Origin of the sequence: Ruminococcus sp. N15.MGS-57 (assembly GCF_000980385.1) — a bacterium.
GTDB classification, from domain to species: Bacteria; Bacillota; Clostridia; order Oscillospirales; family Ruminococcaceae; genus Hominimerdicola; species Hominimerdicola aceti.
Window position 1 is genome coordinate 1 of the sequence record NZ_LARF01000001.1, and the last position, 57,671, is coordinate 57,671.

Genomic DNA, 57,671 nt, shown 5'->3' on the forward strand with positions numbered 1-57,671 from the left:
TTTAGAGTTACACCATTTTATTATTTCATGTGTCTACTCTAAGGGGATTATATCATTAAACATATCGTCCATTTTTTTATGTTATATTCTATTTTTAACACTCCATATCATGGATAAGTCCGCAGTTTCGCATGGAGATAGTTCCGTTATTGCCTGTTATATAATGGTCAAGAACTGTCACGCCTAAACATCTCATATATCTCATGACCTCACGGGTGAGAGTAACGTCCTCCTGAGAGGGGGTGTTGGGTGAGTCAGGGTGATTGTGGGCAAGGATAACAATATCAGTGCCGCTGTTGAGAACGGCTTTTGTAAGCTCACGAAAATCAACAGGGGTAAATCTCGCACCGCCAGCGGATATGTCTGTTACGCTCTTTATGTGAAAGCCAGAGTCGATACAAATTACCTTGAATTTCTCCTGCTTTTCGTTTCTGAAACAGTTGTTTACAAAACCCAGCGCCGCAGATATGTTTCTAATGTCTATCCTGCTGTCTGTGACAGTGGAGCAGTAGTTTATAAGCTCTCTGAAAAATAAAAGTGAGTTTGCAGAGCTTTCACCCATGTCCTTTACCGAAGAAAGCTCCTCCACAGAAGCGTTAAGAACGCTGTTTAAGCTTCCGAACTTTTTTATAAGCTCGTGTGCAATATCATTGGTGTTCTTTCTCGGCACAATGTAAAATAAAAGCATTTCAAGTATCTCATGCTCGGAAAAGCCCTTGAAATTTCCCGATTCTTTGAAACGCTTCCTCATTCTCTCTCTGTGACCACCGTGGTCTGCTTGACTGCTCATTTTATCACCTCTTATACAAGTATAAAATATCCGCACTTTTTTGTCAATAAAAAAACATTGTGACTTTATTCTTTACAGATAATTTCAGCAAGAGGGTAAGCTAATAATATTTAGAAAATTTTATTAATCAATCGCAAATAGCGTAAAATGCTAAAAAAACCTTCAGAAATATCAAAAGTGTCTGTGCGAAATGACGTTGAAAAAGGTTGTTTTTTTATGATATAATGAAATGGTAACTATTATATTATGGAGATGTTTTTATGACAGACCTGACGGTGGGAAAACCGTGGACAGTGCTGTGGAAATTTTCCCTGCCTATGTTCGTGAGCGTGATATTTCAGCAGATGTATTCCATTTTCGACAGTATCATAGCAGGAAAATTCGCAGGCGAGGACGCTCTTGCAGCAGTTGGTGCGTCTTATCCTATAACAATGATATTTATGGCGTTTGCAGTGGGAAGCAATGTTGGCTGTTGTGTGGTGATATCTCAATTCTTTGGCGGAAAAGAGTTCTCAAAGGTAAAAACTGCGTCAACTACTACTATAATTTCATGTACGATACTTGCGACAGTGCTGACAGTTTTTGGACTTGCGTTCTCTACTCCTCTTATGAGAATGATAAACACGCCCGATAACATCTTCCGTGACGGCGAGCTTTATCTGAAGATCTATATCGCAGGTCTTATCTTCCTGTTTCTTTATAACGTGGGTACAGGTATTTATAACGCAATGGGCGACTCGAAAACACCATTGTATCTCCTTATCGGTTCATCAGTTGGAAACGTTGTTCTCGACTATGTGTTCGTGAAGTTCTTTAAATGGGGTGTGGCAGGCGTTGCATGGGCTACTTTTATCGCTCAGGGAGTGGCTTGCGTGTTCTCACTGCTTATTTTGGTTAGGAAAACCGCAGAAATTAAAACAGAGGATAAACCACCGCTGTTTTCAGGAAAAATACTTAAAAAGATAACCCTTTATTCTATACCTAGTATTTTACAGCAAAGCTTTATCTCAGTGGGGAATATCTTTGTGCAGTATCTTGTAAACAGCTTCGGCTCGTCTTGTATCGCAGGATATTCTTCTGCAATAAAGCTAAATACCTTTGCTATAACAAGCTTTACAACGCTTTCAAACGGGCTTTCAAGCTTTGTTGCACAGAATTACGGTGCAGGCAGGAACGATAGGATAAAAAGCGGATATAAAGCAGGACTTGTTATCTCGGCTATCGTGGCAGTGCCTTTTATACTCTGCTTTTTCTGTATGCCAAAAACTATGATAAATCTGTTTCTTGACGACGGCGGAACAAAAGCCGTTGAGATAGGCACAACATTTTTGAGAATAATATCGCCTTTCTATGTGTTTGTGGGCATAAAAATAATGTCAGACGGAGCATTGAGAGGTAAGGGTGCAATGCAGTATTTTATGATATCAACTTTTACGGACTTGATACTCAGAGTAGTGCTTGCGTTCGTGTTGGCAAGACCATATGGGTCAACGGGAATATGGCTGTCATGGCCGATAGGTTGGCTTGTATCAACAGTGTTGTCAGTGGTGTTTGCGAGAGTGAAAGTGATGAAAAAGGAATTGAATGAGGAATGAGGAGTGAGGAGTGAGGAATGGCAAAGCCAACCGAACAAATCACAAGTAATAAGTAAAATAAAGAGCCGATCACAGCGATTTTGCGGCATAACAAACCATGGCGTAAACCTTGGCTAAAACAACGTAACTCCGATTAGCAAAGACTAAATTAAAAAAAAGTTCTCAATAATGATGTTGACAAGTTTAATTAAATGTTGTATGATTATAAGAATAATAAATTAAGAATTCAAAATGTTTGCGGGAGGTTAATTTATGCTGGATACTAATGTAAACAATAAGTTTGGTAAAGAGGGTCTTACCTTTGATGACGTTCTCCTTATCCCGGGCGAGTCGGATTGTACACCTGATATGGTGGATATCCATACACACCTTACTAAGGATATAGTCCTCAATACACCTATAATGACATCTGCTATGGATACAGTCACAGAGTCAAAAATGGCTATCGCTATCGCAAGAGAGGGCGGTATCGGTATTATCCATAAGAATATGACTATCGCTCAGCAGGCGGAAGAGGTGGATAAGGTAAAGCGTTCCGAAAACGGCGTTATCGTTAATCCTTTCTCTCTCACAGCCGATAAAACTGTTGCTGAAGCTGATAAGCTCATGGGCAAGTATAAGATCTCCGGCGTGCCTATAGTCGATGAGGATGGCAAGCTCGAGGGTATCCTCACTAACAGAGATCTTAGATTTATCACTGATTTTGAAAATATCAAGATCGGTGACGTTATGACTAAGGAAAACCTCGTTACTGCTCCTGTTGATACGGATCTTGAAGGCGCTCAGAAGATACTTATGAAGCATAAGATCGAGAAGCTTCCTCTTGTTGATGCAAACGGCGTTCTTAAGGGTCTTATCACTATCAAGGATATTGAAAAGGCTGTTCAGTATCCAAATTCCGCAAGAGATAAAAAGGGCAGACTTCTTTGCGGTGCTACTATCGGCATGACTAACGATATTCTTGAAAGAGTTGCCGCTCTCGTTGAAGCTCAGGTAGACGTCCTCGTTCTTGACTCTGCTCACGGCCATTCTATGAACGTTATAAATTGTCTTAAAAAAGTTAAGGCCGCTTTCCCTGATACACCGGTTATTGCAGGTAATATCGCTACTGCCGAAGCCGCCAGAGCGCTCTGCGAAGCAGGTGCTGACGCTATAAAGGTCGGTATCGGCCCTGGTTCTATCTGTACTACCCGTGTAGTTGCTGGTATAGGTGTTCCTCAGGTCACTGCAGTTTATGACGCTGCTTGCGCTGCTGCTGAGTATGGCATTCCTGTTATTGCTGACGGCGGTATCAAGTATTCAGGCGATATCGTTAAGGCTCTTGCCGCTGGTGCAAATGTTGTAATGCTTGGTTCACTCCTCGCAGGCTGTGACGAAGCTCCAGGCGAAACTGAGATCTATCAGGGCAGACAGTTCAAGGTATACAGAGGCATGGGTTCTCTTGCCGCTATGAACAAAGGCTCAAAGGACAGATATTTCCAGACAAACTCAAAGAAGCTCGTTCCAGAGGGCGTTGAGGGTCGTGTGGCTTATAAGGGTCCAGTTTCAGATACTATCTTCCAGCTTGTTGGCGGTATCCGTTCAGGTATGGGCTATTGCGGTTGTCATACTATTGCAGAGCTTGGCGAAAAGGCTAAGTTCATCAGGATAACAGGCGCAGGTCTTAAGGAGTCACACCCACACGATATTTATATCACAAAGGAAGCTCCAAACTATTCCGCAGGTATCTAATAGAATATATATACAAAAAAAGAGCAGAGATCTCGTTTCTCTGCTCTTTTTTGCATTATTTTGTAGGGGAAAACAGCGTTCGCCCACAGTTTCAAAGTTTTTTTCTGAAAAAACTACTCCATAAATTCTCCCAAAAGACCACTTGCAATTGCTACAGTTTCAGGACATGGACGCTTCTGATAGTATTCTTTTGTGCGCTTTGCAGGGTCAGGATTACTAGGTCCGCTCAGACCGAGAAGCTCACGGCAGATGATAGTGTCAGAGCCAAGCTCTTCCTTGAAACGCTTTGCAAAAAGCTGAACACGCTCATAATCCTTGCCCTTTGCCGCCCTGTCACTGCCTATGGTGTTGCCAAATTTCAATCCAAGCACCATGACTGCACCTGTAAATGCTCCGCAGACCTCTCTCATTCTGCCTATTCCGCCGCCAAAGCCCGAAGCTATCTTGTATGCAGTTTCGCTGTCAAGGCCGATATCCTCAGCCCATGCGCCTACTACCGCCTGTGAACAGTTGTAGCCCTCCATGAAAAGAGCCTTTGCTGCCGCTGCTTTTTCTTTATTCATTTAAAAAGAACTCCTTTTTTGTCATATATTGATCTTCATTATAGCACAGCTTTAAGTTTTTTTCAAGACGTATTATTGGTTAGTATAGTCTACGTCAAATTGCATAAAATATTGCCATAAAATTTTGCAATATTTTTATATTGTTAGACGAAACTAACCTATTGACAAATGTACACTAATGTGGTATACTTTAATTAAAGCAAGGGAAAAGCTGCAAAGAATAACGCAGATAAAGCGAAAACGCTGGTCTGTGGAAAAGTAAAAAAATGATATTTAAATAAGGAGGACAAAGATTATGTCAAAGTTTGTATGTTCAGTATGCGGTTACGTTTATGAGGGCGAGGCTGCTCCAAAGGAGTGTCCTATCTGCCACGCACCAGCAGAAAAGTTCAATAAAGTAGAAGAAACAGCTATCACATGGGCTGACGAGCATAAGGTAGGCGTTGCAGAGGGTCTTGATGAGGAAGTTGTTGCAGGTCTTAGAGAGAACTTCAACGGTGAGTGCTCTGAGGTAGGTATGTATCTTGCAATGGCAAGAGTTGCTTACAGAGAAGGCTATCCTGAGGTAGGTATGTACTATGAGAAGGCTGCTTATGAAGAGGCAGAGCATGCTGCTAAGTTCGCAGAGCTTCTGGGCGAGGTAGTAACACCTTCTACAAAGAAAAATCTCGAGATGAGATATATGGCTGAGAATGGTGCTTGTGAGGGCAAGATGAAGCTTGCTAAGAGAGCAAAGGAGCTTGGCTATGACGCTATCCATGACACTGTTCATGAAATGGCTAAGGACGAAGCAAGACATGGATGCGGCTTCAAGGGTCTGCTTGACAGATATTTCGCTAACAAGTAATTTATCTTAAAATAGTATAAATTAAAGATTACGACGAATTTTTCCCGAAAAAGGCGGAGGTATTTGAAAAAATACTTCTGTCTTTTTGTTTTATAAAGCCGTTATAAAGGCTCAAATCTATTGCAAATGACGTAAAACTGTGGTATAATATTTTAGTATGATAAAATAATGCTTTAGGAGATGATAGTGTGATAGAAACACTGGCGGCGGAAACTGCGACCTTGCAGAACGTTTATGCCCCCTTGCCTTTCAAGGTGCATATGATATTCTGCGTTATTGCTACGCTTTTATATATAACTCAGTTCATAAGGAAAGGCTCTTATCATTATCTTACATTAATGATAGCTATCGACCTTACTATAGTTACTCAGTTTACCACAAAAAGCTTTGTTATCGGTATGCTTTTCGGTGCAGAGGTAGCGCTTCTTGCGGCAACAGCTTTTATTTCCCATAGGTTTGCTAAAAAGCAGAAAGCTTTGGAGAATGCCGAGGAAAAGTCGGAAACTGCTCAAAAGGAAGATGAAGAATGAAAATAGTTATACTTGACTCAGAAACAGTTTCAAGAAACGATGTGTCGCTGGAGGGTATAACAGTCCTTGGTGAAAGCATTGTTTATGGTTTTACACCAAATGAACAGGTCGCAGAAAAGATAGGCGACGCTGACGCTGTTATATGTAACAAGTGCCTTATAACAGAGGAGGTATTCTCAAAGTGCAAAAACCTGAAATACGTCGGTCTTTTTGCAACGGGATATAATAATGTTGACCTCTCCGCCGCAGACAGGCACGGTGCAGTGGTCTGCAATGTGCCTGCATATTCTACAAATGCAGTTGCTCAGCATACTTTTGCACTTATCCTCAACTATTTCAGCAAGATAAGAGAATATGCCGAGAAAGTTGACGAGGGCGGCTGGGTGAATTATAAGCTGTTTTCATATTTTGGTATTCCTACCTATGAGCTTGCAGGAAAAACCATTGGTATAGTAGGCTATGGCGACATAGGAAAGAAAGTTGCCGAGATAGCAAGAGCGTTCGGCATGAAGGTCATCACCTTTACACGCTCACCCCAGAAAATAACTGACGGCACGCCTGCGGTAAGCCTTGAAGAACTTCTAAAGACCTCTGATATAGTGACGCTCCATTGTCCTCTCACAAAGGATAATGAGAAAATGATAAATGCCGAAAGCCTTGGCATGATGAAAAAGTCAGCATTTTTCGTCAACACTGCAAGGGGCGGTCTTGTGGACGAAAAGGCTCTTGCTGAGGCTCTTGAAAATGGCGATATCGCAGGGGCAGGAATTGATGTTCTCACGAATGAACCGATGCGTGAGGATTGCCCGCTCAGAAACGCAAAGAACTGCACTGTTACCCCACATATAGCGTGGGCACCAAAGCAGACGAGAGAAAGGCTTCTTGAAACTGTTGCGCAGAACTTGAAAATGTGGATAGAGGGTACGCCGCAGAATGTTGTCAACGGAAAATAACAATAAGGACATGATAAAAATGATAGATATGACAAAAAAGAAAAGAGTTGTGGTAAAGGTAGGAACTTCTACTCTTACTCACAGCACGGGGCTTCTTAATATACGTCGTGTGGAACAGCTCGTTAAAACTCTTGCCGATCTGCAAAATGCAGGACATGAGATAATCCTTGTATCAAGCGGTGCGGTGGGTCTTGGCAGAGCAAAGCTTGGCATAAAGGAAAGACCAAAGGACACTCCCACAAGACAGGCTTGTGCGGCGGTGGGTCAGTGTGAGCTTATGTATCTTTACGATAATCTTTTCTCTGAATACAGCCTTAATGTGGCTCAGCTTCTGCTTACAAAGTATATTCTTCTTGAGGACAGACGCATAAATGTGCAGAACGCCCTTAACCGCATTATAGAGCTTGGTTCTATCCCTATTGTGAACGAGAACGATACGGTGTCTATTGATGAGCTGGAGCTTGAAATGGGCGAGAACGATTCTCTTGCGGCAAATGTTGCGGTGCTTGCTAATGCAGATCTGCTTATAATAATGTCTGATATCGAGGGACTTTTTGACAAAGACCCTCATAAGTATGATGACGCTGAGCTTATCCCAGTTGTGCCTGAGATAACGGAGGAGATAAAGGCTATTGCAGGGGGTGCAGGTTCTTCACTTGGCACAGGCGGAATGGCGACAAAGATAAAAGCCGCTGAGATATGCAAAAATGGCGGAATAGATCTTATCATAATGAATGGCAGAGATCCAAGACATTTGTATAAGGTATTTGAAAATAAACCTATAGGAACACTTTTTACAGCTAACGGGGAGGTATAGTAAAAATGAGTTACATCGATATTTTGGGACAGAAAGCAAAAGCTTGCAAAAAGGATATCGCCTTCGCTTCAACAACACAGAAAAATGACGCACTTCTTGAGATCGCACATATCCTGAGAGTTTGCAAGGACGATATTATCGAAGCAAACAAGGTTGACCTTGAAAACGGCAGAATGAGGAAAATGTCTGAGGCAATGCTTGACAGACTTGCACTCAATGACAGCCGTATAGAGGGCATGGCAAAGGCTTGCGAGGAGCTTGCACAGCTTGACGACCCTGTGGGCGAGGTAGTTTCAGGCTCAACAAGACCTAACGGCATGAAGATTGAGAAAGTAAGAGTGCCAATGGGCGTTATAGGCATTATTTTTGAAGCCAGACCTAACGTTACTGTAGACGGCGCTATACTTTGCCTTAAAAGTGGAAACGCTGTTATACTCAGGGGCGGAAAGGAAGCAATAAATTCAAACAAAATGCTTGCTGACCTAATGAGAAAGGCTGTCGAAAGGGCAGGCTTCAGTCCTGATATCATTCAGCTTGTGGAGGATACTGACAGAGGCATCGCTCTTGATATGATGAAAGCTAATGATTATATTGATGTCCTTATCCCAAGGGGAGGCGCACAGCTTATAAAGGCTGTTGTACAGTCTGCCACTGTGCCTGTTATCGAGACCGGCACAGGAAACTGTCACGTTTATGTTGACGCAAGTGCGGATATAAAAATGGCTGTGAACATTGTTGATAACGGCAAGACCTCACGTCCGTCTGTATGCAACGCAGTTGAAAGCTGTCTTGTTCACAGAGATATCGCAGAGGATTTTCTCCCGAAGCTTAAAGAAAGACTTGACAAGCACCACGTTGAGATAAGAGGCTGTGAGCTTACAAGGCAGATACTTGGTCCTGAAAACGTTACTCCTGCTGATGATGACGATTATGCAACAGAGTTTCTTGACTATATAATCTCTATCAAGGTCGTTGACGACATGGCGGAAGCCCTTGAACATATCGACAGATTTTCTACAGGACATTCTGAGTGTATCGTAACAGAAAGCCTTTTTGCCGCACAGGAATTTCAAAAGCGTGTTGACTCAGCGGCAGTATATGTAAACTGCTCAACAAGATTTACAGACGGCGGAATGTTCGGTCTTGGTGCTGAGATAGGCATTTCCACTCAGAAGCTTCATGCAAGAGGTCCTATGGGTCTTAGAGAAATGACCACCACAAAGTATCTTATCTCTGGAAACGGACAGATAAGAGAATAGATATTAGTGAGGAGTTAGGAGTGAGGAATGAGGAATTAAGGTATCGCCTGCGGCGATGATTTCTCTGTAGGGGCGACCTTTGGTCGCCTGTCTGCTCTGATACTTTGATATATTACAAAAAAGAGGTAATTATAATGATAAAAGCTATGAATATTTCTTATGAGATAGGCGATAAGCTTTATCTCAACATCACAAACAAGTGTCCATGCAACTGCACATTCTGTATTCGTCACAACGGTGACGGTGCTTATGGCTCTGACCCACTGTGGCTGGAACATCAGCCTACTGCCGAAGAGGTAATAGACAACATCAAAAAGCGTGACCTTGACAGCTACAAGGAAATTATTTTCTGCGGCTATGGCGAGCCTACCTGTGAGCTTGAAATACTCAAAGAAACTGCAAAGTATATAAAATCTGTTACAAAGACACCTATAAGGATCAACACAAATGGTCTTAGCGACCTTATCAACAAGCGTGAAACTCCTGCCGAGTTCAAGGGACTTGTTGATATAATCTCAATAAGTCTTAACGCTTCTGACGCAAAGGCTTATGACGAGATAACAAGACCCTCATTCAAGGGCGTGAACTGCTTTGAAGAAATGCTCTCTTTTGCAAAAAGAGTGAAAGAGTTCGTGCCGGAGGTAATGCTCACTGTGGTCGATATAATCGGCGAAGAGGAGATAAAAAAATCTCAGGCGGTTGCTGACAGCGTGGGTATACATCTCAGAGTCAGAGAATATGTTGATTAATATTTTGTAAACAATATATTAAGTTTTATATTTGCTCAATATTCCGTTTTCAGCAAACATCTAAGTGATGTCGGAACAATAACCGAGTGCTGAAAACGGATATTTTTTGTTCGATAATAAAAAGAAAGCTAGGTAGAAAAAATGGAAAAGGAAAAGATAAGACGTCTTGTTTTGCAGGCAGGACAGGGTGACAGAGCAGCTTTCGGCGAGCTTTACGAAGAAACGGGCAGGTCGGTATATTTTAACTGCCTGAAGCTTCTTGGAAATGCCCAGCAGGCAGAGGATATAACTCAGGACACTTTCATGAAAGCTCTTGAAAAGCTTGACAGCCTTAAAGAGCCTGAGAATTTCTCAGCGTGGGTAAACCGCATTGCCATAAACAACTGCAAAATGTATTTCAGGAAAAATCCCCGCACTGCGGAGGAGGAGTCGGAAAAGATAATCGACGATACACCCGACAGCGAGCTTATCCCTGACGATTATGCCGACAGCGAAGAAAAACGCAGGATAATAATGAACATTATCGACACCGCTCTCACTGACGAACAGCGTCAGACAATAATACTTTTCTATTTTGATATGATGAGCGTGGCTGAGATAGCAGAGATAATGGAATGTTCTGTTGGCACTGTCACTTCCCGTCTTAGCGCTGCAAGAAAGAAGATAAGGGAGGCGGTGCTTATTTACGAAAAGAAAAACAATGACAGGCTTCATGCTGTTATGCCTATACCTGTTCTGTCAAAGATATTTATGCAGGAATGTCAGCATTTGAAGCTGCCTGAATTATCCGTTTTCAGCAAGGCGTCAGCCACGGAAGTTGTTCCCGATAAAAATACTACAATAAGTAAATCGGGAGGAAAAGGTATGTTTTCAACAGTAAAAGCAAAAGTAATAGCAGGTGTGGTCGCATTGGCAGTAGTAGGCGGAGGTATCACAGCAGCGGTGCTTGCAAACAGAGATAAGACAGCAGATGCTGATAAGCCAAACACAGCCGTTCAGACAAACGCACAGGGGGAAGTGAACGAGCAGGAGATAGAGGACAAGCTAAACGAACTTGATGAAAATGCTGATAATGAAGATGATGCAAGCGGTACAAATTCAAACAGTGAGCTTGAAATGGCGGTTTACACTGTTTCTGACGAGATAAAAAATGCTGATCTTTCGTCAGGTCTTGTTCAGCTCAATGGTGACATCATGCAGGTGGGCGGATATATAAAGACGTCTGATTTCTATGCAAAATATGCTGACGAGTATAGCTTTGTATACTGCGATGGAGGTCACTATGAGGATAAAAAGGGCGAAATGCTCAATTATCGTGTAGGTGCTGACAACTATTTCGGCGGTGAATGGTGGGATAGCTATTACATGACCCTTATCCCAAAGGTCGAGCCGCAGGGAGATGAGATAACGGTCTATGTTGCAAATCTAACAAACCCTGACGGACAGGTATCTCTTGCAGACAGCTATGTGGTATGGGCAGAGGAAACGCCTATGTCAAACGATATTTACACCCCTGCTTGGATACCGACCGGTATGCCAACAAGGCTTTGCTATGATGTCACAAGCACAAAGAAACTTGATGAGATATATGACAACATAGATGATTATTCAGCACAATCAGTGCAGGATATGCTTGCTTCTCAGGGCATCTCAAAGGGCGAGAACAGCATTTCAGGAAACTATCTTTCCTATGTTTACTCACAGGGCGATATGTCAATGAGCGGAACATACTGTGTGAACAGTGACACTGACCCTGATGTTTTCGTTGCATATGTTGCAGGTGAGAAAAATGCCGCAGGGCTTACACCTCTCTACAGATATCATTTTGCCTTCGATACAAATTCAAAAAAGCTTTATGAAAGCAGAATGTATCTTGCAGGTATGTTCTGAAAAACCTATCCCTCACATTTGTGGGGGATATTTTTTGCTCGTTGACAGGTATTTTGTTATGTGATATAATTATTTCGGCAATATTATAATAATAAATATTAACTATAAGTAAATTATATATGAAAATTTTGAATTTGCTCAACAAATCGTCTGCGTTTTGCATCTAACTAATGTCGGGACTGATAAAACAGCGGACGAGAAAACGGCAATTCGGAAAGAAAGAGCAGGTCAAAAACATGGAAAAAGATGATATCAAAAAGCTTGTATTGCAGGCGGCACAGGGAAACAAGGCGGCGTTCGGTGCGCTTTATGAAGAAACGGGCAGAACGGTGTATTTTAGCTGTCTGAAGCTTCTTGGCGACCCACAGCTTGCAGAGGATATCACTCAGGAAACTTATCTTACAGCCCTTCAAAAGCTTGGCACTCTTGCACAGCCTGAGAATTTTCCAGCATGGGTAAACAGGATAGGGATAAATCTCTGCAAAATGCACTTTAGAAACAATTCCGCCCCTGAGGACAACTCAGAGGAGATAATAGAGGAGATCCCTGACGAGGGGCTTATCCCGGAGGAATATGTGAGCAATGACGCTAAAAGAAAGATAATAATGGATATTATCGACACTGTTCTCACAGAAGAGCAAAGGCGTTCGGTGATACTGTATTATTTTGATATGCTCACAGTGCCTGAGATAGCAGAGGTAATGAACTGCACCACAGGTACAGTAACTTCCCGCCTTAGTGCCGCAAGAAAAAAGATAAAGGAGGCGGTGCTTATATACGAGGAAAACAACAACGACAGACTTCATGCTGCCGTGCCTGTATTTATTCTTTCAAAGCTTCTTAATAAAGAGGCTTCAAACACCGTTCTTCCGAAACTTACCGTTTTCACAGGCTCAGCCTCAGCCGCTAATGCAGTTCCCGATAGCGTAACATCAACAAAAACTATATCGGGAGGAAAAGGAATGTTTTCAACAGTAAAAGCAAAGGTTATAGCAGGCGTTTGTGCCGTGGCAGTTGTGGGTGGAGGTATCACAGCGGCGGTAATGCTCAGTTCAAATAATAGTGATGACGATGATAATAATGATATTGTTGTTGCTTCTTCACAAAATGACAGCACAGCTTCAAAGGGCGATGAAGACGTGTCTGATACCGCTAACGATAACAAAGACAGCGACTTATATTGGATAGACAGCTTTCAGGGCGGAACGCCATCAGCTTCTCTTGACCCTAACATATTCGGCAGCAAAATATCAGTGCCTGTTGACCTTAGTGCCATAGACGGCGGCAATGCCAATATGAAAATGTACGGCGATGATATTGGCAGATCTAGTGATATTATGAGCGTTGATAAAATGATAGGTGAAAACAGTGACGTTGAGATAACCTTCGTTTCATCAGATGAGAGCCAAACAAACTACGACCTTACCGGTGCAAACCCATTTGACCGTGACGCAAGTGTGGCTGACATTCTCAAGGAAAACAGCTGGAGCATTACCATACCTTTAGAAGAGTCTGTGGATACCTCCGGCTGGGAGTATGAAAGCTACGGCAACTACAGCAATAAAGAAGATCTTGATAAAATAATCGACAAAATGGGCTGTCCTACAAGTATTTATTATAACAGTGATTATGAAAGCTTGGACGGCTACAAAGGTTACACAATGTATTGGGAGAACGTTGACTATACAATTTCACTCGGCGTGGTGGAAACATATAGTAATTACGAAGAGTATGACGTAGTGCTTGATTACTTCTCGGTTTCCGATTTCACATACTACAGCAAAAACTATCCGCAGGAAGAAATACACGAAAAAGACGGAGAGGCTGTTTTCACATCTGAGTATACAGGCATAACAACACCGGGTGAGAGCACTGTAAACACTGATGAGAACAGAGTAAAGGTATATGATGACCTCAAGGCACTTGACCTTAGTTCAGACGCTACTCTGCCTAAGGATATAAGCGTTAGCTATAAGGGCATAGACCACGTTTTCACAGGCAATGAGCTTATTGATGATGTAAGAGCAGAAATGGCGGATACACCTGACGATGAATACGATTCTGCTCTTTGCTACGGAAAAACAAGCTCGACTGTGGATAATATCATCATCTTCGACTTCTGGCTCAACAGCGATCATACCCTCCATAAGATAAGAATGAGTTTCGCCACCGAAAGCGACTGCTCAATATTCGGTATAACAAAAAATTCAACTCCTGAGGAGATGGCTGCGATTCTCGGCACACCTGAGGTCAGCGACAGAAACGGCAAAGATCAGTTTCTTGATTGGGAAAGCGATTCCATGAGCGTGAACGCATATTACTATGACGGCGTTTTGCAGTCTATACAGGCTAACTTTGAAAACTAGGCGGCTTTTATTTGACAACATAAGCGGTATGTGCTATAATATTTTATATTAATACTTTACTATGATAAAATATAGAGAGGATAATGTAAAATGAGCGAAAAGCTTTGGAGAAAAAACCTTATAAATATAGAGCCATACGTTGCAGGGGAACAGCCTAAAAACGATAAGATAATAAAGCTCAATGCAAATGAAAACCCTTATCCGCCGTCATCAAAGGTAAAGGCGATATTGGAGGGCAAAACCATAGCGGAGCTTAGAAAATACCCTAGTGCTGACGCGTCTGTTCTTAGGGCAGCACTTGCGGAGCGTGTTGTGCTTAAAAGCGAGAATGTTTTCTGCGGAAACGGCTCAGACGATGTGCTTGCCACAGCTTTCAGAGCGTTTTTCAACTCTGATAAGCCTATACTTTATCCTGATATAACTTACTCTTTCTATCCTGTTTGGTGTGAGCTTCTGAAAATACCATACAAGACTAAGAGCGTTGACGATGATTTTGTAATAAATATCGAGGACTTCAAAGAGCCTAACGGCGGCGTTGTTATCCCTAACCCTAATGCTCCGACAAGCCTTGGTGTGGGTGAGAAATTTATAAGAGAACTTCTTGAAAACAATCAGGACAGCATTGTTATAATCGACGAGGCATATGTGGATTTCGGCAGATATTCCTGCGTGGAGCTTGTGAAAGAGTACGATAATCTCGTTGTAACACAGACTTTCTCAAAGTCACGTTCTCTTGCAGGCATGAGAGTGGGCATGGCTTTTGCCAGTGCCGAGCTCATCAGCTATATGCAGGCTGTTAAGGACTCATACAATTCCTATCCTCTCGACCAGATAGCCATAGAAACTGCCGTTGCAAGCCTTTCTGACGAGGATTATTTCAAGGCGACAGTTGAAAAGGTCAAGGCAACAAGGGATAGAACAGCGGAAAAAATGCGTGAAATGGGCTTCAACGTCCCTGACAGCGAAACGAATTTTCTCTTTGCACAGCATGAAAAGCTCTCTGCAAAGGAGATCTTCACATACCTCCGTGAAAATGGTATCTTCGTGAGATACTTCAACAAGCCGAGAATAGATAACTTCCTGAGAATCACTATCGGCACAGACGAGGAAATGGATCTTATGCTTGAAAAGCTTTCGGAGATATGCAAATAATATAGTTATCACAAAAGCTTATGGATATATCTATTCAGTGTAGGGGCAAACAGTGTTCGCACCTTAGTTTCTGATTTTTTTGAAAGACTTTTGTTCGGGCGGCTCTGACCGCCCTTTTTTGTGCCTTATCCCTTAAAATCAGAGCATAAAGGTATTGAAAATCAGAAAATGTTGTGATATAATTATCATAAGTAATTATTGCCTGAAGAAAGGATATGTATATATGTTGATAAATTCACTGGCGGCGCTTGCCCTTGGCTTTGCGCTGGATATGCTCCTTGGCGACCCTGAAGTAGTGGTCTATCCTCAGTATTTTATAAAAAAGCTTGTGGCAAAGCTTGATAAGTCTTTCAGAAACAGCTATAAAAACAACCCCGAAGCACAGCGTATGGCAGGTCTTATGATGACTGTGATAGTGCTTCTTATAGTTGCCGCTGTGGCATTGCTTCTTCTATTCGTGGGTTATAAGCTAAATGCCGCACTTGGCATCTTCCTCGAGGGCATAATGTGCTGGTCAGCACTTTCTGTAAAGTCCCTTAAAACTGCGGCAGGGGGAGTGATGCGTGCTGCAAGGGCAGGCAATCTTTCTTCTGCACAGCGCAAGGTAAAAAAAGTGACCTTTCGTGACACTGACGATATGAACATTGACGCTGTTATAAAAAGCACGGTGGAGTCGGTTGCAGAGAACACCACAGATTGGGCGGTCGCACCTATTTTCTGGTCTGCGATATTCGGCGGTCTGGGCGGAATACTCTACAGAACAGTGAATATTATCGACAACACAGTGGGCTATAAAACAGACACATACATAAACTTTGGCAAATTCCCTGCAAAGCTGGACGACGTTCTCAGTTTTATACCTGCAAGAATAGCCGCCCTGCTTATAAAAATGAACGTTTCTTATCTTCACCTTGACAGCAAGAACGCTTCTCAGGTATACAAAAAAGACAGAAGAAAATCCCCTAGTCCTAATTCAGCGCAAACTCAGTCGGTGTGTGCAGGTGCATTGGGTATACAGCTTGGCAGTGATGAGTATTACGGCGGACAGCTTGTAAGAAAGCCTGTTATAGGCAGAAATCTAAAGCCATGTGAGCCTAACGATATATTCTGGGCAAATCAGCTTTTGCTTGGCACATCGTTCTATGCTATGCTTTTTACAGCAGTTATAAGAACAGCACTGTTCTTTGTGATATGATATAAAATAACAATAGCCGAGAGGTAAATGCCCCTCGGCTATGTTTTTATAGTGTAGAGGCGACCTTGGGTCGCCCGCTTATCATTAATTTCTGTGCAAAAAAAAGACCTCCCACCAAGAGAGGTCTTTTGTGTTATCAGTGGTTTCTGTACCAATCACGAATGAACTTGCCGCTTGCTGTTAGCTGTGAAGTGCCGCTCTTTATTGCTTTGAGGTTCGTGCCGCTCTTGAATGCGGAAGCCGTTTCGCTCTTTCCGCAGGCTGACCAGTTTATGTAGCCTACTTTTAGTGAGTCGAGAAGCTTGAGCCATTTCGTGCTTTCTGTTGAGTTATATCCGCCGTTTCCGCTTGCGTCGCAAGTTCCGAACTCAGATACAAGAACAGGAAGTCCCTTTTTGTAGCAGTTCTGAAGTCTGTTTCTCAGCCAATCAGTGTGAGTGTTTGCATAGAAGTGAAGAGCATAAACGCAGTTTTTGTCTGAAAGCTTGTTGCCAAGCACCTGATCTATGTCCTGACTCCATGTGCCGGTACCGCAAATTATGATAGCGTCACTGTCGTATTTTCTGATAGTGCTTACAACGCTCTGGCAGTAACTTTTTATGCCGCCTGTCCATGTTACACCGCCGTTAGGTTCGTTGCAGATCTCGTAAATAACGTTATTGTAGTCCTTGTAGGTCTTAGCCATTTCTGTGAAGAACTTGACAGCTTCATTTTTGTGGTTGTTAGGGTTTTGGTCATTGAGAACGTGCCAGTCGATTATAGCATACATTCCAAGAGACTTTGCGTTCTCAACGCCTGTCTTGACTTTCTGCTTTGCCTGTGCCTGATACTTGCCGTTCTCGGTGCAGTAGCCACCCCATTCTTCTGTGTACATTGCAATTCTTATAGTGTTGACCTTCCAGTCATCTCTCAGCACTTTAAGAGAGTTCTTTGTAAGAATATCGGAGAAATCTTCCCACATGATGCCGTGAGTTGACATACCCTTTATCTTGAATACCTTGCCGTTCTTGTCAACAATATTCGCACCCTTTACAGAAAGCTGACCATGCTGTGAAACCGGGGTCACAACAGCAGGAGCTTTAGATGTGGTAGCCGATACCTCTGCAGAATATTTTCCATAGTGGTTGGCTTTCTTGTCGTCTGTCTTGCAGGCTCTTATCTTGAACTTGTAGGTGGTCTTCTGGCTGAGATTTTTTACAGTGTAGCTTGTGCCTGTGGTCTTTGCGATCTCTTTCCACTGACCATTTTTAAGCTGAAATACTCTGTAATTTGTGCATCCTATCTTTGTCCATGAAAGCTTTACGCTGTCATAAGAAACGCTTGATACTTTAAGACCCTTTGCAGGTTGTGGGTTCGTGGCGGTGTTCCAGTTGTTTGAATATGCGCCGTAGACCTTTTTTCCTTTCACGGTCTTGTAGGCTCTTACCTTGAAGTTTTCACGGGTAGCATTCGGCAGATTTTTCACAGTGTATGTGAGGGTCGAGCCACTTTTTACGTCTGCGATCTGCGGATATTTACCGTTTTTTCTCATACAAACTGAGTATCCCGAAGCTCCGCTGACCTTTTTCCAGCTAAGCTTTATCTGGCTGTTGCTAAGTGTTTTTGAAGTAAGCCCTGTGACTTTTCCGACGCTTGCCGCCTCAACAGTTATCGCCGTCTGTGAAAGAAGCGGCGTTTCGTCCACAGCAGGCAGTGCCGCCGCAGCCGACATGAGCGTTACCGAAGTCAGCAGCACAGCGGCGGCTTTCTTCAGACTGGTTAAGTTTCCCATAATTTTTCCTCCTATAATGAACATTGTAACGATTCATTCATACTTATTATAAGTTTAACATATTTTCGTTCTTTTGTAAACCATAAAAGCCAATTTTAAAGCTCAAATACTTCACAAATTTTAAATTCGTTCATTGGTGAAAATGTAATAAATCCTCCCTATTTACTATAGAAGTACGAAAAATGAATAAATTACAAATGATTAAAAAACGGTAACAAGAGCTTTTTTGGACAGTTGAAAACTACAGTTGAAAACTTTTGAAAATGTTGAAAACTATGTTGAAAATGTTTAAAACTCATGCTATAACAGCAATTTGGTGTTGAAAATTATAAAGTTTTCAACAATCGTCCGTTTTTTTACCCTTGTCTGTAACCAAAATGTAATCAAATCATTACATTGTGATATCCAAAAAAACGTACTTGAAAGAGTTGAAAATGTACAGAATATTATTTGATTTGTAATCATTGTGTAACGTGGTTTACTTTATCTCACAAAGTAAGTGAATTTTATATTCTAACGCATAAATAATAAAAATCATGCCTGTTTTGGTGAAAACCGCTATTGACATCGTGCCATAGACAGTGTATACTGTTAGTAAATCATATTTACATAACAGCACATGACAAATGTCAATTGACAGTTGGAACGTGGTGTGCTATACTTGATTTATTCACAAAAAATACAATGATACAGACAAAGAAAGGAATGGGAAAACGATGGAAACCGTTTTACAGGTCAAAGGGCTTTCAAAGCAGTACAAAAAAGGCATTTACGCCTCCCATAACGTCACTTTTGACGTTGGAAAGGGCGAGATATTTGCGCTGATAGGTCCAAACGGTGCAGGAAAGACCACGACCATAAGAATGATATCAACACTTTTGCAGGCAACAGAGGGCGACGCTATCGTGGCAGGTCATAGTATTCTCACTGAACCTGATATGGTAAGAAAAAGCATTACATACCTCCCTGACGAGGCTGGTGCGTATAAGACCATGACAGGCAGAGAATATCTGGAGTTCATGGCTTCTATCTATGCCGACAACGGAGAACAGGCTTACGAGTTTGTTAAGCGTGGCTGTGAGATATGCGAGCTTGGTGACAGGCTTAACGATAAAATATCAAATTATTCCCGTGGTATGGCAAGAAAGCTTCTCCTTGCAAGGGCGATAATGCCGCTCCCTGCACTGGCTATCCTTGACGAGCCGACTTCGGGACTTGATATCATAAACGCCCTTGAAATAAGAAGAATGATAAGAAAGCTTGCTTCTGAGGGCATGAGCTTTCTGCTTTCTTCCCACAATATGCTTGAAATAGAGTATGTTTCAGACAGAGTGGGTATTATTGCAAAGGGTGAGTTGCTGGAAGTCGGCAAGCCTGCGGAGCTTATTGAAAAATATGGCGCTCAGAACCTTGAAGAAGTCTTTGAAAGGGTGGTGCTTGACCGTGAAGTTTTATAGTCTTTTCCGCAAGGAATTAAAGGAAATGCTCAGCCTGCAAACTATCGTCACAATGATAGTCACAGTAGTGGTGCTTGTTATGGCAGGTCAGGCAATGTCAGGGGCAATAAGCGACAGTGCCGAAAAGGCTTCCGACCTTACTATCTGCGACCTTGACAAAACAGAGTTCACAGAAAACGTTTTAAACTCTCTGAAAGCTACCGCAAAGGCTGGTGACGGTAAGATAACAGTTGTAGATATAAAGTCTGACGACTATGCCGCAGAGCTTAAAAGGCTCGATCAGGACAGCGTTGTGATAATACCAAAAGGCTTTACAGAGCAGGTAAAACAGCATAAAAAGGCAGACGTTGGATATGTTCAGAGAATGACTTCTCTTGCAACCATGTCAAATATAAACACAGGCTCAGACACTGCCCTTGCAGTTATACAGCAGGCAGTAAAATCAACTATCTATCAGGATAAGCTTTCAAGCGGCGCAATGACAGAGGACGAAATGAATCAGCTTGAAGACCCTGTGCTGCTTTCTGAAACAACGGTTGTTGGCGACAAGGCAGATAAAGTGAGCAGTTCTGTAGTGATGTCCCTTTGCTCGGCACAGAGCATGGTAGTGCCTATAATAATGTTCGTTCTTATAATGTTCTCGGCTCAGATGATACTTAGCGCGATCTCTACCGAGAAAATAGATAAGACCCTTGAAACGCTTCTCTCCGCACCTGTTTCAAGACTTTCAGTCCTTGCGTCAAAAATGCTTGCCGCAGGTGTTGTTGCGGCTTTGCAGGCTGTGGTCTATATGTTCGGCATGAGCAAAATGACAGGCGGTCTCACTGAGGGCATAGGAGATACCTCGGCATATGAATCTGCAATGGAAAACCTTGGTCTTACTATGAGCATCGGACAGTATGCTCTTGTGGGAATACAGATGTTTGTGTCTATCCTTATCTCATTGTCACTCTCAATGGTATTAGGAGCACTTGCAAAAGACGCAAAATCTGCCCAGACAATGCTTTTTCCTATAACCTTCTCCGCAATGATACCATATATTCTTGCAATGGTAGTTGATATCAGAACGCTTTCACCTGTTATAAAGTATATCGTCTATGCTATACCGTTCACTCATACCTTTATGGCAAGCGAGAACGTAATGTTTGGCAACTACAGCCTTTATGCAGGGGGACTTATCTATCAGATAGTGCTTCTTGTAGTGTGCATGACTGTCGCATTGAAAATCTTCATGAGCGACAAGATATTCACAATGTCAATAGGCGGAAAGCAGAAAACAAGAAAGTCATTTGCTTTTAAGAAGAGATAATATCACATAAAAGCGTATAATTACGCCACTTATATGTAGGTGAGCGACTCAATTTCTGTTTTACAGAAATACGACGTCCCACCATATAGGTTTTATCGCAAAACAAAAAAACCGCTGCGGATTTTCTCCGTGGCGGTTTTGCTTTGTGCTATTTAATTTTCTGAAGTTTTAAGCCCTGTGTCCTCGTCAACAATGCCGTTATCCTGCGTGATATTGAAAATGCACCATTTTCCGCTGCATTTTCCAACATAGATGTAAAGCTTTGCGTCCTCACTGCCCTTTGAGCCTTTGAAAGTCACGTTCGTTACTATCTCATAAGCCTCTGAAACATTCGGTGCAGAGCCGTAAAAGCTTTTGTATTCGCTCAGGTCATATTCAGATTCTTTAAGCTTTGTTTCTCTGCCGAAAGATACGTCGATAGTGTAATCAGAACCATAGCTTTCAATGAAATCACCGTAAAGGACTTCTTTCATAACCTGCTCTTTGCCATATCCGCCTTCGGTTCGCTGCTGTTCGTATTCGTTCTTCATCTCTTTCGGAAAGCACTCCACGAATGAGTCGAAATCGCTTGTCTGTATGGACTTGAAGTATTTTTTTATTACCTCTGTCTTTGTGGAGTTGAAAATAACTCCGCTTTTGTATAGAACAGCCACGATAACGCCTATAACAACTACCGCCACAATGGCAAGGGTCTTTTTGCCTGCGTTGGGATCATAGTGACGCTTTATCTCAGTGTCCTCTTTTTTCTCCTTTTCCCACTCGGCGTAAAGCTCTTTTTCCTCCTCCGTCCTGAAACGTTCAGGCTTTGTGGGCTTTTTGTATTTGTCGGCGGCGTGGGTCTTTAAGTTTGGGTCGCCATAGCCGCACTTGTCGCAGTGATCTCCCTCATAATAGTTTCCACATGATTTGCAAAGTTTTGACATTTTTGTACCTCGTGTCTGTGTTTGTAGATGTATGGTATGAGCATAAAAGCATATTGGGCGAACACCGTCCGCTCTACAGTTTTACTTCTGCTTGTAGTCTTTGAGGAAATCTCTCATTTCATTCATGGAGTATTCAAGATCCTCAAGCTTAGGAAGATAAACTATCCTGAAATGGTCAGGCTGTTCCCAGTGGAAGCCGCCGCCATGAACAAGAAGTATCTTCTTCTCACGGAGAAAATCAAGTACGAACTGCTCGTCATTTGTGATGTTGAAACGCTTTGCGTCTATCTTAGGGAAGATATAGAATGCCGCCTTAGGCTTTACAGCCGACAGACCGTCAATGCTGTTAAGTGCGTTGTAGATATACTCTCTCTGATCGTAGATACGTCCCCCCGGCAGGAGCAGATCGTCAGTTTTTGTGTAATCACCAAGAGCATATTTGATTATATACTGGCTCGGTACATTTGAACAAAGCCTCATGCTTGAAAGCATATTAAGACCCTCTATGTATCCTTTTACTCTGCTCTTATCACCGCTAAGGGTCATCCAGCCTACACGGAAGCCTGCGATACGATGTGACTTTGAAAGTCCGTTAAGAGTGATGCAGAAAACGTCAGGGCAAAGTGAAGCGATAGAAGTATGCTCAACGCCGTCCATAAGAAGTCTGTCATATATCTCGTCTGAGAATATGATAAGCTCATGACGTCTTGCCATGTCTGCTATCTTTTCAAGTATTTCTTTTGGATATACCGCACCTGTCGGGTTGTTAGGGTTGATGATAACGATAGCCTTTGTCTTGTCTGTTATCTTCTTTTCCATGTCCTCAAGGTCAGGATACCATTCGGAGCTTTCATCACAAATATAGTGAACGGCAGTACCGCCTGCAAGAGTAACGGAAGCTGTCCACAGCGGATAGTCAGGGGCAGGAACAAGAACCTCGTCGCCGTTGTTGAGAAGACCCTGCATTACCATTGTGATAAGCTCGGAAACACCGTTTCCGGTGTAGATGTCGTTAAGACTTTCAACAGGTATGCCCTTAAAGTGTGCATAATCATAAATAGCCTGTCTTGCTTCTGTTATGCCCTTTGAGTCGGAATAGCCCTGAGCGTTTCTCAGATTGTCTGTCATTGCCTGTATTATCTCGTCAGGGGCATTGAATGCAAACGGAGCAGGGTTTCCGATATTGAGCTTGAATATCTTTTCTCCCTTTGCTATCATTTCATTTGCTTCGTCCATAACAGGACCTCTTATATCATAACACACGTTATCAAGCTTGCTTGATTTTGAAAAAGTTCTCATTTTATAAAGCTTCCTTTCGCTTTTTGGTTTTCTTTTTATCTTTACTCTTTGTAAGCTCAAAGCTTCTGAGGGTAAGATCTTCTATCTCCTCTGTTGGCACGTCGCTGTCGAGATACAATGTTATCCAGTGGACCTTGTTCATGTGATAAGCTTCCGTCACGCCCTTGTAGATATCCCTGTAAAACAGCACTTCTTCGGGTTTTAGCTTTAAGTTTACTATCCACCTGTCATTGTGGAGCATCAAAAGCCCGAACCACTTTTTCGTGTCCCAGTGGCGCAGTGCAGTGGACTGAAAGTCCTCGTTGAAAGGCTGGTCATATGTCGCACCTGCAATAGAACCGCAAAAGTCAAGATATTCTTCTTTTGTCATAAAATCACCGACCTTTGCAAAATAAAGAAGTGTACTCGTTTAAGGCAATACCGTCAGGTGGGCTTTGTGCGGTGTTGCCTTAATAGTATACCTTATTATAATAACACTGCTTTGACCCTCTGTCAAGAAGAAAGTCAAGAAAAAAGCTGTCCCGATCTCTCGGAACAGCTCTTTCCCTGAAGTAAAAGAATATGAAAAATATGAAGAAAGCTTTGTTATTTAGAAACCGTAGCCGTAATTATAGCCGCCAAGACCATTGCCATAGTTTCCATAGTAATCGTTGTAGTCGTCGTTGTTATTGTTATTATTATTGTTATTGTTGTTCTGGTCGTTGTCATTTGACTCAGAAGTGTCCTCTGTGGACTCGCCGAGAACAACGTCAACATTTATCATTTTCTTGTTTCTGTATATAGTAAGCTGAACAGTGTCACCGACTTTGCACTTGTTCTTTATCTCATTCAGCTCGCTGATGTTTGATATAACAGTTCCGTTTATGCCTATAACGATATCATTTTCCTGAATACCAGCCTTTTCAGAGCCGCTTCCCTTAGTAACGCTCTTTACAAGGAAGCCCTGTGGGATACCGTAGTATGATGAATATGCGCTTGTGATGTCTGTACCTGAAATTCCAAGGCTAGGTCTGCCTGTAACGTAACCGTTCTTCATAAGGTCCTCAACAATAGGGAGCGCCTCGTCGATAGGGATAGCAAACCCAAGTCCCTCGCCCACAGATGATGATACCTTTGCAGAGGTGATGCCTATTACCTGACCATATGCGTTGATGAGTGGTCCACCTGAGTTACCGCTGTTGATAGAAGCGTCTGTCTGGATAAGATTCATTGTCCTGTCCTCAACAGTGAGCGTTCTGTCTGTTGCGGAGATTATACCTGCTGTTACAGAGTTTGCAAGTGAGAAGCCAAGAGGGTTGCCTATTACGATAGAAGCTTCACCTACCTGAAGATCTGCAGATGTGCCGAACTCAGCGGCTGTAAGTCCCTTTGCGTCTATCTTCAAAACTGCGATATCAGTCTGAGTGTCTTTGCCTACAAGGGTAGCTGTGTATGTGAGGTTGTCCTCATCGTCCTCAGAGCTGCTGTCAGAGCTTGATTTGCTGTCATCTGATTTGCTTGAAGTATCGTTGTAGCTGTCAGGAAGCACAACTGAAATAGACTGTGCACCATCAACAACGTGTGCGTTAGTTACGATGTAGCCGTCCTCGCTCATTACGATACCTGAACCTGTTGCAGTGCCGTTTGAAAGGATACAGGAGATGCCTACAACAGAAGGTGAGACCTTCTTTACTATCTCAGGGATAGTCAGTGCGTCGGACGGAGTTGAGAGCTGCTGGATAGTTGGCAGATTTGAACGGTCAACAGTGCTTTTTGCACTGTTTGATGAGCTGTCGTCCTTTGAAACAACGGTGCCGTTGTTTGAAGAGCCTACAGCGTTCTTTCCTGTAACAAGATTGTAGCCTACAATGGAAGTAGTTCCGATAGCTGCAACGCAAAGCACTGCAATAATGCCCGAAAGCACCTTCTTGCCCTTTGACTTTTTCTTATTAGGATTGTATGTGAACTCATTCACGCTGCCTGCCTGAGCCTGATATTGATTATATCCGTTTTGCTGTGTATAGCTATTCTCAAAATTGTTATTATTGTTATCATTGAAGTTGTTGTTTTTGTATTCATTCATGATGAAAACCTCCTGGTATGTCAGCGGCGTGAGCCGTGGTAATCAATTTTATCCGCCCCTTGTGGGGCTTTCTTGTTTCGTTATCTAATATTATACTTGTTTATGTGAAAACTGTATGATAAATAGAACAATGTTTAATGTTTTTTACGGGAATATTACGTCATATTGCAGGCTTATTTCTTTCATATTTGGCTTTTTTTATAGGTTCAAATTGCACAAATGCCTTTTTGTATAGTTTTTTTTGCCTCCTTTTACATAATGTTAAGAACAGTTTTGCTTTTGCATATTTTAAATAAATATATCAAATGTTTTTTGTGCATATCAGTAGAAATTTTTCGGATTTTATTCTTCAAAATGTAAAATTATTATTAATTGAAAGCTAAAATCTTGACGGCTACAGAGTTTTCAACCTTTTTTGACAAGATTTATTGCGAAATGCACAAAAAATGATTTTATAGTTTGTTTAAGGTGACTAAATCCTCCGCAAGCCTCGTTTTTATGTTATCTTAAACGTTTAACATCCTTGACAAAATACAGAGAAATTGATATAATTAAGATTAGCTGAATGAACCCATTTTGGCATTTTACATAAAATTATGGGCTGATTTGCATAATTTATTGCCCGAAATTTGAACATATTGTACAAGAAATACAATATGTTGTGGTCGTTGTGTGCTTCTGACACGATATGTGAATAATGCACAAATATTTTAACCTTTGTTTGAGTATATTACATAGGTCAAAATGACCAATACAGTGGATGAGATGAGGGCGAAGATCCTGTTTGATGTGATAAAGGAGCCATGCGGCATGGACACTATACTTTCAACTGAAAATCTGTGCCGTGATTTTAAGATCGGCGACGGAAGCGTTGTGAATGCGCTGAAAAATATCAACATCGAAATAGAAAAGGGCAAGCTGACGATCCTTAGAGGACGTTCAGGAAGCGGTAAGACTACTCTTATCAATATTCTTGGAGCGCTTGACAAGCCAACAAAGGGCAAGGTCATGTTTGGCGGACGGGATATTACAAGGCTTTCTGAAAGAGCCAGAGATGATATACGACGGTATAAAATGGCGTTCGTGTTCCAGTCTGTGGCACTTATGTCGGGAATGACCGCTTATGAAAACGTTGACTTTGGTCTAAGACTTGCGAAATATCCATATGAAGAAAGGGATAAGCGCACAAGGGAATGTCTGCGAAGCGTGGGACTTGAAAAGCGAATGTTCCACCGACCGGGGGAAATGTCCGGTGGTGAACAGCAGCGAGTTGCTATAGCAAGAGCTATCGCACATAAGCCTGACATAATCTTTGCGGACGAGCCTACCGCCGAGCTTGATACGGCAACTGCGCTCCACGTTGTAAAGCTTTTCAAAGAGCTGGTGGCGAGAGATGAGATGACTATTATAATGACCACTCACGACCCCAGCATGATAGATATAGCTGATAAGGTTTATACATTAGAGGACGGTGAGATAGTTGAGTGATGAACTTGATACTATTGTAGCTGCCGACAATGATAAATATATGATACGGTGTGAAAATCTGGTGAAGATCTACAAAACTTCTGATGTTGAGGTGGTGGCGCTCCAAGGACTTGACCTGGATGTCGAGCGTGGAGAACTCATGGCGATCGTCGGAAACTCAGGAAGTGGTAAATCCACGTTGCTCAATATGCTTGGAGGACTTGATAAGCCTTCGGCGGGAAATCTTTATGTGGACGGTAAGGACCTTCTGAAGTTTACTGATAAGGATTATATGGAGTATAAAAGGAACACCGTAGGCTTTGTGTGGCAGAATAATGCAAGAAATCTTGTGCCGTATCTTACGGCTGTGCAGAATGTTGAACTTCCTATGCTGCTCAACGGCGAGCATAAAAGACGGCAGAAAGCACTGGAGCTGCTTGACAGAGTGGGATTGCTGAAAAGAAAAAACAGCAGGCTCGACCAGATGTCGGGAGGCGAACAGCAAAGAGTTGCAATAGCTATTGCATTGGCAAACGATCCGAGATTACTGTTGGCTGATGAACCTACAGGCTCGGTGGATACAAAGACTTCCAATATGATACTTGATATATTCAAGGAGCTTAATAAAGATGAGAAGATCACTATAGTGATCGTTACCCATGACCTTAAGCTTGCCGATCATATCGACAGAGTGGTGGCTATCAGAGATGGAAGAACAAGCTCTGAGATCGTAAGAAAGCGTTCTTATGTGGAGGAGCTTAATGAAATGGGAGATATCGTGCTGGTTGAGAACAGCGAGGAAACGGCTCATGAAGAGCTTATCGTCCTCGACAGATCTGGACGGCTGCAGCTCCCGAAGGACTTTATGGACGCTCTTGAGATAAAAGGCGGCGATAAGGTCAAGGTCGAACTTGATGAGAACGGCGAAAAGCTCGTGCTGTTCAGATCGGGGGGGACGTAAGTTTTATTTTCTTTATTTCCCGTGGGGGATCACATAATGAAGAGGTTCTATACTATTTATATTAGAATGTAATTAAGTAGGCTTGATTCTCGCAAAACCAAAAGCAATTTATTTAGAAAGGTGGATTCATAGTGAAAGACACAATGTTTAGGCGTGTTATTGCTTCCGCATTGGCACTTGCTCTGTGTGCAAGCGCATCAGTTCCAGCATTTGCAGACAGTGAAGCGGCGGACGACAGCACTCTAGGCACGCAGGCAACTGCTGATGATTCTGCAACAGGCGACGGAAGCTCCGCTGCCACGACGGGTAGCGATTCGATCCGTCAGACTTCTTATACTAACTACGTAAAGAAGTATACCGACGCTGCAAGACCTGATAAGACAGTTGAGGTCTTGGGAAAAGATTACGATCCTGCTTCAGTAACAGACGCTCAGATCACTGTAACTACAGTAGATGGAGAGAATGATGTTATGCAGTGGGCAAATCAGGAGGGTTCAGTTTCTTGGACGGTGAACATTCCTGAAACAGGCGTCTACAATATCAAGATGATATATGAGGCACTTGAAAGCAACACAAACGACGTTGAGTTTTCGTTGCTTATCGACGGCGAAAGCCCATATGCAACAGCGTCAAGAATCACGCTGAGCAAGAGATGGATCAACGAATCTGAGATCAAACAGGATTCAAGACAGAACGATATCCGTCCTGGACAGATATCGACACCATGCTGGCAGGAAACTCCTCTGGAGGACATCGACGGACTTTTTAACGAGCCGCTGGAGTTCTATATGGAGGCTGGCGAACATACGATAACATTTGAATCTGAAAAGGCTGAGTTTGCTGTCAAGAGCTTTACTTTCTATCAGTATGAAGCACCTGCTGCTTACACAGCACCATCAGACAGCGATCTGACACAGGCTCAGGGACAGAAGATCACTCTTGAGGGTGAAACTGCTGCCTACAAGTCATCAAGAACTCTTTATCCTACAGCAGATAAGAGCTCTTATCTCACATCGAGCGCAAACGGCTCAAGCCCTACTAAAACAAGATATAATACTATCGGTTCAGGAAGCTGGACGCAGTCAACTCAGACAGTAACATGGGAGTTCAATGTTGACAAGGCTGGCTACTATAAGATAGGTATAAGAGGCAGACAGGATCAGATGAGAGGTATGTACTCCAACAGACGTCTTTATGTCAATGGCGAAGTACCTTGCCTTGAAGCTAATCAGATAAAGTTCTACTACGATACAGACTGGAGCATCACAACGCCAAAGTCTGAAAATGGCGACGATCTTTATTTCTACCTCCAGGCAGGCACAAACACTATTTCTCTGGAAGCAGTTCCTGGTGAGATCGGTGAGATCATGGGCGATCTGGACGAGCTTGTTTATAACATAAACAGCTACTATAGACAGATCAGACAGATCACAGGTCCTGATCCTGATGAATACAACAACTACATGATCGACACAGCCATCCCTTCTATCGTTCCTGATTTCAAGGAATATGCTAAGACATTGAGAGATAAGAAGGCTGAGATCGAGAAGCTTTCAGGTTCAGGCGGAACTGAGGCTGAAACTCTTGAGAAAATGGCTATCGTTCTTGATAAGTGTATAAAGAAGCCTGACCTTATCCCTGAGATGATGTCACAGATCAAGGATAACATCACATCGGTTTCTTCTTTCGTAAACCAGTATCGTGAGCAGCCTCTTGAGGTCGATATGATCGAGGTAGCTACTTCCGATCAGGATTTCACTTCATGTGACAAGTCATTCTTTGGCTCACTTGGCTTCGGTTTCAAGGGCTTTATCGGTTCTTTCTTCGAGGACTACAACGCACTGTCCGATGAGGACGAAAGCGCTATGGAGTGCTGGGTAATGCTCGGTCGTGATAACGCTGAGGCTCTCCAGCAGCTCATTTCAAGTGAATACAATCCAACAGCTAAAACAAAGATCAATCTTAAGCTCGTTCAGGGTGGTATCGTTGAGGCTACATTTGCAGGCAAGGGTCCTGACCTCGCTCTCTTCATGGGCGGCGACTTCCCTATCCAGCTTGCAGCCCGTGGCGTTCTTACAGATCTCACCACATTCAGCGACTTTGACGAGGTAAAGACACGTTTTGCAGACGACGCTACTGTTCTTTATCAGTACAACGGCGGTACATACGGTCTTCCATGTGACCAGACCTTCCCAATGCTGTTCTATCGTTCTGATATCCTCAGCGAGTACGGTATCGACCCAGCAACAGATCTTAACACCTGGGACGGACTTCTTAACTGTCTGCCAACACTTCAGAGAAACTACCTTGAAGTTGGTCTTATCCTTCCTGTAATGACAAGTACAGGCGGAACAACTCAGGTATCTGCTATCACAGAGCCTGGTAACACATTCGCTATGCTCCTTCTCCAGCAGGGTCTTAACTACTACAACGAAGAGCAGACAAAAACAACATTCGATACTCAGGAGGCTGTAAACGCTTTCGATACTTGGACAAAGTTCTATACAACATACAGCTTCCAGCAGACATATGACGCATTCACACGTTTCAGAACAGGTGATATGCCAGTAGTTATCCAGAACTACACATTCTACAACCAGCTTTCTGTAGCCGCTCCTGAGATCAAGGGCTGCTGGGGATTCCAGCCAGTTCCTGGTACTGTTCAGGAAGACGGAACTATCAACCACGCAGCAAACTCCAACGGTTCAGGTGCTATTATCTTCACAAAGGCAACAGATCAGGAGGGCGCTTGGGACTTCATCAAGTGGTTCACCTCAACTGACGCTCAGGTCAAGTACGGTAACAACATCGAGTCTATCCTTGGTACAATGGGTAGATATGCAACAGCTAACGAAGAAGCTCTTCAGCAGTTGTCTTGGACAACTTCAGAAGTAAATCTTCTTCTTGACCAGCTTAATTCACAGGTAGAGATCCCGATCATTCCTGCATCTTACGGTGTAACAAGAAACGTTATGAACGCATTCAGAGCTGTAGTTAATGACTACGACAACGCTCGTGATACACTGTTCTGGTACAATAAGGATATCAACGACGAGATCACTCGTAAGCTTGAAGATCTTGGTCTGTACGACAATTAATGAAAGGGGAGTAACTAATGGCCAAAACCAATCCTGAAGCGCCTATGATAAAACAGGGCAAGTGGAAGTACACGTGGCACATGATGAAAACCAACAAGGCTTGCTATGCAATGCTCCTGCCTTTCATGTCTTTGTTCATTATCTTCACGGTAGTGCCTGTCGTAATGTCGCTGCCAATGGGCTTTACAAACTTTAACATGATCGAAACTCCTAAGTTCGTAGGACTTTCAAACTTCTATACGCTGTTCCTTAACGACGACGTATTCCTTATCGCAGTAAGAAATACTCTTATCTTTGCGATATTCACAGGACCGTTCTCTTATATCCTCAGCTTTATCATTGCCTGGCTGATAAACGAGATGAACGCATTCCTCAAAACCTTCTTCACATTCGTGTTCTATGCACCTTCTATGACAACTTCCGTATATGTTACCTGGCAGCTTATCCTGTCAGGTGACTCCTACGGTTACCTGAACGCTGTGCTTATCGATCTGGGTATCCTGAACGAACCTGCACAGTGGCTCACAGATACAAACTATATCCTTACAGTTGTTATCATCGTTCAGCTTTGGATGTCAATGGGTGCAGGCTTCCTTGCTATCCGTGCAGGCTTCCAGAACATTGATAAGTCAATGTACGAAGCAGGTGCTATCGAGGGTATCAAGAACAGATGGCAGGAGCTTTTCTACATCACTATCCCTTCAATGGGACCACAGCTTCTGTTTGCTGCCGTTATCCAGATCTCAGCATCATTCACAGTCGGTGTTGTTGGTCAGAACCTCGTAGGTCTGCCTTCAACAGACTATGCAGCTCACACAATCATGAACCACGCAACAGACTACGGTAACATTCGTTACGAAATGGGTTATGCGTCAGCAATATGTTTCGTATTGTTCGCTGCAATGCTCCTTGCCAATAAGGGTATTAACTGGCTCTTAGGCAAGTATCTTGACTAAAGGAGGGGAGTATATAAAATGGCTAGAAAAAGAAAAAAGCAGCAGTCTATTGAAAAGCTGAAGGTCAAAGAGAAAAAGGCGAGAGTCAATGGTTCTCTTGGCGGAGATATAGTTATTTTCGTATTCCTCTGTCTCCTTGGTGCATTCATGGTGTTCCCGCTGTATTACTCAGTTATCCAGTCTATGAAGCCTGTTGAGGAGCTGTTCGTGTTCCCTCCAAAGCTTTATGTACTGAATCCGACTACCAACAACTTCTCTGATATGTTCAAGGTAGCCGCAAGCTCATGGCAGGTACCGCTGTCAAGATATATCTTCAACAGCTTCTTTATTACAATAGTAATTTGTATCTGCAACCTTTTCGTTTGCTGCTGCGCAGCATTCGTTCTTGCAAAGTGTAAATTCCCAGGAAACAAGGTCATTAACCAGATCATCGTTATTGCCCTCCTGTTCTCCTCAAATGCAACATGGATCATGCAGTTCCTCGTAATGGCTAAGCTCCATATGATCGATACATACTGGGCATTGATCCTCCCAAGCATTTCAACATCAATGGGTCTTTACCTCATGCGTCAGAGCATGACAACCATCCACGACTCCATGGTGGAAGCGGCTAAGGTGGACGGCGCAGGTCTGTTCAGGATCTGCTGGCAGATCGTCGTTCCAAACTCAAAGCCAGCTTTGATGACACTTATCATCTTCGCTTTCCAGGGAGCATGGAACATTCAGGGCGGAGCACTTATCTACTCCGAGCAGCTCAAAACACTACCTACAGTTGTACAGCAGATCACAGCAGCAGGTCTTGCTCGTCAGGGCGTTACATTTGCCGCAGCAGTTGTACTTCTGATACCACCACTGATCGTATTCCTTGTAGCTCAGGGCAACGTCATGGAAACAATGGCTAACTCAGGTATGAAGGATTAATTTGAACTTAGATTATAGAAAAGGAAAAAAGGTGATAAGTAGTGTCGAGAAATAAAATCTCTCTAAAACGAATGATCTCTGCGGCACTTGCAGCAGGTCTGGCGCTGACCATGACCGTGACTGCTTTCGCAGATGAGCCTTATACAGCCTATAACTACGACTATTGGGACGATGCGATCCCATCGCAGAGTGCCTACCGTGTAGAAAAGACTGTAACAGGTGCAGATATGGGTCTTGACAGGCTTTCAGATCCGAGCGACCCGCTTTATATAAGCGATGACGCTCCTGCAAAGCTCTCAGATGCAAAAGACCTCTTTTACGATCAGGACAACGATACTTTCTGGGTGTGCGATTCAGGCAACAACAGAATACTCCGTCTTGATACTGATCTTAAGGTAACAGGCTGTTATACCGGATTCACAGGCTCTACAGAAATATCTGTAGGCGAGGACGGAAGATCGACCTTCCTTAATCCTAACGGCATATATGTCAAAAAGAGCATCTTTGATGATAAGCTTTATGTTTACATCGCAGATACAGACAATTCAAGGGCTGTTAAGTGTACTGTTGAGTCAGGCACAGAAATGACTCTGGTGCAGGAATACACAAAGCCTGACACAAAGCTTTATGATTCCGAAACATTCAACCCTTCAAAGATACTTGCAGATAAGGCAGAGAATATCTACGTTGTTTGTAAGTCAGTAAACACAGGTTCTGTTCAGTTCAATAAGGACGGCGAGTTCCAGGGATTCTACGGTGCTAACCGAGTTGAGGTAACAGCTGCCGTTATCGCTCAGAAGCTGTGGAGAAAGATCGCTTCAAACGAGCAGATCTCAGCAATGACAAGAAACGTTCCTGTCGAGTATGCAAACTTCGATATCGACGCAGACGGATTTATCTACACTGTTACTGAGGCTGCAAATACTACGACCGACGCTGTTAAGAAGCTTAACCCAGCAGGTTATAACATCTGGGACAACGCAGTCGGCGATGAGTATTCATTCGGTGACGTTGCTTCAGAGTATGATTCAACAACAAATAAAACTTATAAGTGCAGACTTACAGATATCTGCGTTTCTGACAACGGAACAATAAATGTTCTTGACTATGAAAACGGCAGAGTGTTCCAGTATGATAAGCTCTGTAATCTTCTTTGCATCTTTGGTACAAAGAACTCCACCTCCGATCAGGCAGGAAGCTTCCTTGGACCAAACGCTATCGAGGCAAGAGGCAACGAGGTCTATATCCTTGACGGAACAAAGAACGATATCACAGTTTATACTGAAACAACTTTTGGTAATGTCGTTCACAGAGCAGTTCTCCTCTATGACGAGGGTAGATACTCAGACGCAAGGGCTGATTGGGAAGAAGTTATAAAGAGAGACGGCGGCTATGCAATGGCTTATGTCGGACTTGGTAAGGCTTGCCTTAACGACGGCGAGTATATGAAGGCTCTTGATTACTTCAAAACAGCTTACGATCAGGACGATTACGATAAGGCATTCAAATATGCAAGAGAAGAATGGCTCAGAGATAACTTCACAGTGATAATGATAGTTATTATCGTTTTGATCGCTCTGCTCATCGTAAAGGCAGTTCTTAAGAAAAAGGGCATAAAGCTCATCAAGCGCAAAAAGAAGGAGGGAAACTGATATGTATGAATTTACTCCGGTAGGTTGGCTCAAGCATTGCGTTTTCCACCCTGTTGAGGGCTTTGAGGACCTTAGGTGGAAAAAGCAGGGTTCTATAAAGATCTCTATGATAATAGTTCTCTTCCTTTTTATTGCAATGGTCGTTGACAGACAGCTTACAGGCTTCCAGTTCAATGACAGCTACGTTAAAGTATTCAACGTTGTTCCGCTTATCGTTCAGTCTGTAGTTTACTTCTTCACTTGGGTACTCGGCAACTGGGCAATATGCACACTTCTCGACGGTGAAGGTACACTTAAAAAGATCTGCATCTATTCTGCATATTCTCTCGTTCCTTACATCGTTTGCACATTCATAGCAGTGATCTTCTCAAACGTTCTGGTGCAGGACGAGTCGATCTGGATCACAGCTATCCAGTATCTTGGCATCGGCTGGTCTGTTATCCTTATGGTGCAGGCAATGAGAGCCGTTCACCAGTATTCATTCGGAAAAACACTTGCTTCAATTATTGGTACGATCATCGCAATGCTTCTTATATTATTCCTTGCGATACTTCTCCTTTCATTGTTCCAGCAGGTATATGTATTCGGTTACTCAGTTTATACTGAGATCATGTACAGGATCAGAGGCTAAAACAGAAACGGTGGTGTAAATAATAAATGCATAACAAAAGTTACAAGAAAGCAGTTGTCTTTGCTATCTGCCTTACAATGCTGATGCCTCTGGGGTCAATGGTGGTTTCTTCCACTGACGAGAGTTCAAGCCAGGCTGATTCAAGCGCCGCAGTAAAGGATACTGACAGCAGTGTCGATTCAGCGGCTGATGATACAAGCTCAGCTGACGCTTCCGACGCAGCAGCTACTGCCGATGAAAGCAGCGATGAAGCTGCTGAAGACTCAGCAGCCGATGAGAAAACAACTACTACAGCAAGCAAGGACGACGAGGTTCAGCCTATAACTGACGAAGAAGCTCTTGCAATGTGCGAAAAGATAACAGAGAACGACAAGATAGCTCTTTATCTTGACGAAGAAAACGAAAGACTTTGTCTTTATGTAAAGGCTTCAGGTAAGTATTGGTGGACTTCGCCTATAAATGTTGAGGCTGACCAGACCATTATCGACACTGTAAAGGGCACAGCAATGAAAAATGCCCAGAGAAAGCAGATCGCTTCAAGTGCAGCTATCAAAGTCGGTGACCTTAGACAGGAAAAGAGAACAGAGTCCCCTGCTCCGGTTTACTCCAACAAGGCAAAAGTAAAATGGGAGAAAAATTCAGACGGCGTTGTTGCTACATATAACTACGTTTCTGATGGAGTGAAGCTCAAGATACACTATGTTCTTGAGGACGATAACCTTTATGTTTACTGCGATTCAGATGAGATCGAGGAGAAAAACACTTCTCAGGTAGACGGAAAGGTGCTTACAAAGATCGAGTTCTGCCCTAATTTCGGCGCTGCTGATTCAACTGCGACAGGCTATATGATAGTTCCTGACGGAAGCGGTGCTGTAATAAACTACAATAACGGCAAGACTGAGTACGCTGACTATAATCAGCAGGTATTCGGCAGAGATTATACAGCCGTTCCAATAACAGCTCCAAGAACTACTCAGCAGGCTTATATGCCGGTCCTTGCAACAGTAAGCGGTTCATCCGGACTTGTTTGCGTTGCTTCTGACGGTGAGTCAAACGTTTATGCTCACGCTCAGGTATGCGGACAGGAAAAGCAGGCTTACAACACTTGTTACTTCGAGTTTGAAACAAGAAGCTCTGACTCATTCTTCATGAGCGGTGATAACTCAAACAAGATCACAGTGTTCGAGAAGAACGGAATAAAGACTGAGAGATTTGGAGTTCGTTATTATCCTGTTGATTCAGACAACGGCGAGGATCTTAACTACGCAGACTGTGCTGAGGTCTACAGAAACTACCTTATCAATAATAAGGGTCTTACAGCTAAGGCTCAGGCAAATAAGAGCGATCTTTACGTTGACCTTTATGGCGGCGTTATGAAGGATACTTCTATTCTCGGTATCCCATTCAATCTTAAAACAGAGATCACCGGCTTCGATCAGGCTTCCGACATACTTGATATCCTCAAGGACGGCGGAGTTGACAACATAACTGTCAACTATAACGACTGGACAAATGACTCTATCAAGAACAAGATATCCACAGAGGTATCTCCGTCCGGCAAGCTTGGCGGTTCAAGCGCATTCGATAAGCTTATCTCAAAGGACGATAATATGAAGATCGTTCCTTCAATGAACAACTTCCAGATGGACAGCGGTTCATGGGGATATATGACTCTTACAAGCACAGCTATCAGAGTTTCAAATGCTTATTCAAGACAGTCATCATACAGTCCGGCATTCGGTGTTGCAGAAAAGGGAGTTTCACCTGCTCTGCTCACACCAAACAAGTACTCGAATGTGTTCACAGAAATGCTCGAGAGCTATACTGATGAAAAGCTCACTTCTATCGGTTTCGGTGATTATTCAACAAAGCTTGTTTCTGACTATTCAAAGAAGGATCCTTCAAGCAGAAGCAAGACCATGAATACTGTCGTTGACGGCTATAAGAGTGCAAGCGAGAAGATCAGTACAGTATTCGCAGACGGTGCGAACTCTTACGTTCTCCCATATGTAACAAACGTTTCAAACGTTCCTGTTTACTCCAGTGGATTCAATGTAACAGATTTCGATATCCCGTTCTATCAGATGGTCATTCACGGATATGTTGACTACGCTTCAACACCTATCAATAAGAGCTCAAATTCAGATGAAACATTCCTGCTTTCACTGGCTTCAGGCTCACAGATACACTATGATATGACATACGCTGACGCTGATACGCTTCAGGATACAGAATATGACGACCTGTATTATTCAAACTATGCAGGTTGGACAGATCTTGCGGCTAATCAGTACAAAAAGGTAAGCAGCATACTTTCAGGCGTTTCAGATTATACGATCACAAAGTATGAGCTGAGCGACGACAAGAACGTTCTTACCACAACTTATTCAAAGGACGGAGCTTCAGACGTTGTTATCAGTGTTGATAAGAAGAACGCAACAGCTACCGTAGGCACAGAGGTCTATGACCTTGCAGATTGTATAGAAGGAGGTTTGACAAAATAATGAGCGAAGAGATCAAAAACACTCCTGAAGAGATCGAGGCTGTTAAGGCTGAGGATCTTGAAGATACAGTCGAAAAGGAAAATGACGCTGAGGCTGTTATAGAAGAAATTTCAACAGAGGAGATAATCGCAGAAGAGCCTGCCGCTGAGGCAGCCGCTCCTGCACCTGTGATGAAGGAAAAGAAGCACAGACTTTCTTATGAAAGAAGAAAAGGACTTTACGGCTATGGATTTATAGCGATCTGGGCGCTGGGTACTATCTACTTCTTTATCCTGCCTCTTATAGAATCTCTCATTTACTCATTCAACAAAACTGAGGTAACTCAGGGCGGAATGAAAATGTCCTTTATCGGTTGGAAAAACTATGTAAACGCTTTCCGTAAGGATCAGGATTATTCCAAGGCTCTGGTAGCAATGATCGAGAATACGGTTTTGAGAACTCCTCTTATCCTCATATTCTCTATCTTTATCGCAGTTATCCTTAATCAGAAATTCAAGGGAAGAACATTCGCAAGATCAGTATTCTTCCTCCCTGTTATCATCGCTACAGGTCCTGTTATCGACATCATCAACGGTAACATGAGCACAGGCGGATACGCAGGCGGATCTGAGCAGTTCAGCTCAATGTTCGAGGCTGACCTCGTTGACCAGCTGCTGAACTTCCTCGGTATCTACAACATCAGTGATAAGCTCACTGAGATAATAAACTCGCTGACCACCGACATCCTGAACCTTGTATGGAACTCAGGTATCCAGATACTTCTGGTGCTTTCAGCACTTCAGGGTATCCCGCTCTCAGCTAAGGAAGCAGCCCAGATCGAGGGTGCAACTTCATGGGAGTTCTTCTGGAAAGTCACAATTCCTTATATCAGCCCAATGATACTTTCAAGCGTGGTTTATACAATCGTTGACTCATTCGTCGATCCACAGAACGAAGTTATGACGATCGTTCTTAACAAGGCAAGCAACTGGGAGCATGGCTACTCAGCGGCAATGGCTTGGGCATACTTCCTTATCGTAGCAGTATTCCTTGCGCTTGTCGTAGCACTTGTTAATAAGTTCGTTTACTATGAAGTAGAATAAGGGGGGATTTAAGTGGCAACTAAAAAAGAAGAAAAAGAGTTCGAAAAAGAACGAAAGGCTGCTATTAAAGCCCGTTATAAGAAGATGAAAGAGGAGGGTCTTGAGAAATATCTCACCCCTGAGCAGATCAGCTATAACAGAAGAAGAAGAGCGATCGGAATGGTTTGGCCGTTCTTCAGGTTCCTTATCCTGTTTGGTCTGTGCTTCGTAATCCTCTATCCACTGATATTCATGCTTTCGACTGCGTTCAGACCAAATGAGCAGATGAACGACCCGTCAGTAGTTTGGATCCCTAAGAGCTTCACACTTGATAACATCAAGGACGTTTGGGGAGTAATGAAGTTTGAAGATACTGTTGTAAACACAGTTATCCTTAACCTCGTGGCCTCTGTCCTTCAGGTTATCACCTGCTCTATCACAGGCTACGGCTTCGCTAGATTTAAGTTCAAAGGTAAGGGAATCCTGTTCGGTATCGTTGTTCTTATGATCATCGTACCACCACAGATCACAACTATCCCTCTTTACCTCCAGTATGCTTACTTCAAGCCAGCGTGGCTCGCTAAGGTATTCACACTTGGCAAATCAACATCGCTTATCAACAGCGGTTGGACAATGTATCTTCCTGCATTGTTTGCAAACGGACTCCGTGCAGGTCTGTTTATCTTCATCTTCCGTCAGTTCTTCAGAGGACTTCCTAAGGAGCTTGAAGATGCTGCATACCTCGACGGCTGCAGCCCACTGAAAACATTCCTTGTTATCATGTGTCCTAACGCAAAGTCTTCGTTCCTGACAGTATTCCTGTTCTCTATCGTTTGGTATTGGAACGACTACTATGTATCATCATCATTCTTCACACAGAACGACACTGTTGCTCTTATGCTGAAGAACCTGAATACAAACCTGACTCAGCAGCTCTTCGACGGTCAGGCGGTATCTGTAAGACAGATAATCGTATGGCTTGAAGCAGGTTGTCTGCTTTCTATCACACCTATCCTTATTATGTATGTATTTCTCCAGAGATACTTTATCGAGGGTGTTGAAAGATCAGGTCTTGCAAACTAATTTGCAAATAAGCTTATCAAAAGTCCTGCACTTCGGTGCGGGACTTTTTTTTGCGTGAAGCCCTTTTTATGTTCATATATTTAAGACTTATTAAATTTGTACATATATAAAGCAACGCAATTGTGCATATTGCTTTGAAATGTCAGGTTAATTTAGTACAATCGTGTATAGAAAAAACATCTTTTTTTTGATATAATTACTTTGGGTATTATTGCCCATGGTAAGTTGTTTATAAAAATATTCAGTTAGGAGTCTGAACATGAATATAAAAGTTGATTTAAAAAAGCTTTTTGCTGCCGCAGTATCAGCGATAATGTGCCTCTCCGCAGGGGGTTGCTATCTGCTTCCTGACGAGGAGGAAGTCCTCGATGCGCCGACCGTGAAGGCAAGCGATGTTACATATTCCACAGTGACGGCAAAGAAAAAAGACCTTGAAAAGAAGATAGTCGCAACGGGCACTGTCACAGCGGAAAATCAGTATACTCTTTCTTATGAAAAGCAGAGTGGCACAGTGTCAAAATTTTATGTAAAAGCAGGCGATAAGGTCAAAAAGGGTGATGTTATCTGTGACCTTGATACATATGACCTTGACTATCAGATAGAAGAAAAACAGCTTTATCTCGAAAAAGCAAAGCTTAATGTTGATATAATTTATGAAGGCGGCGGCTCCCAGGCAGAGATAGACTCTGCTTATGTTGACGTACAGCTCCTTGAAAAAGAGCTTGAAAAATTGCAGGCTCAGAAGGAGGATTCAAGCCTGAAATCACCTATAGACGGCGTTGTTTCGTCACTCTCTGACGTAAGAGCAGGCGACAACGTAAATCCGGGTCAGACTATCGCAACTGTTATAGACACTTCGGCTCTTTATATCGCAATACAGCCCGACGACCTCACCCAGTATGATATCGACACAGAAGTGCAGATAAGGATAGGCGAGGATTATTATGACGGTGTTGTTTTTATGACTCCTAAAAAGCTTGCGGATTATCAGGAAGAGCAGAAAGAGGATCATAACAATGTTGACGATACAGGTATAGATTATCAGGCGGATACTATCTATGTTCGTTTCAAGGATACCGCCCCTGCGGAAACAGTGGGTCAGCTTGCAGATACGATACTTGTCCTTGACAGCGTAAAGGACGCTATCGTTATCTCAAATAATCTGATAAAAAAGGTTGACGGCACAAAGGTAGTTTATGTGCTGAAAAACGGTGAAAAAACTGCCGTTGAAGTGGAAACAGGACTTTCTACAGGCTCTCAGACCGAGATAAAATCGGGCCTTAAAGAGGGCGACGAAATTGTTATCAGATAGGTTTGAAAGGATAAGCTTATGTTCACCTTATTGTTCCGTAAAATGCGAAACACCAAATGGATGGTGCTTTGCCTGCTGATAGGCTTTGTTATGGCGTCTGCCATGATGAGCACTATCCCTATTTATATGAACGCTTCTCTGCAAAGAATGCTTGTAAAGGATCTTGAGTCGTTCCAGACAGAATATGAGATCTATCCAGGTGCGTATAATACCAGCTATGGATTGAAAATGGATATCTCAGGCAGTGAGCAGCAGAAAGCTGTTGAGAATTATAATAACAAAGTGGAGGCTAAGTTCAAGGAGCTTGGTCTGCCTGAAAAGCTTGATAAGAAGTATATAAGTGACGAGTATCTCTATGTGCGTTCACTTGCCGTTTCAGATGGCAATTCGCAGGCAAGATTCACTCTCGGCGGTATGACGGATATTTCCGACCATATCAGCATAAAGCAGGGCAGAATGTTCACTGCAGGCAAGCGTTCAGACGGCGTTTACGAGTGCGTTGCCACAGAAAAAGCCATGAAAAGCACAGAGCTTGCTATAGACACAGTATATGAGATAGCCGACGTGTTTGATGATAACAAGTCAATAAAAATAGAGATCGTGGGCGTTTTTGACGTTAAGGACGAAAATGACGCATATTGGGCAGAGGGTCTTGATTCTCAGTATACAGCCGTTGTCTTTACAGATTATGACACAATGCTCGGGGATTGCGTTGATACTGGCGTTGTGAATATCACAAAGGCTGTCCATAACTATGCGGTGGATTATGCTTCCATGAATATGACTGACCTTGCAAGCACAAACGAAATGATAGCAAAGCAAAAGACCTATTTTGGTGAAAATTCCATAGGCTTTTCGATGCCTGCCTCAGATATCCTCAAGGACTATGAGAGCCGTTCATCACAGCTCCAGCTTGTTTTGTGGCTTTTGCAGATACCTGTCATACTTATGATAATATTCTATCTCTTTATGGTGTCGCAGCTCAACGTTGAGCAGGAGCGTAACGAGATAGCGGTGTTCAAAAGCCGTGGAGCAAGCCGCTTGCAGATAATGGGCATTTATGCTCTGGAATCTCTCGTACTGGGCGTTCTGACAGTTATAATAGGACCATTCGCAGGTCTTGGACTTTGCAAGGTACTTGGTGCGTCAAACGGATTCTTGGAGTTTGTCAACAGGCGTTCGCTCCCTGTGCATATGACAATAGAAGCTGTCGTCTATGCGGCAATAGCCGTGGCAGTGTTCTTTGTCACAACTATGATACCGATCCTTCCTGCCACAAAAACAACTATTGTTGAGCATAAGCAGTCAAAAGCCAAAAAGAAAAAGCACGCTCTGTGGGAAAAGGTCTGCCTTGATTTTATCCTTGTGGGCGGTTCAGTTGGCTGGCTTTATTATTACAACAAAACTCAGGAAAAGCTTGTTGCAGAAGGCGTAACAGACACCACCGCAACAGTAAATCCTATAATGTTCGTGGCTTCCACTGCCTTTATACTTGGCCTTGGTCTGTTTCTTATAAGGATATATCCTTATATAATAAGGCTTCTCGCAAGAATAGGCAGAAGAGTGTGGTCGCCTGCACAGTATGTTTCACTGACTAATATCGGTCGCTCCTCAACGGGCAGGGAAAGATTTTTGATGCTGTTCCTTGTTCTTACTGTATCATTGGGCGTGTTCTTTGCCAATACCGCAAGAGCCTTGAACAGAAATGCCGAGGAAAGCGTTGCCTATGGGGTTGGCTGCGACGCTGTTCTTACAGAGCAGTGGTATAGCAGTAAAATAGAATCTGCACAGCAGACCACTCCTCAAAGCGCATCTCAGGCAGCTCAATCAGGCACAAAGCAGACTTCCGAGGAAAGCGACGAAGAAGATACAGAAACTACCATACAATATGTAGAGCCTGTTTTTGAGCGATTTGAAAAGCTCGCAGGAGTGGAAAATGTCACAAAGGTTTTCAGAAAAGACGACGTGACCATATCTTCAAACAAAATGAACGTTCCAAGACAGCAGACAAAGTCTGACGATGAGGAAAAGACCCGTGACGATTTCCTTGACCAAAGCGTTGACACAAGCTCAGGCAAAAGCTCAACAAGCAATGTCCAGCTTATGACCATAGTGCCAAGCGATTTCTCAAAGGTCTGCAAATTTGAGGACAGACTTCTGCCAGTTCAGTTAAATAACTACCTGAACGCCCTCGCAGAGTATACCCCGGGAGTTATCCTCTCTTCAAGCTTCAAGAGCTACGGTCTGGAGCTTGGTGATACTGTAGAGTGTAAGTGGGGCGGAAACGAGCCCTTTGAAGTGACCGTCCTTGCCTTTGTTGACTACTGGCCGGGACTAAGCCCTTATAAAGAGGCGAAAAACGGCGGTTATATGGACTTTGCCGTTATGAACTACGATTATGTGAACGTTCAGACAAGCATGGAGCCTTATGAGGTATGGTTCAAGCTCAAAGACGGAGCTTCCGTTCAGGAGTTTTATGACTCAATAGACAAAGCAGGCATTAAACCCCTCACCCTTGAATCTGCAAGCCAGCAGACCATAGAAAAGAAAAACGACCCTATGCTCCAGGGCATGAACGGCGCTCTCACTCTCGGCTTTATCATCATCATGGTGATGTGCATAATAGGTTTCCTTATCTATTGGATACTCTCCATAAAGAGCAGGACTTTGCAGTTTGGTATCCTAAGAGCAATGGGAATGAAGTTCAGAGAGATAATAATGATGATAGTCTATGAACAGCTTTTGGTGTCAGGCGTTGCAATATTCGCCGCTATCTTTATCGGCGGCATAACCAGCGACCTTTTCGTACCGCTGTTCCAGAGCATCTTCGACGCAAGCCAGTCAGTGCCGCCGTTTGCAGTGATACCTGAACGCAGCGACTATCTGAAGCTTTATGCAGTTATAGGAGTAATGCTGCTCACAGCCTTTGTGGTGCTTGGCAGACTTATAAAGAAGATAAAGATAAGTCAGGCGTTGAAGCTTGGTGAGGATTGATAGGAGGAAATTTTATGACAGCTTATGAAAAGCTTACAAAATGTTATGAGTGCGTAAAAAGCAAAATAGACTTTGAGCCAAAGATAGCCCTTGTGCTTGGCTCAGGTCTTGGCGATTATGCAAATTCTATAGACGTGAAATACACCCTCAGCTATAAGGATATAGAGGGTTTCCCGACCTCTACCGTAGAGGGTCATAAGGGTCAGTTCGTTTTCGGATATGTTGGCGAAGTGCCTGTTGTTATAATGCAGGGCAGAGTGCATTATTATGAGGGCTATGCAATGGAGGACGTTGTGCTTCCTGCAAGACTTATGAGAATGTTGGGTGCACAGGTGCTTTTCCTTACAAACGCATCGGGCGGAGTGAACGCAGGCTTCAAGGCAGGCGACTTCATGCTTATAACAGACCATATCTCAAGCTTTGTTCCTAATCCTCTTATCGGCAAGAATATCGACGAGCTTGGAACAAGATTTCCTGATATGAGCGAGATATATAACAAAAAGCTCAGGGATATCATCTCAGGTGCAGCGGAGGATCTTGACATAACCCTCCGCCATGGCGTTTATCTCCAGCTCACCGGACCGTCTTTCGAGTCCCCTGCGGAAATAAGAATGGCAAGAACTATCGGTGCTGACGCAGTGGGAATGTCAACAGCCTGCGAGGCTATCGCCGCAAATCATGCAGGCATGAAAGTCTGCGGAATATCCTGCGTTGCAAACCTTGCAGCAGGCATGACGGATAATCCTCTCACTCATGCTGAAGTTCAGGAATGTGCAGACAAGGCTGCTCCCCTTTTCAAAAAGCTTATCACTGAAAGCATCATAAGAATAGGTAAACAGCTTTAAGGCTTTGTAACAGCTTTTTCAAAATAATATGTAACAAATGTGCGAAAAGGGCTGATGATGTGTACTTTTTTGCTAAACTTTGTGAAAAACTATTGACAAATCTAACGCTTTAGTTTAATATATTATTATGAAGTAAGTATCTTCAAAAAATATATCAAGAATATGGAGAGATAATCATATGGCAAAATTTTGTGGACAGTGCGGAGCTCAGCTTAATGACAATGCGACTTTCTGCACTCAGTGCGGTGCAACAATAGCACCTCAGCAGCCTGCACAGCAGACCGCTTCACCAATGGCAAATCTTCAGCAGGCAGCCAAGAATATCGACATGAATGCTATAAAGGACGCTGTTTCTGTTGAAAACATCAAAAATCTGAAAAACAAGCCTAATAAGCTCACTATCGCAGTTCTGGCAGTTCTGCTCGTGCTTGTTATTCTGGTAGTTGTTATCCTTTGCATGATATTCGGCGGCGGAAGCTGGAAAACTCCTATCAATAACGTTATGGACGTTCTCAATGACGGTGACGGTAAGGCTTATGAAGAGCTTATGCCTCCTTATTATAAGGATATGGCAGACGCTCTGGACGGTATCATTGATATAAGCGACGAGGATTTTGATGAAGAGGCTGAAAAGCAGAGAGACAGACTTACAAAGAAATACGGTGATGACGCTGAGATAAGCTATGAGGTAGTTAAAAAGACTGCGGTAGACTCAGACGATATCGACAGCTATAACGAAGTTTCAGACGTTGCGTCAATACTCAGCAGCAAAAAGGCTAAGAAGTATAAGCTTACAAAGGCTTATAAGGTAAAGATCAAGTATACTATCGAAGGCGAAGACGCTGACAAGACCGACAAGACAACTGTTATTGTTGGCAAGATGGACGGCACATGGGTACTTCTGGACGAGGGCGACCTTCCAATAAGCACAGGTTTCTAAGATATATAAACGATCAGTAACGGGCGGAGAATTTTCCGCCCGTTTTTGAAAATGCGGTGTTTGCACAATGAAAAAATTATCAGTGCTGTGTATGCTTTTGTGTGTGGCAATACTCTTTTGCTCCTGCGGAGAGGAAGAAAGAGCGGTCCTGGGATATGAACAGCCCGTGGCGACACTTGTCACAGCGGCGCAGTATAGCGATACGCAGTCATATCTTTCCTGCTTTACCCCAGAAGCGGAGGCGGAGTATAAAAACAGCGACAGCTATAACGAAGCTCTTGCGGAAACGCTTCTCACAAGGGGCAAGGAAAAAACGGAGCTTTCTTATAAGCTCAGCGATAAAAAAGAGCTTGACAGCGACGGCTTGAAAGACCTTGAAAAAAGCTATAAGGAAAGCTATCACAAAAATGTGACTATCAAAAAAGCTGTTACAATGACAGCAAAGCTCACAGAGACTACTGACAGCGGCGAGCTGTCTGCCAGCCGTGAGATAACAGTGGTCAAAATAGAAAACAACTGGTATATTTTCGGAAAAGTTATCGAAAAATTTGATCTCAGCCAAAAGGGCTGAGGGGATCAATAATAATATGAAAAGAGGGTATTAATATGGAAAATTGTCCAAAATGCGGTCTGCCTGTTGCCGACGGTGCAAAGTTCTGCGCTGCCTGCGGAACAAGAATGCCACAGAAGCTTATAAAGAGCAAGGTCTGCTCAGTGTGTGGAAATACACTTAATGCGGGGGCTAAGTTCTGCAACGTCTGCGGAACAGCCGTGCCGCAGGACGAAACGCCTGCCGACGAGCCTGTAGTGGACGAGAGAAATCCTGAAATGGAGTCTATCGAAGTGCCTGAGCTGCATTTTGACGATACTCCCGTGCAAAATCAGACTATTCCGCCAACGACTCCTGATATGCCGACTATGGACAGCGTTTATCTGCCAGGGCAAGAGCCTGCAAAGCCTGTTCAGCCTGCACAGCCGACAGCCGAGGAAGTTGCAATGGCTTCAAGAACTGTGGAAATACCTCAGACGCCAACAGTTGCGGAAACACCGAACGTTGCCCCACAGCCTCAGCCTGAAAGAGTTCTTACACCAGAGGGCTATCAGCAGCCTGCTCAGCCTGTGAACAACGCAATGCCACAGCCAAATCAGATGAATCAAATGAACGGTGTTACACCTGGAAAGGGTGCAGGCGCACTTGTGCCGATAATACTTATCATTCTTATACTTGCTGTTATCTGCGTTGACGTTTTCTGGCTTTTCAGAGATCAGATATTCGGCAAAAAGGACGAAAGCTCAAATGGCTGTGCAGTGGTAACTCTCACGGACGAAACAGACTATCCTGCAAACGAAGCATTTTTCTTTGAAGAATAGAATATAATGTAAAAAGGGACGTTTCAAAGCGTCCCTTTTTTTGTGTGTCAACACAGTGTTTGCGTAAAAGATAAAGGCGACCCAAGGCCGCCCCTACATTTAATCTTTCATGCTCTCGATTATCTCGTTAGCTTTCTTGTAAATAACAGCAGGCTCTTCGCCTATCCTGAATTCGCCGTCCTCATAAAGCACCTTTCCTGCACACATCGTGAGCTTTACGTTCTGCTTTGAGCCGCTGTAAACAAGGTTTTTGCCTATGTTGTTAAGAGGCTGCATATTAGGCTGAAAAAGGTCGATAACGATAAGGTCAGCCTGCTTGCCCTCTGCAATAATGTCGCAGTCAGAAAGCCCCATTGCCCTTGCAGAGCCTACAGTTGCCGCTTTCAGCACCGAGTCAGCAGGGCAGGCAGAAGCATCATCGCAAGCTATCTTCTGCAATCCTGTCATAAGGAACATTTCTCTGAACATATCAAGACAGTTGTTGCTTGCAGGACCGTCAGTACCTATAGCAATGTTTATGCCCATATCCTGCATTTTTACGATAGGCGCAATGCCGCTCGCAAGCTTTACGTTAGAGCCTGCACAGTGAACAGCCCATACGCCCTTGTTTTTGAATATCTCAAGATCCTTGTCGCTCATGTGAACGCAGTGGAAACCTGCACCGCCAAAGTCGAAAATTCCAAAGCTGTCAAAAAGCTCAGTTGGCGTCATGCCGTATTTCTCTATGCACTCTCTGACTTCTTTTGCAGTTTCCGAGTTGTGCATTGCAACAGGCGCTTTGTATTTTGCCGCAAGCTTGCCAACGCCCTCCATAAGCTCCTTTTCGCAGGTGTATTCTGCATGGAAGCCAAGCATAAATCTTATAAGAGGGTCAACATTGTTGTATTTCAGATAGTTGTTTTCAAGCCTTTCAAGATTAGACTTGTCACCGCTTACCGCACCGCAAAGCACAGAGCGGAAGCCGCTTTCCGTGCAGGCTTTTACATAATCGTCAAGCTCAAAGTACATATCAAATGCCGCCGTGCAACCTGTTGTGAGATATTCAAGTATAGCAAGCTTTGTGAGCCAGTAAACTTTCTCTCCGTCAAGCTTTGCTTCCATTGGAAAGATCTGCTTAAAAAGCCAGTCCTGCAAAGGCATATCGTCAGCATATGATCGCAGAAAAGTCATTGCCGAGTGAGTGTGCGCATTTTTGAATGACGGCATAAGGAGATTTCCCTTGAGGTCATATTCACGTTCAAAAACCTTTCCGTCAAGCTCCTCAGCCTTAGGCTTGCCAACGAAAACTATCTTTGAGCCTTCCGTCCAGACCTCTATATCCTGCGTTTCTATGCCGTTGGCAAGGGTCATTACCCTGCCGCCGAAAAATCTTATCATGGCTCTTTATCCTCCCTTACTCTATTTCAAGAACAGCCGTCTGCTCTCCGTGGCGTGAGATAACTCTCGGCACTCTTGCAGATATTCCGCAAACTATCTCGTAGCCTATCGTTCCTGTCATTTTGCCGATATCATCGGCGGTTATCTTTTCATTTCCCTGTGAGCCTATGAGGACAGCCTCGTCCCCTGCCTTTACGTCCTCTACCTCAGTTACATCGCACATGAACTGGTCCATACATATCCTGCCTGTGATAGGACATTTCTTTCCATTGATGAGCACATATCCCTTGTTTGAAAGCGCTCTGGGATATCCGTCTGCATAGCCTGCCGTAACAGTTGCGAGCTTTACTTTGCCATTTGCAGTGTAAGTCCTGCCGTAGCTTACGTCAGTGCCATTGTCTATGTATTTTACCTGCGCAACAGCCGCCTTAAATTCCATAGCAGGCTTTGGCTCAAAAGGAAGAGCCTTTGCAGGGTCAGGATAAAGTCCGTAAAGTATTATTCCAAGCCTTGCAAGAGAGCTTCTCTCATTATAATAGTATACTCCGCCGGCTGAGTTGAGAAAATGCACTTTTTCAAGGTGAAGCCCCTCTGCTTCGCACTTGTCAGCAACGGCAAGTATCTTCTCCGTCTGCGCCTTTGTGTATTCCTCGTCCTGCTCTCTCAGGCTGTCAGCCACCGCATAGTGGGTGAAAATGCCCTCCAGCGAAATGTTTTCAAGCTTTGATATCTCTTTAAGCTCACCGTATATCTTGTCGGTTTCCCCGTGAAGACCTATCCTCGTCATGCCCGTGTCGATAGCGGCGTGTATGCGTACCTTGCCGTCAGCGTTTTCTGAAAGTGCTTTAGCATATGAAAGCTCTGTGCAAGCCTGAATGATGTCAAGCTTTGTGAGCCACTTAGCATTCTCGGGAGGTGTGTAGCCCAAAATGAGTATCTCGCCCTTTATGCCCATATCCCTGAGCCTGTGGGCTTCGTGTATGTTCGATACCGCAAACCAGCGAATGTCCATCTCGTTTTCAAGAAACGGAACTACCCCGTTGTCAAAATGTCCGTAGCAGCTCGCCTTTACAACGCACATTATCTCTGTTTTTTCCCCTATGAGCCTGCGGTATTCTTTCAGATTGTATTCAATGCTGTCAAGATCTACCTCAGCCCATGCTCTCTTCAAAAAATCCATTTTATTTTTCTTCCCTTTCGGTTTTATAATTGTGCCTTTGCGCAAAATATTTGTCATTTTCTATTGAAAAAGATAAATCAATGTGTTATAATGTTCTTATCATGGGCATTGTGTCGCCAAATTTTTCAGGAGGCTTTGATGTGAGTAATATCGTCCCCGCAGAAGAATTTTTCTGCAATCGAGATACCTCTTGCTGCTTTACAGGTCATAGGGACAGGGATCTGCCTTTCGGCGGCGATGTCCATAAGCAGGGTATGAAAAATCTCCTGAGTATGCTCGTCCTTATGATAAAGGAAGCATATAGCGAAGGCTGCCGTACTTTTATATCAGGTATGTCAAAAGGTATCGACCTGCGCTGTGCTGAGATAGTCCACAGCCTTTCGGCTCAGCCCGAATATAAGGATATGAAGCTCGTGTGCGTTCTGCCCTATGCAGGTCAGCGTACAGAGATGAAAACACCCTTGGACAGCTATACATATTCGCTTATTCTGAACTCTTGCAGTGCGGTCGTGATAACAAGCCCCAAGTATGAAAACGGCTGTTATAAAAAGCGAAACAGCTTTATGGTTGAACATTCCTCTCGTCTGATCGGGGTCATAAAAGAGAAAGCCAAAGGCTCAGGCACTTTGCAGACCATAAACATGGCAAAGCGTGCAGGCCTTACGCTGAACATCATATGCCTTGACGATAATCCTGTTTTTTATATCGACTCAGACTCAGACAGCCGTCCTATTTAGTTTACACCTAAATTGCAAATTGTTCAATAGTTTTCGAGAATTTTTCCGAAAAAGTTTATATATGAAAATATGGCGGACAGTATGCCTGCCTGTATATATTTGAAAGTAAGGAGATCAATAACATGGCTCAGACGAAAGCTCACAAGAAAAAAAGAAGATCTCAGGCTCCTATCGCTCTGGTCTACTTCATAACGATGATAATATTCCTCTTTGTTATCGGCATGCTTGCACTGTATGCCCTCAGAGAGTTTGGTGTTATCGGCAATGATGACAGCGACAGCGACGCAGGCATAAAAAGCCCGGTTTATAATACCCTTTTTGCAAGAGTGAACAGCAAGGGCGTTCTTGCAGACGCAACAGTCATAAGAGTTGCACCGGACGCAAAGAAGATAATCATAATGCCTGTTTCAGCGTTCACAGTGAGCGGAAGCCAGACAATGCGTGAGATACACGAAGAGGGCGGCATGGTGAAGCTTAAAGCAGCCGTTGCAGACACTTTCGGTATCACTATAGACAATTACGTTTCTCTCACAAATGACGCATTCGAGAATGCGGCGGATATTGTGGGCGGAATTACATATACTCCTGATGAGGAACTTTACTATCTCTCTCAGGATAATGACGAGAACGATATCGCTATCCCAAGCGGCGATCTGACTAACCTCAGCGGTCATCAGATAAGACTTATCTGTCAGTATCCTGTTTTCAAAGAGGGCAGGAACGGTAATATGAAGTTTCTTGGAACTGCGGTGACAATGCTTATAAACAACGCTTTCCAGCAGACGAATATCACTAAGGATAATCTTGATAACTTCTATAATATATTCACCGCAAACAGCGATACCGATTGGACAAGTGCACAGTATAAGGAAGAAAAGTCGTATCTCAAGGATATGCTGGATCAGAACCTTACTCCTGCAGAAGCTCTTGTGCCAGAGGGCGAGTGGACGGACGATTCTCACTTTAAGGTGTCTGATAAGTTCAAGGAGAGCGTTCAGACAATGCTCAAAGATACTGCACCGTCAGCAGCGGAGAAGTAAAAACGTAAAGGCTGAAATTTTAACAGGGGGCGATATAACGTGAAACTTCTGGTCATAATCCTTAATAAAACAGACGTGCTTGACTATTTGCTGGAGGGACTTTCAGCAGCAGGCATAAAGGGTGCGACTATAATCGAGTCGTCAGGTATGGCAATGACCCTTTCAAGACTTGACAGCAGCTTTCTCAGCGCCTCTATCCGAGGACTTTTCAGCGGTGAAGAGGATAACAGAACTATCCTCTCAGTAATAAAAAATAATCAGCTCGATACCGCACGAAAGATAGTTTATAATACTGTGGGCGATCTATCTCAGCCCAATACGGGAATAATGTTCACCGTTCCGCTGGATTTCGTCGAGGGAACAGTGAAGAAACCCGTGGATAAAGAAAAAGCAAAACCTAAGGATATCCCTGAGGAAAATGAAAAGAACGTCAGTTGACGAAATGTTTACGGACTATTAACATAATATTTAATTCTTTTCATTAAAAACTTTTGAATGTCCTTGCAAAAAACTGTTTTGTGTGGTATAATAATCACAATAGGCTTTTAATGAAAGACTGGAACTTGACTTCCGGTCTTTTGGTTTTGTATGGGGCTTTTTTTCATGGCAAAGCCTGATGGCTTTGCTTTGTGAAGCATTAACGGAGGTGCTGTATGGAAGTAAAGAAAACTACGGTAGAAAAAGTAAGAGAGCTTGCACAGCCTATCGCAGACGAGCTTGGCTTTTTCCTTTGGGACGTAAGGTTTGAAAAGGAGGGAGCAACGTGGTACCTCAGGGTGCTTATCGACAAGGACGGCGGCATAGATATGGACGATTGCGAGGCTTTCACAAGACCGATGAACAAGGTTCTTGACGAGGCAGACCCTATATCTCAGAGCTATGTGCTGGAGTGCGGAAGTCCCGGACTTGGCAGAGAGCTTAGAAGACCCGAGCATTTTGAGGTCTGCATAGGCGACGTTATAAGAGTAAGGCTCATAAGACCTGACGAAAACGGCGAAAAAGAGTTCGTTGTGGGTCTTGTGGGATATGACAAGGATAAGATACTTTGTCAGAAGCTGGACGAGGACATGAACGGCGTGGAGAATGTAGAGTTCAAGCTTGCAGATTGTGCTTATGTAAAGCTCAATGATGACGCAGACCTGTTCTGAATGAAGAAATTTAATAAATATGGGCAAAGCCCGAATCAAGTGTGAAAGGATTGATCAGAAAATGAATAAGGAAATGACCAGCAAATTTTTTGAAGCTCTGACAGATTTGGAAAAGGAAAATAATATTGGCAGCGATATACTTATTGAGAAAATAAAATCAGGTATCGAAAAGGCTATCAAGAAGGATTATCCTTACTGTGAGAATATCAGAGTGGATATCGACCCTGTTACAGGAAAGCTCGATATAAGGATACTCAAGGAAGTTATGGACGTTATGTATGTTGACGACCCTGACAATGAGATCTTCCTTGACGAAGCAAAGGTCTATGACCCTAACATCAAGGTGGGCGATATGGTGGAGATACCTCTCGACCCTGCAAAGTTCGGCAGAGTTGCCGCTCAGAATGCAAAGCAGTCTATCAAGCACGATATCAAGGATTTTGAAAGAGCAAGACTTATCGAGCAGTATCACGATAAGGAGCATGAGTGCGTTTCTGCCACAGTTCAGAAGGTCGAGCCTGCTACTCAGAACGCTATACTTACTATCGACAAGAACGAAGTTTATCTTGTAAGAAACGAGCAGATACCAGGCGAAACACTCAAGGCAGGAGATATCATCAAGGTATATGTTGTGGGTATCGCAAATCCTGACAGAAAGCCTTCTATCAAGATATCAAGAACTCACAGAGAGCTTGTTAAAAGACTTTTTGAGCTTGAAGTTCCTGAGATAGCAGACGGCACTGTTGAAGTAAAGGCTATTTCAAGAGTTGCAGGTGCAAGAAGCAAGATAGCGGTTTATTCAAAGGACCCTAATGTTGACGCCGTAGGCGCTTGTATCGGTCCTAGAAAGTCAAGAATAACTTCTGTTGTGAACGAGCTTAAGGGCGAGAAGATAGACGTTATCAATTGGTGCGAAGACCCTGCACAGTTTATCGCAAAGGCTCTTGCTCCGGCTGAGGTAATAAACGTTGTTCTCAGCGAAGAGGAGGGCGTAAGAGAGTGCCGTGTTACTGTTCCAGATAACCAGCTCTCACTTGCTATCGGTAATAAGGGTCAGAACGCAAAGCTTGCCGCAGGTCTGACAGGCTATAAAATAGATATCGTATCCGAAAGCTCTGCAAAGGCTGAGGCTGCTGATGATGAAAACTAAGAAGATACCAATGAGAATGTGTCTTGGGTGCGGCGAAATGAAACCCAAGAGAGAGCTTATCAGAGTGGTGAAGTCAAAAGAGGGGGATATCTCCCTTGACCTCACAGGCAAAAAATCAGGCAGAGGCGCTTATATATGCAAAAGCGTCGAATGCTTTGAAAAAGCAAGAAAGGCAAGAAAGTTTGAAAGAAGCTTTTCCTGCATGATAAGCGAGGATATATATAACAGCATGGAGGGCGAGCTTAGGGAAAATGAATAATAAAATAGGGCTTGTTACAATGTGCAGAAAAGCAGGAAAGCTTGTAATGGGTATGGATATGGTGAAGGACGCCTGCAATACAGGCAAAGCCTGCGCAGTGTTTGCGGCAACGGATTTTTCACCTAAATCTCTTAAAGAGATAAAGTTCAACTGCTACAAAAACGGGATAAAGCTTTACAGTCTTGGCATGACAATGGACGATATCCATTTTGGTCTTGGCAAAAGAACAGGCGTTGTCGCTATTTGCGAGGGAGGCTTCGCAAAGGCTTGCGCCAAAGGGCTTGAGGAGATCCCTATAGACGAAAATGAGTTTTATAGCATTTAGCATTTATTGAGGAGGTATTTTACAGCCTATGAGTATGAAAACAACTAAATATAAGCTTAGCGATATGGCTAAGGATCTGAAAGTTACAAATAACGACCTTATCGAGTGTCTTGGCAAGCTCGGCGGAGAGCCAAAGAAAACACAGTCAGTGCTTACCCCTGAGGAGATCTCTTATGTTCTGGAGTATTATACACAGAACAATCAGGTGGACAGCTTTGACGCTTTCTATGCAAATAACGTAAAGCCTGCCAAGGAAGAAAAGAAGGCAGATAAAAAGCCTGTAAAGGCTGAGAAAAAGGAGAAAAAGGCTGAAAAGAAGCCTGAGCCTAAGCCGGCTCCAAAGGCGGAAGCAAAGCCTGAGCCTAAGGCAGAGCCAAAGGTGGAAAAGAAGCCGGAGGTCAAGGCCGAAACAAAACAGCCTGCACCTGAACAGAAGAAAAAGCAGCCAGCTCCACAGAAGCCTGCAAAGAAGAAAGAGCATGGCGTTCGTCAGCAGCTTGGCGGTTTTTCTGATAAGAAAGAAGCTTCAGGCGGATATACTATCTCTGAGGATAACGATTCGTTCGGCACACAGAGAACTATCGACACAAGAGGAAGCTATATAGAGCTTGATAAGTATAACGAGAAGTATGATAACCTTGCAAACTCAAAGCAGAACAAGAGCAAGGATAACTTCACAAAGAAGCAGAAGCTCACCCAGAAATCTCAGCAGAGAAAGAAACAGCAGTTCTCACATAAGAAGGAAACTGAGAGCGAAAAGCTCCGCAGACTGGAGCTTGAAAGAGCAAGAAAGCAGCAGCTCAAGGTCATGATACCTGACGAGATCGTTGTTTCAGAGCTTGCAAGCAGACTTAAAGTAACAGCTACCGAGGTCATCAAAAAGCTCATGGGTCTTGGCGTAATGGCTTCTATCAATGAGGTCGTTGACTTTGATACCGCCGCACTTGTTGCAGAAGAGCTTGGCGCAAAGGTTGAAAAGGAAGTACACGTTACAATAGAAGAAAGACTTATCGAAACTGACGAAGATCCAGAGGAGAGCCTGCAGGAAAGATGCCCTGTCGTTGTCGTTATGGGTCACGTTGACCATGGTAAGACATCTATCCTCGACAGAATAAGAAACGCTCACGTTACTGACACTGAGGCAGGCGGTATCACACAGCATATCGGTGCTTATCAGGTAGAGTATCAGGGCAAGAAGATAACATTCCTTGATACTCCGGGCCATGAAGCTTTCACAGCCATGAGAGCAAGAGGTGCGAACGTTACAGATATCGCTATCCTCGTTGTTGCCGCTGATGACGGTATCATGCCGCAGACTATCGAGTCTATCAACCACGCAAAGGCAGCAGGCGTTTCAATAATCGTTGCTATCAATAAAATGGATAAAGAAGGCGCAGACCCTGACAGAGTTAAGCAGCAGCTCACAGAGCAGTCCCTCGTTGTCGAGGAATGGGGCGGCGATGTTATCGCAGTTCCTGTTTCCGCAAAGACCGGTATGGGTATCGACGAGCTTCTTGAAAACATTCTCCTCGTTGCAGAGGTCAAGGAGCTTAAAGCTAACCCTGACAGACTTGCAAGAGGTACTGTTGTCGAGGCCAGACTTGATAAGGGTAAAGGCCCTGTTGCTACACTTCTCGTTCAGAACGGTACTTTGAAGTCAGGCGACGTTATAATCGCAGGCACTTCTGTCGGACGTATAAGAACGATGACAAACGATAAGGGCAGAAGCATTAAGGAAGCCGGCCCGTCAACACCTGTTGAGATAACAGGTCTGGGTGAAGTTCCAAGTGCAGGCGACGTTTTCAACGCAGTTGCAGACGAAAAGCTTGCAAGAGAGCTTGTTGAGCAGAGAAAGCATGAAGCTAAGGAAGAACTGTTCCAGCAGCATCAGAAGGTAACTCTCGACAACCTGTTCAGCCAGATAGCTGAGGGAGAAATGAAAGAGCTTCCTATCATCGTCAAGGCTGACGTTCAAGGCTCAGTTGAAGCCGTTAAGCAGTCACTTGAAAAGCTTTCAAATGACGAGGTCAGAGTTAAGGTCATCCACGGCGGCGTAGGCGCTGTATCTGAAAGCGACGTTATGCTCGCAAACGCTTCAAACGCTATCATCGTTGGATTTAACGTTCGTCCTGACCCTGTTGCAAAGCAGAATGCAGAGCAGAGCGGCGTTGATATCAGACTTTACAGAATAATCTATGATGCAATAGAAGAAATAACAGACGCTATGAAGGGTATGCTTGCTCCTAAGTACAGAGAGGTGGAAACAGCCCGTATCGAAGTAAGACAGGTCTACAAGATATCCAATGTTGGTACTGTAGCAGGTTCTTACGTTCTTGACGGTAAGGTGGGCAGAAATAACGAGATAAGAGTCGTAAGAGACGGTATCGTTATCGCCGAGGATAAGATGTCAAGCCTTAAGAGATTTAAGGACGACGCCAAGGAAGTTGCCGCAGGCTTTGAGTGCGGTATCACTCTTGAAAAGTTCACCGATATCAAGGAGGGCGACATTTTCGAGGCGTTCTATATGGAAGAATACAGAGATTGATAATGATGCTTACGGGACGGACAGCCGCCCCGTAAGAGCATATTTAAGCAGGAGATAAAGATATTATGGCAGGTTACAGAGCAGGACGTATGTCCGAAGATATAAGAAGAATAATATCGGGCAAAATGAGAGACCTTAAAGACCCAAGGATACACGGAGGAGATATGCTCACTATCGTCCGCTGCGACGTGGCAGGCGACGGCTCATTCTGTAAAGTGTATGTTTCAAGCTTTGAGGGCTATGAAAAGGCAAAGGAAGCCGTTAAGGGCTTTGAGTCGGCAACAGGATTTCTCAAAAGAGAGATATCAAACGTGCTGAAGCTGAAAAAATGCCCTGAGCTTAAATTTATCGCAGATAATTCTATCGAGCATTCAGCAAAGATAAACAAACTTCTTAAAGAAGTTCTGCCCGAAGAAGAAAAAGAAGAGAAAGACGGCGAAGAGTAATAGAGGAGAAAGGATATTATGACATTTCAGGATATTCTTAAAATATTTGAAGAAAATGACAATTTTCTTATTTTAACTCATAAAAGCCCCGACGGCGATACGCTTGGTTCAGGCTTTGCCCTGTGCGCTTTTCTGAGAGATATGGGGAAAAAGGCTAACGTTGTAAATTCCGACAGCTTTCCCGAAAGATATGATCTTATCTATGAGAGCTATTACCCTCAGGAATTTGATGTGAAGTACGTTATCGCAGTGGATATCGCAGACACAAATCTTCTTGGCAGCAACCTTTCAAAGTATGCCGAGGAGGGTGCGATCGACCTTTGCATCGACCACCACATCTCAAACAAGTATTTTGCAAAGCAGTCATATGTAGAAGCAGACGCTTCTGCCGCAGCACTTATCATGTATAA

Annotated in this window: 49 protein-coding genes (1 of these 49 running past the window's edge); 40 read left to right on the top strand and 9 right to left on the bottom strand. The window is 43.5% G+C overall.

From position 1 onward, the window contains the following. Positions 1-94: 94 nt before the first annotated feature. Positions 95-790, bottom strand: a complete 696-nt coding sequence (locus tag WS40_RS00005) for a JAB domain-containing protein (protein WP_046439108.1) — start codon at positions 788-790, stop codon at positions 95-97. A 260-nt stretch (positions 791-1,050) separates the two neighbouring features. Here WS40_RS00005 and WS40_RS00010 point away from each other — a divergent pair, with 260 nt between their 5' ends. Then, a complete protein-coding gene (locus WS40_RS00010) occupies positions 1,051-2,385 on the top strand; it encodes an MATE family efflux transporter (protein ID WP_046439111.1) in 1,335 nt (444 codons plus the stop codon). A 252-nt stretch (positions 2,386-2,637) separates the two neighbouring features. Further along, complete coding sequence (gene guaB, locus WS40_RS00015; protein ID WP_181979856.1) at positions 2,638-4,116, top strand: IMP dehydrogenase; 1,479 nt, start codon at positions 2,638-2,640, stop codon at positions 4,114-4,116. 113 nt (positions 4,117-4,229) lie between these two features. Here guaB and WS40_RS00020 read toward each other — a convergent pair whose 3' ends face one another. Next, entirely contained in the window at positions 4,230-4,679 is a 450-nt protein-coding gene (locus tag WS40_RS00020) for a C-GCAxxG-C-C family protein (RefSeq protein WP_046439114.1), read from the bottom strand. A gap of 295 nt (positions 4,680-4,974) precedes the next feature. On the opposite strand from WS40_RS00020, the gene WS40_RS00025 reads away from it, so the two are divergent. The 10 genes from WS40_RS00025 (at position 4,975) to cbiB (ending at position 16,437) form a co-directional block, all read left to right on the top strand. After that, the gene (locus WS40_RS00025) at positions 4,975-5,526 is read left to right on the top strand and encodes an NADH peroxidase (protein ID WP_022287215.1); all 552 of its coding nucleotides are present in this window, start codon (positions 4,975-4,977) and stop codon (positions 5,524-5,526) included. Positions 5,527-5,714: 188 nt separating this feature from the next. Then, positions 5,715-6,056: a hypothetical protein gene (locus WS40_RS00030; protein ID WP_022287216.1), complete on the top strand. Its 342-nt coding sequence runs from the start codon at positions 5,715-5,717 to the stop codon at positions 6,054-6,056. After that, entirely contained in the window at positions 6,053-7,009 is a 957-nt protein-coding gene (locus WS40_RS00035) for a D-2-hydroxyacid dehydrogenase (protein ID WP_046439117.1), read from the top strand. The genes WS40_RS00030 and WS40_RS00035 overlap by 4 nt, the downstream gene beginning before the upstream one ends. Positions 7,010-7,028: 19 nt before the next feature. Next, positions 7,029-7,826, top strand: a complete 798-nt coding sequence (gene proB / locus WS40_RS00040; RefSeq protein ID WP_022287218.1) for a glutamate 5-kinase — start codon at positions 7,029-7,031, stop codon at positions 7,824-7,826. A gap of 5 nt (positions 7,827-7,831) precedes the next feature. Then, the gene (locus tag WS40_RS00045) at positions 7,832-9,085 is read left to right on the top strand and encodes a glutamate-5-semialdehyde dehydrogenase (RefSeq protein ID WP_022287219.1); all 1,254 of its coding nucleotides are present in this window, start codon (positions 7,832-7,834) and stop codon (positions 9,083-9,085) included. Positions 9,086-9,219: 134 nt separating this feature from the next. After that, positions 9,220-9,834, top strand: coding sequence for a TIGR04100 family radical SAM protein (locus tag WS40_RS00050; RefSeq protein WP_022287220.1), 615 nt, complete (start codon positions 9,220-9,222; stop codon positions 9,832-9,834). Positions 9,835-9,975: 141 nt separating this feature from the next. Continuing rightward, positions 9,976-11,724, top strand: a complete 1,749-nt coding sequence (locus WS40_RS00055) for an RNA polymerase sigma factor (RefSeq protein WP_046439120.1) — start codon at positions 9,976-9,978, stop codon at positions 11,722-11,724. A gap of 236 nt (positions 11,725-11,960) precedes the next feature. Beyond that, the gene (locus WS40_RS00060) at positions 11,961-14,090 is read left to right on the top strand and encodes an RNA polymerase sigma factor (protein WP_046439121.1); all 2,130 of its coding nucleotides are present in this window, start codon (positions 11,961-11,963) and stop codon (positions 14,088-14,090) included. Between the two features lie 90 nt (positions 14,091-14,180). After that, positions 14,181-15,242 carry a histidinol-phosphate transaminase gene (hisC, locus tag WS40_RS00065; protein ID WP_046439124.1) on the top strand — a complete coding sequence of 354 codons (1,062 nt, stop codon included), beginning with the start codon at positions 14,181-14,183 and terminating at the stop codon, positions 15,240-15,242. 223 nt (positions 15,243-15,465) lie between these two features. Continuing rightward, positions 15,466-16,437, top strand: coding sequence for an adenosylcobinamide-phosphate synthase CbiB (cbiB, locus tag WS40_RS00070; protein WP_046439126.1), 972 nt, complete (start codon positions 15,466-15,468; stop codon positions 16,435-16,437). Positions 16,438-16,573: 136 nt separating this feature from the next. Here the strand turns inward: cbiB and WS40_RS11190 are convergent, their stop codons facing one another. Next, complete coding sequence (locus WS40_RS11190) at positions 16,574-18,208, bottom strand: cellulase family glycosylhydrolase (RefSeq protein ID WP_325208334.1); 1,635 nt, start codon at positions 18,206-18,208, stop codon at positions 16,574-16,576. A gap of 716 nt (positions 18,209-18,924) precedes the next feature. On the opposite strand from WS40_RS11190, the gene WS40_RS00080 reads away from it, so the two are divergent. Further along, positions 18,925-19,665: an ABC transporter ATP-binding protein gene (locus WS40_RS00080; RefSeq protein WP_022287226.1), complete on the top strand. Its 741-nt coding sequence runs from the start codon at positions 18,925-18,927 to the stop codon at positions 19,663-19,665. Then, positions 19,652-20,974 carry an ABC transporter permease gene (locus tag WS40_RS00085; RefSeq protein ID WP_046439213.1) on the top strand — a complete coding sequence of 441 codons (1,323 nt, stop codon included), beginning with the start codon at positions 19,652-19,654 and terminating at the stop codon, positions 20,972-20,974. Before WS40_RS00080 ends, WS40_RS00085 begins: the two co-directional genes overlap by 14 nt. 152 nt (positions 20,975-21,126) lie before the next feature. Here WS40_RS00085 and WS40_RS00090 read toward each other — a convergent pair whose 3' ends face one another. From WS40_RS00090 to WS40_RS00105, 4 genes are all read right to left on the bottom strand, one after another. Next, positions 21,127-21,897 carry a hypothetical protein gene (locus WS40_RS00090; RefSeq protein WP_046439129.1) on the bottom strand — a complete coding sequence of 257 codons (771 nt, stop codon included), beginning with the start codon at positions 21,895-21,897 and terminating at the stop codon, positions 21,127-21,129. A gap of 81 nt (positions 21,898-21,978) precedes the next feature. Then, positions 21,979-23,196: a pyridoxal phosphate-dependent aminotransferase gene (locus tag WS40_RS00095; protein WP_022287229.1), complete on the bottom strand. Its 1,218-nt coding sequence runs from the start codon at positions 23,194-23,196 to the stop codon at positions 21,979-21,981. Position 23,197: 1 nt separating this feature from the next. Further along, complete coding sequence (locus tag WS40_RS00100) at positions 23,198-23,566, bottom strand: MmcQ/YjbR family DNA-binding protein (RefSeq protein ID WP_022287230.1); 369 nt, start codon at positions 23,564-23,566, stop codon at positions 23,198-23,200. 219 nt (positions 23,567-23,785) lie between these two features. Further along, the gene (locus tag WS40_RS00105; RefSeq protein WP_046439131.1) at positions 23,786-25,258 is read right to left on the bottom strand and encodes a S1C family serine protease; all 1,473 of its coding nucleotides are present in this window, start codon (positions 25,256-25,258) and stop codon (positions 23,786-23,788) included. Between the two features lie 744 nt (positions 25,259-26,002). Here WS40_RS00105 and WS40_RS00110 point away from each other — a divergent pair. From WS40_RS00110 to WS40_RS00185, 16 genes are all read left to right on the top strand, one after another. Next, positions 26,003-26,746 (top strand): ABC transporter ATP-binding protein, encoded by a 744-nt coding sequence (locus WS40_RS00110; protein WP_333636038.1) that lies wholly within the window; start codon positions 26,003-26,005, stop codon positions 26,744-26,746. 40 nt (positions 26,747-26,786) lie between these two features. Beyond that, a complete protein-coding gene (locus WS40_RS00115) occupies positions 26,787-27,686 on the top strand; it encodes an ATP-binding cassette domain-containing protein (RefSeq protein ID WP_046439215.1) in 900 nt (299 codons plus the stop codon). A gap of 131 nt (positions 27,687-27,817) precedes the next feature. Continuing rightward, a complete protein-coding gene (locus WS40_RS00120) occupies positions 27,818-30,784 on the top strand; it encodes an extracellular solute-binding protein (RefSeq protein ID WP_325208335.1) in 2,967 nt (988 codons plus the stop codon). Between the two features lie 17 nt (positions 30,785-30,801). Then, a complete protein-coding gene (locus WS40_RS00125; protein ID WP_022287235.1) occupies positions 30,802-31,740 on the top strand; it encodes a carbohydrate ABC transporter permease in 939 nt (312 codons plus the stop codon). Positions 31,741-31,758: 18 nt separating this feature from the next. Beyond that, positions 31,759-32,661 carry a carbohydrate ABC transporter permease gene (locus WS40_RS00130; RefSeq protein WP_022287236.1) on the top strand — a complete coding sequence of 301 codons (903 nt, stop codon included), beginning with the start codon at positions 31,759-31,761 and terminating at the stop codon, positions 32,659-32,661. Positions 32,662-32,702: 41 nt separating this feature from the next. Continuing rightward, complete coding sequence (locus WS40_RS00135; RefSeq protein ID WP_147338059.1) at positions 32,703-34,313, top strand: tetratricopeptide repeat protein; 1,611 nt, start codon at positions 32,703-32,705, stop codon at positions 34,311-34,313. Between the two features lies 1 nt (position 34,314). Beyond that, positions 34,315-34,944, top strand: a complete 630-nt coding sequence (locus WS40_RS00140; protein WP_046439133.1) for a Yip1 family protein — start codon at positions 34,315-34,317, stop codon at positions 34,942-34,944. A gap of 26 nt (positions 34,945-34,970) precedes the next feature. Continuing rightward, positions 34,971-37,448 (top strand): DUF5696 domain-containing protein, encoded by a 2,478-nt coding sequence (locus WS40_RS00145; protein ID WP_046439135.1) that lies wholly within the window; start codon positions 34,971-34,973, stop codon positions 37,446-37,448. After that, the gene (locus tag WS40_RS00150) at positions 37,448-38,530 is read left to right on the top strand and encodes a carbohydrate ABC transporter permease (RefSeq protein ID WP_302834896.1); all 1,083 of its coding nucleotides are present in this window, start codon (positions 37,448-37,450) and stop codon (positions 38,528-38,530) included. Before WS40_RS00145 ends, WS40_RS00150 begins: the two co-directional genes overlap by 1 nt. Before the next feature lie 12 nt (positions 38,531-38,542). Beyond that, positions 38,543-39,592: a carbohydrate ABC transporter permease gene (locus WS40_RS00155; protein ID WP_038670186.1), complete on the top strand. Its 1,050-nt coding sequence runs from the start codon at positions 38,543-38,545 to the stop codon at positions 39,590-39,592. Positions 39,593-39,851: 259 nt separating this feature from the next. Continuing rightward, positions 39,852-40,904, top strand: a complete 1,053-nt coding sequence (locus tag WS40_RS00160) for an efflux RND transporter periplasmic adaptor subunit (RefSeq protein WP_022287242.1) — start codon at positions 39,852-39,854, stop codon at positions 40,902-40,904. Between the two features lie 42 nt (positions 40,905-40,946). After that, entirely contained in the window at positions 40,947-43,898 is a 2,952-nt protein-coding gene (locus tag WS40_RS00165; protein ID WP_325208336.1) for an ABC transporter permease, read from the top strand. A gap of 14 nt (positions 43,899-43,912) precedes the next feature. Then, on the top strand, positions 43,913-44,743 hold the full coding sequence (locus WS40_RS00170) for a purine-nucleoside phosphorylase (protein WP_046439143.1): 831 nt from the start codon (positions 43,913-43,915) through the stop codon (positions 44,741-44,743). A 178-nt stretch (positions 44,744-44,921) separates the two neighbouring features. After that, the gene (locus WS40_RS00175; RefSeq protein ID WP_046439145.1) at positions 44,922-45,683 is read left to right on the top strand and encodes a zinc ribbon domain-containing protein; all 762 of its coding nucleotides are present in this window, start codon (positions 44,922-44,924) and stop codon (positions 45,681-45,683) included. 67 nt (positions 45,684-45,750) lie between these two features. After that, positions 45,751-46,254, top strand: coding sequence for a hypothetical protein (locus tag WS40_RS00180; protein ID WP_046439146.1), 504 nt, complete (start codon positions 45,751-45,753; stop codon positions 46,252-46,254). Positions 46,255-46,289: 35 nt separating this feature from the next. Then, entirely contained in the window at positions 46,290-47,054 is a 765-nt protein-coding gene (locus WS40_RS00185) for a zinc ribbon domain-containing protein (RefSeq protein ID WP_046439148.1), read from the top strand. Between the two features lie 99 nt (positions 47,055-47,153). Here WS40_RS00185 and WS40_RS00190 read toward each other — a convergent pair whose 3' ends face one another. Both WS40_RS00190 and alr read right to left on the bottom strand, forming a co-directional pair. Next, positions 47,154-48,431: an amidohydrolase gene (locus WS40_RS00190; RefSeq protein ID WP_046439150.1), complete on the bottom strand. Its 1,278-nt coding sequence runs from the start codon at positions 48,429-48,431 to the stop codon at positions 47,154-47,156. 16 nt (positions 48,432-48,447) lie between these two features. Continuing rightward, the gene (gene alr / locus WS40_RS00195) at positions 48,448-49,611 is read right to left on the bottom strand and encodes an alanine racemase (protein ID WP_046439152.1); all 1,164 of its coding nucleotides are present in this window, start codon (positions 49,609-49,611) and stop codon (positions 48,448-48,450) included. An 80-nt stretch (positions 49,612-49,691) separates the two neighbouring features. Between alr and WS40_RS00200 the strand changes: the two genes are divergently transcribed. The 10 genes from WS40_RS00200 to WS40_RS00245 all read left to right on the top strand — a co-directional run. Next, entirely contained in the window at positions 49,692-50,348 is a 657-nt protein-coding gene (locus WS40_RS00200) for an SLOG family protein (RefSeq protein ID WP_325208337.1), read from the top strand. A gap of 122 nt (positions 50,349-50,470) precedes the next feature. Then, complete coding sequence (locus WS40_RS00205; protein WP_046439154.1) at positions 50,471-51,388, top strand: LCP family glycopolymer transferase; 918 nt, start codon at positions 50,471-50,473, stop codon at positions 51,386-51,388. Positions 51,389-51,427: 39 nt separating this feature from the next. Then, the gene (locus WS40_RS00210; RefSeq protein ID WP_022287252.1) at positions 51,428-51,826 is read left to right on the top strand and encodes a hypothetical protein; all 399 of its coding nucleotides are present in this window, start codon (positions 51,428-51,430) and stop codon (positions 51,824-51,826) included. Positions 51,827-52,041: 215 nt separating this feature from the next. Further along, positions 52,042-52,536, top strand: a complete 495-nt coding sequence (gene rimP / locus WS40_RS00215) for a ribosome maturation factor RimP (protein WP_038670204.1) — start codon at positions 52,042-52,044, stop codon at positions 52,534-52,536. Between the two features lie 73 nt (positions 52,537-52,609). Beyond that, complete coding sequence (gene nusA / locus WS40_RS00220; protein ID WP_117892165.1) at positions 52,610-53,686, top strand: transcription termination factor NusA; 1,077 nt, start codon at positions 52,610-52,612, stop codon at positions 53,684-53,686. After that, positions 53,676-53,945: an RNase P modulator RnpM gene (gene rnpM, locus WS40_RS00225; protein ID WP_038672821.1), complete on the top strand. Its 270-nt coding sequence runs from the start codon at positions 53,676-53,678 to the stop codon at positions 53,943-53,945. The genes nusA and rnpM overlap by 11 nt, the downstream gene beginning before the upstream one ends. Continuing rightward, positions 53,938-54,270, top strand: coding sequence for a L7Ae/L30e/S12e/Gadd45 family ribosomal protein (locus tag WS40_RS00230; RefSeq protein ID WP_022287256.1), 333 nt, complete (start codon positions 53,938-53,940; stop codon positions 54,268-54,270). The genes rnpM and WS40_RS00230 overlap by 8 nt, the downstream gene beginning before the upstream one ends. Positions 54,271-54,298: 28 nt before the next feature. Next, positions 54,299-56,815 (top strand): translation initiation factor IF-2, encoded by a 2,517-nt coding sequence (gene infB / locus WS40_RS00235; protein ID WP_243236610.1) that lies wholly within the window; start codon positions 54,299-54,301, stop codon positions 56,813-56,815. Positions 56,816-56,880: 65 nt separating this feature from the next. After that, on the top strand, positions 56,881-57,261 hold the full coding sequence (gene rbfA, locus WS40_RS00240; RefSeq protein ID WP_038670210.1) for a 30S ribosome-binding factor RbfA: 381 nt from the start codon (positions 56,881-56,883) through the stop codon (positions 57,259-57,261). A gap of 18 nt (positions 57,262-57,279) precedes the next feature. Further along, on the top strand, positions 57,280-57,671 hold the beginning of the coding sequence (locus tag WS40_RS00245; protein WP_038670212.1) for a DHH family phosphoesterase. It continues 556 nt past the right edge of the window; only the first 392 of its 948 coding nucleotides appear in the window; it begins with the start codon at positions 57,280-57,282; the stop codon falls past the right edge of the window.

Excerpts from the sequence above, each read along its gene's own strand:
- WS40_RS00005 (WP_046439108.1), bottom strand. The coding sequence starts at position 790 with ATGAGCAGTCAAGCAGACCACGGTGGTCACAGAGAGAGAATGAGGAAG.
- WS40_RS00010 (WP_046439111.1), top strand. The coding sequence starts at position 1,051 with ATGACAGACCTGACGGTGGGAAAACCGTGGACAGTGCTGTGGAAATTT.
- guaB (WP_181979856.1), top strand. The coding sequence starts at position 2,638 with ATGCTGGATACTAATGTAAACAATAAGTTTGGTAAAGAGGGTCTTACC.
- WS40_RS00020 (WP_046439114.1), bottom strand. The coding sequence starts at position 4,679 with ATGAATAAAGAAAAAGCAGCGGCAGCAAAGGCTCTTTTCATGGAGGGC.
- WS40_RS00025 (WP_022287215.1), top strand. The coding sequence starts at position 4,975 with ATGTCAAAGTTTGTATGTTCAGTATGCGGTTACGTTTATGAGGGCGAG.
- WS40_RS00035 (WP_046439117.1), top strand. The coding sequence starts at position 6,053 with ATGAAAATAGTTATACTTGACTCAGAAACAGTTTCAAGAAACGATGTG.
- proB (WP_022287218.1), top strand. The coding sequence starts at position 7,029 with ATGATAGATATGACAAAAAAGAAAAGAGTTGTGGTAAAGGTAGGAACT.
- WS40_RS00045 (WP_022287219.1), top strand. The coding sequence starts at position 7,832 with ATGAGTTACATCGATATTTTGGGACAGAAAGCAAAAGCTTGCAAAAAG.
- WS40_RS00050 (WP_022287220.1), top strand. The coding sequence starts at position 9,220 with ATGATAAAAGCTATGAATATTTCTTATGAGATAGGCGATAAGCTTTAT.
- WS40_RS00055 (WP_046439120.1), top strand. The coding sequence starts at position 9,976 with ATGGAAAAGGAAAAGATAAGACGTCTTGTTTTGCAGGCAGGACAGGGT.
- WS40_RS00060 (WP_046439121.1), top strand. The coding sequence starts at position 11,961 with ATGGAAAAAGATGATATCAAAAAGCTTGTATTGCAGGCGGCACAGGGA.
- hisC (WP_046439124.1), top strand. The coding sequence starts at position 14,181 with ATGAGCGAAAAGCTTTGGAGAAAAAACCTTATAAATATAGAGCCATAC.
- cbiB (WP_046439126.1), top strand. The coding sequence starts at position 15,466 with ATGTTGATAAATTCACTGGCGGCGCTTGCCCTTGGCTTTGCGCTGGAT.
- WS40_RS11190 (WP_325208334.1), bottom strand. The coding sequence starts at position 18,208 with ATGGGAAACTTAACCAGTCTGAAGAAAGCCGCCGCTGTGCTGCTGACT.
- WS40_RS00080 (WP_022287226.1), top strand. The coding sequence starts at position 18,925 with ATGGAAACCGTTTTACAGGTCAAAGGGCTTTCAAAGCAGTACAAAAAA.
- WS40_RS00090 (WP_046439129.1), bottom strand. The coding sequence starts at position 21,897 with ATGTCAAAACTTTGCAAATCATGTGGAAACTATTATGAGGGAGATCAC.
- WS40_RS00095 (WP_022287229.1), bottom strand. The coding sequence starts at position 23,196 with ATGAGAACTTTTTCAAAATCAAGCAAGCTTGATAACGTGTGTTATGAT.
- WS40_RS00100 (WP_022287230.1), bottom strand. The coding sequence starts at position 23,566 with ATGACAAAAGAAGAATATCTTGACTTTTGCGGTTCTATTGCAGGTGCG.
- WS40_RS00105 (WP_046439131.1), bottom strand. The coding sequence starts at position 25,258 with ATGAATGAATACAAAAACAACAACTTCAATGATAACAATAATAACAAT.
- WS40_RS00110 (WP_333636038.1), top strand. The coding sequence starts at position 26,003 with ATGACCAATACAGTGGATGAGATGAGGGCGAAGATCCTGTTTGATGTG.
- WS40_RS00115 (WP_046439215.1), top strand. The coding sequence starts at position 26,787 with ATGATACGGTGTGAAAATCTGGTGAAGATCTACAAAACTTCTGATGTT.
- WS40_RS00125 (WP_022287235.1), top strand. The coding sequence starts at position 30,802 with ATGGCCAAAACCAATCCTGAAGCGCCTATGATAAAACAGGGCAAGTGG.
- WS40_RS00130 (WP_022287236.1), top strand. The coding sequence starts at position 31,759 with ATGGCTAGAAAAAGAAAAAAGCAGCAGTCTATTGAAAAGCTGAAGGTC.
- WS40_RS00140 (WP_046439133.1), top strand. The coding sequence starts at position 34,315 with ATGTATGAATTTACTCCGGTAGGTTGGCTCAAGCATTGCGTTTTCCAC.
- WS40_RS00145 (WP_046439135.1), top strand. The coding sequence starts at position 34,971 with ATGCATAACAAAAGTTACAAGAAAGCAGTTGTCTTTGCTATCTGCCTT.
- WS40_RS00150 (WP_302834896.1), top strand. The coding sequence starts at position 37,448 with ATGAGCGAAGAGATCAAAAACACTCCTGAAGAGATCGAGGCTGTTAAG.
- WS40_RS00160 (WP_022287242.1), top strand. The coding sequence starts at position 39,852 with ATGAATATAAAAGTTGATTTAAAAAAGCTTTTTGCTGCCGCAGTATCA.
- WS40_RS00165 (WP_325208336.1), top strand. The coding sequence starts at position 40,947 with ATGCGAAACACCAAATGGATGGTGCTTTGCCTGCTGATAGGCTTTGTT.
- WS40_RS00170 (WP_046439143.1), top strand. The coding sequence starts at position 43,913 with ATGACAGCTTATGAAAAGCTTACAAAATGTTATGAGTGCGTAAAAAGC.
- WS40_RS00175 (WP_046439145.1), top strand. The coding sequence starts at position 44,922 with ATGGCAAAATTTTGTGGACAGTGCGGAGCTCAGCTTAATGACAATGCG.
- WS40_RS00180 (WP_046439146.1), top strand. The coding sequence starts at position 45,751 with ATGAAAAAATTATCAGTGCTGTGTATGCTTTTGTGTGTGGCAATACTC.
- WS40_RS00185 (WP_046439148.1), top strand. The coding sequence starts at position 46,290 with ATGGAAAATTGTCCAAAATGCGGTCTGCCTGTTGCCGACGGTGCAAAG.
- WS40_RS00190 (WP_046439150.1), bottom strand. The coding sequence starts at position 48,431 with ATGATAAGATTTTTCGGCGGCAGGGTAATGACCCTTGCCAACGGCATA.
- alr (WP_046439152.1), bottom strand. The coding sequence starts at position 49,611 with ATGGATTTTTTGAAGAGAGCATGGGCTGAGGTAGATCTTGACAGCATT.
- WS40_RS00200 (WP_325208337.1), top strand. The coding sequence starts at position 49,692 with ATGTGTTATAATGTTCTTATCATGGGCATTGTGTCGCCAAATTTTTCA.
- WS40_RS00205 (WP_046439154.1), top strand. The coding sequence starts at position 50,471 with ATGGCTCAGACGAAAGCTCACAAGAAAAAAAGAAGATCTCAGGCTCCT.
- rimP (WP_038670204.1), top strand. The coding sequence starts at position 52,042 with ATGGAAGTAAAGAAAACTACGGTAGAAAAAGTAAGAGAGCTTGCACAG.
- nusA (WP_117892165.1), top strand. The coding sequence starts at position 52,610 with ATGACCAGCAAATTTTTTGAAGCTCTGACAGATTTGGAAAAGGAAAAT.
- rnpM (WP_038672821.1), top strand. The coding sequence starts at position 53,676 with ATGAAAACTAAGAAGATACCAATGAGAATGTGTCTTGGGTGCGGCGAA.
- WS40_RS00230 (WP_022287256.1), top strand. The coding sequence starts at position 53,938 with ATGAATAATAAAATAGGGCTTGTTACAATGTGCAGAAAAGCAGGAAAG.
- infB (WP_243236610.1), top strand. The coding sequence starts at position 54,299 with ATGAGTATGAAAACAACTAAATATAAGCTTAGCGATATGGCTAAGGAT.
- rbfA (WP_038670210.1), top strand. The coding sequence starts at position 56,881 with ATGGCAGGTTACAGAGCAGGACGTATGTCCGAAGATATAAGAAGAATA.